This is a genomic window from Corynebacterium sp. CCUG 69979, assembly GCF_024454095.1.
Classification (GTDB): domain Bacteria; phylum Actinomycetota; class Actinomycetes; order Mycobacteriales; family Mycobacteriaceae; genus Corynebacterium; species Corynebacterium genitalium.
The window spans coordinates 1-57,671 of record NZ_JAGPZA010000014.1 but is presented as its reverse complement, the minus strand read 5'-3'; the positions used below and the strand labels follow the sequence as shown (position 1 = coordinate 57,671).

Here is a 57,671-nt window from a genome sequence, read left to right as displayed (position 1 = left end):
ATCGGTCAAGCCCTCAAGCCCGCGGTTGTTGAACGTCAGGCCATCCATGAGGAAGCGCAGCGCCAGGTTCGAGCGTTCGCCAGCGACGATTTCGTCCCACGCCCACCGCTTATCGACGACCGCCCGCGCCCGCAACCTCGACACCTCACCCTCCGAGGACGGATCCTTCTCCTGCTCGGCAGCGTCGAGGTCGAGCTCGCCTGCGGCAATGAGAGCCGTGAGAACCAGCCAGCGCACTTCCTGGTTGGTCTCGTTCTCGAGGAGCTCGCGGAAGTATCGAATCGAATCGTTGTCGAGGCGCAGCCGAGACAACGCACGGTCGTAAATCGCCGCTGGCTGGGCACCGCGAAAGGCGTGGTTGAGCAGGTCGAACCCCTGCGCCTGCCAGTCCGGATCGACGTAGTTCTTCACGGCCGTGGTGGCCTGTGCGACGATGCGTTCCTGCACCGCCGGCTGGTCCTCGTTCGCGCCGAAGCGGGCGACGAGCTTCACGAACTCGCGTGCCGGCAACCGCCCGTCGCGGACTGCCTCCCACACGGCAGACCAGCACAGCGTGCGGGCCATCGGGTCTTCAATCCGTCCGAGGTGCTCTAGGACGAAGTCCATGTGCTCCTCGGTCAGGCCCATTAGGCAGTAGGTGAGGTCCTCGTCGTTGACCAGCGCGAGGTCGTGGGCCACGCCGGCGAACTCGGGGACTTCGGTGCGCTCGCCGGTGATGTCGATCTCGGTGTGGTGGGTCCTGCGGACCGCACCGTCGATAAGCGAATAAAGGCCGACGCCCACGCGGTGCGTGCGCTGCACCTCGGACTCCTGAACCACCGTGAAGCTGTCCGCGGTGATCTCGGGGTAGAGGCGCGAAACGCCGGTGGTGCGCAGCCACTGCTGGGACCAGTCGGACAGGTCGCGGCCGGAGGTCTCCTCAAGCGCGCCGAGCAGGTCGGTGAACTCGGCGTTGCCGAACGCGTGGTTGTCGAAGTGCTTGCGCACCCCGGCGAAGAACTCGTCGCGGCCGACGTAGGCCTGCAGCTGCTTGAGCACGGACGCGCCCTTGGCGTAGGTGATGCCGTCGAAGTTCTGCTCGGCGGTCTCGATGTCGGGGGCGTCGGTGCCAACGGGGTGCGTCGAGGGGAGCTGGTCGGCCGCGTAGGCCCACGCCTTTTCGACGCTGGCGAACGTCACCCACGCATTGGTGAACTCCGTCGCCTCAGCCTGGGCGATAGCAGCGGACCAGGTGGCGAACGACTCGTTGAGCCACAGGTCATCCCACCACTTCATGGTCACCAAATCACCGAACCACATGTGCGCCATCTCGTGGAGGATGGTGTCGTTGCGGCGCTCAATGCGGTAAGGGGTGGGTTCGGAGGTGAACACGTACTCGTCGCGCAGCGTCACGGCACCGACGTTCTCCATCGCGCCCATGTTGTACTCGGGGCAGAAAATCTGGTCGTACTTGCCAAACGGGTAGGGCCGGCCGAAGTTCTCGTGGAAGTACTCAAAGCCCTCCTTTGTTTCGCGGAACAGGCGGTCGGCGTCGAGGTGCTCCATGAGCGACGCGCGGGCGTACAGGCCCAGCGGGATCGTCTTCTGCTCGTCGGAGTAGGTGTCGTGGACAGACTCGTACTCGCCAGCACACACCGCGACGAGGTAGGTCGACAGCGGGTAGGAGATGTTCGTCGACGTCGTAGCGGTGCCGTCGCTGTTCTCGGTGTGGGTGGTCTCCTCGTTGAGCACCACCACGTACTTGCTCGGCGCAGTGACCGAAATATCGTAGGTGGCCTTCAGGTCCGGCTGGTCGAAGCAGGCGAACACCAGCTGCGCGTACGCCGGCTCGAACTGGGTGTAGAGGTACTCCTTGCCGTCGGCCGGATCGGTGAACTTGTGCAGGCCTTCGCCGGTGTGGGAGTAGGAGTGCGTGGACGTCACGGTCAGTTCGTGCTGTCCGGTAGAAAGCTGCAGCGTGCGATCGTCGATAAGCGTGCCGTCGAGCGTCGCCTCAAAGCTGTCCGCAAGAAGGTCGAAGAAGGTTTCGCCCTCGCCGGAGGTGAATGTGATCGTGGTGCGGGTGGTGAATGTGTCCGCGCCCGTGATGTCGATAGCCACGTCGTAGTGAATGTCGCTGATCAGAGCAGCGCGGGCCTGAGCTTCGGTCCTAAGCAAATTCGTCTTCATGCAAACCAACGTACCGTTGAGGGGGCAAGCCCCCATCAATGAAAGGGTCATAATGGAAAACGTAACGTTCTGGTTCGACGCATCTTGCCCGTTCTGCTGGCAGACTTCCCGCTGGATCAAGGAAGTTGAAAAGGTCCGGGACATCGAGATCGACTGGATCCCCATGTCGCTGTCCGTGCTTAACGACGGCCGCGACCTCCCCGAGGACTACATGGCCATGATGGAAGCTAACTGGGGTCCGGCGCGCGTGTTCGCCAAGGTCAAGCAGGAGCGCCCCGAGCTTATCGACGACCTGTACACCGCCATGGGCACCCTCATCCACCCCGGCGGCCAAGGAGGCCAGAAGGGTTACGGCGCCTACGACGACGTGATCAAGAAGGCGCTGGAGGAAGTCGGTCTAGACGAGTCCTTCGCATCGGTGGCGAACGAAGCGTCCTACGACGACGTGCTCCGCAGCTACCACCAGGGCGCAATGGACGCCGTCGGCGATGAGGTGGGCACCCCGGTCATCCAGCTCGGTGAGACTGCCTTCTTCGGCCCGGTGATCACCCGCGTTCCGACCGGCGAGGAAGCAGGTGCGCTCTTCGACCACGCACTGGGCCTGGCCGAGTACCCCTACTTCTTCGAGCTCAAGCGCTCCCGTACCGAGGCGCCGCAGGTCTAAGGCGTGCGGGGTGCGCCGGGCGCGGTCGCTTTTGGTTACGCTGGGAACCATGCGTATTTACCTTGGAGCAGACCACGCCGGATTCGAGCGCAAGAACGAGATCGCCGAGCACCTCAAGGCTGCCGGCCATGAGGTCGTCGACTGCGGTGCACACGAGTACGACGCTGCAGACGACTACCCAGCGTTCTGCATCGCCGCAGCGGAGAAGACTGTCGCCGACCCGTCCTCGCTGGGCATCGTGCTTGGCGGTTCCGGCAACGGCGAGCAGATCGCCGCGAACAAGGTCAAGGGTGCCCGTTGCGCTCTGGCTTGGTCCGTTGAGACCGCTCAGCTCGCACGGGAGCACAACAACGCCCAGCTGATCAGCATCGGTGGTCGCATGCACTCCCTGGAGGAGACCCTCGAGATTGTCGACGCTTTCGTCGGCATCACCCCGGACCACCAGGTCGAGGAGCGTCACCAGCGTCGCATCGATATTCTCGCCCGCTACGAGGAGACCGGGGAGACCGAAGAGATCCCGGCTCCGAAGACGCTCTAGAAAAGGCGCGGGCTCGTCGCCGCCTGCTGAGCCTGAAATCGCCCCACGTCGACTGTGAGTCGCGTGGGGCTGGTGCGTTTTCGGGGCGTTGGCGACGTCGATAAGCAAAATTGAAGCATAAGGAAAAGCGCATTTTCGTGCCGTCGAAAATGCCCTCGTAAATCCCCAGGTCACGTGTTGCAGGAGTGAACCCAGTTACTTGACGTGTGGACAGCACGAAAATGGCCTACCGCCCTGTGCTCGGCTAGCGCAAAACCGCCGTGCACGACACAATTGAGCGCATGGGGGACGATGCAGAACTTCGGCTGATTCGGGAGGTTGCGCTCGCGCGCCCGCACGCACCCTGCCCGGCAAGGTCAGCGCTTGATCTAGTGGGTGACGGTGGTCTGCTGGTACAGCTTCATCCGGATCTGCCCGTCTACCAGCACGTAGGTGCTGGTCATGAGGGCTTCGAAGTTGTCAGAGCCGCGGCGGGCGGAGGCGTTGTAGAGGAGGGTGGCGGCGCCGTCGTTTAGCGGGATGAGCTGCGGGTCTGTGATCTGGTAGCTGTCCCACGGCGGCGCGTCATTCATGCTCGCGGCGATGGTGGGCTGGTCCATGATCATGCCGTTGACCAGCACCATAACGGCGTCATCGGTCATGAGTTCGCCGTAGAACGTGCCGCCGCGCTGCTCACATAGCGAGTCCCAGCCTTGGCGCTCGAGGCCAAGAAGCGTGTTGAGGTCCATAACCATTTTCTACCAGCCGGCGAAGTATCGCTCGAGGCGAACGGGACCATCGACCCACTCAATTCCCACGGGACGCTCGATGGAGCGAGGTTCGCTGCCCAACGCACGGGCCCGCGCAGTACGCACGCATATCGACGGCACCCCCGCCACATCAACCCTCCACCCCGTGCCGACAAGCGTGTCCTGGGTAGCCCGGTGGAACGCTGCGAGATCGGTCAAAGCCCACGGGCCGGCAAGATCGACGCTGATGCGGTGCTGATCCGCAGGGTTCTCCGGGCCCGTCGGCGCGGTCCTCACGCGGGGCTCGTGGCGGAATAGGTCCGGTACGTCAAGGGCGGGGTCGCAGTACACGATTGCGTCCGCGCGCAGCCATGACGCGATGACCTGCTCGAGAACGCCAGGGGAGCGCTCGGACATGGAACTCACGCGGACACCGATGTCAGCCAGCTCGAAGTGCACCCCGTCCGGCCGGGCGAGCGGGTGCGTGATGCGGTGCGCTAGCGCCACCGATTCGATGTTCTTAACGCGGGCTTCCTCGTCGGGGTTGTTGTAGCGCCCACCGAAATCTTCCTCGTCGTGGACCGCGACAGCATCTGGCTCGTGGACGAAGGTCGCGCCGTCGTTCCAGGCGCGGAAGCCGAACTCCCAGTCCTCGCCGCCGTAGCCGACGAAGGTCCCGTCGAAGCCGCCGATGGCGTCGAAGAACCGGCGCGAACAGGTCAGGACGGAGGAGATGATGAAGCGCCAGGAGGTGTCGTCGGCACGCGAGAGGTTGTCGGTGTCGCGCCAGGCGTCGCGCAGCCATGCGGGTTCCTCGCGCGCGGCGCCCGTGAGTCGCTTGCCGACGACCACCGCCCGCCAATCCTCCTCCACATGCCGGCACGCAGCAGCGAGATAACCGGGCTCGGGCACAGTGTCGGCGTCGAGGAAGGCGAGCACGTCGCCCGTCGCGGTACTCGCCCCGAGGTTGCGTGCCGCGGCAGCGCGGAAACCGAGATCCTTCTGCGTCACCACCGTCGCGCCGGGCATGTCGGGCACGACCGCGGAGCCGTCATCGGCGACGATGATCTCGACCTCGCCGACGCCTTCCTGCGCGCGCACGGCCGCAATCACCTTCGCGAGGCTGTCAGGGTCGTTGTAGTGGGGAATAATGACACTGATCATGCCCACACCTCACGCCATTGCGCGACCACGTCATCCCACCCGTAGTTCGGTGCCTGCATCTGCGGTGCAGGATCCACTGTGTAGGAGTCGATTGCAGAGCGCCACGAGCTAGGCTGCACGCGGGTAATTCGACCGGGCAGCCACTCGTCGATCTCGCGGGTGTAGGCGGAATCGCTAGCCAAAACGCGGCGGCCGGCGCCGAGCCACGTCATCAGCGACCCGGAGGCGGAGAAGTGCCGGTGCGCGCAGACGGGAATCTGGATGCGGCCCATTTCGGCGGCCAGGTCAGCGTCGGAAAGCCAACCCGTGATCTCCGCATGGGCCTCAAGCCCACGCGCCCACTCCTCGTGGCCGGGGGAGACGGAGCCCAGGAAACGCAGACGGTAGTCGGTGCCGCGTAGGGCGCGGATAAGCTCTTCGTGCCCTTTGCCTGGGTACAGAAATCCGAGAATTCCCACGGTCCCCGGTTCCGGCTCGAACGCTGAGTCGATCAGCGGGATCGGCAGGCGGATCACACCCACGTCGATACCGGCGTCACGGAAGAATTCAGCCTCGTGCTCCGAGTTCACTACCGCGACATCAGCGTCAGCGGCCAAACGTTGGTAGGCGGCGGCGCGGCGGGCGAAACGGTCAGCGCCTTCTTCGGGCTGGGGGATGTCGTGGAAGCTCACGCTGAGCTGACGCGACCCGACCCGGGCAAGCAGAGCGTCGACAGCTGCAGCGGGGGAGTCGCCGAAGAGGTGGTCGGTGAAGGCGACGTGCACAGAATCGACAGAATCCGGCAGGGCGACCGCGCTGAACTCGGATTCGCGCAGCACAGGGGCATCGGTAGCTGCTGCCAACTCCAGCGCGTACCGGGTCACCCCGTGCGAGTCGGGTCCGACGATGAGGTGCGTGGGCATCAGGGCATCAACTCCAAGTTCGCAATCCGTTCCGCGTGGCGGTCCAGCCCGTGCGCGACCAGTGCGGGCCGCTCGCGGTAGTGCGCTAGTTGCTTGTCGACGATCTCCTCCCACAGAATCTCGCCGTTATCCCTGTGCATCCACGCGTCCCGGCCGCGAACCGATACGCCGAGAGCAGCGCACGCGCCGGGGTCCAGTGGAGCGTCGAGTTCGCCAAGCATTTCGTAATCGGGCATGGTCACGGAACCGGACAAGCCCAACGCCTGCAGGATGCGCGCCGCCACGACCGCCAAGGTCTCGTTGTCGGGGTGGTTGATGATGTGCCACACCGGGATGGTCTCCAGGAAGTCGGAGATCCTCACCGATTTGAAGCGTTCCTCACGCGTGCGGATTTGGTTGACGGACATGGCAAGGGCTCGTCGATAAGCATCAGGCGTGAGCGTGGGCCTGACGGGGGCGTCCAAGTCTTGCGCAGCGGCGCAGAGAATCCGCAGGTCGTGGTAGGGGACCACCGGCGGGTTGAGGGAGGAGTCGGCGGGGTCGCGGATGATCGCCGTGAACGGCATGAGCGCGTCAAAACGAAGCACGGGCACGATCGCGCGGCGCGCACCGGGCGGCAATTGCACGAGCATCTGTGCGGTGCCAACGGGCAAGCCGCGGTAGTCGTCGCGGATCGGCTGGGTGACCAAGACGTCGGTACGGGCGAGCATGTCACCGAACCATCCCATGTCGGCTTCGGCGAGCTCATGCACAGGAGGGATCCGCTGCGACTCGAAGTGCCCGGTGCTGGCCAGGAGTTTACGAAGGGACTCGGCTTGGCAGTTGCCCACGACGGTCAAGAACATGCCCCCGAATATAGTCATGCCAACATTTGCAGAAACGTTTATATTGGTCGGGTGCCCAGATGAGGAAAGGCGGTGGGTGTGAAGGTTCTGTCGATCCCGGCTGAACACGTCTACACGCAGGCGATTCAGCCGGAGGGCGTGCATTTTCTCCCGGACCCGGATATCGACGGCAACTGGTGGCCCCACCCCGCCCTCAAAGCGTCCTACTGGGACGAGCCGCATGATGTCGATCTCGTGCACGTCCACTTTGGTTTCGAGCACTACACCCCGGATGAACTGCGCGAGCTTGTTGCTGCGCTGCCGGTGCCGCTTGTGGTGACCGTCCACGACCTGGACAACCCGCACCTTGAAGACCAGACAGCCCACCACGAGAGCTTGGCCGTGCTCATCGGTGCAGCATCGCAGGTGGTCACGCTCACCAGCGCCGCCGCGGAAGTCATCGCACAGCGTTTTTCGCGTGTCGACGCGCACGTAATCCCGCACCCCCTCATCACCGCTCCGCGCGAACCCGACCCGGCGGCCACTGGGGTAGCGGTGTTCTTGAAATCCCTGCGTGGCAATGTTGTTGCCGACCCGGACTTCTACCGCGAACTGGCGGAGCAGGTGCCGTTGACTGTGTATGCGCACGACGTTGAGGCGACTGAGCCGCTGCGCCGGGGGCTTGCGGATCTCGACGTTGTCGTGCACGAGCCGATGCACGATGCTGTGCTGCACAAGGCCGTTGCCAGCCACGCCGTCTGCGTCCTGCCGTACGTGCGCGGGACCCACTCGGGCTGGCTGGAGATGTGCCGTGACCTGGGGGTGAGTGTGGCTGTGCCGGATTGCGGCTGCTACGCCTCCCAGGCGGATACGCCGGACGCGGTCGCCGAGTACGAAGCGGGCGATGGCGCCGCCGCCGGCCGCGCGGCCGCAGAGCTGCTGGAACGCGGCCAGATTCCCTACCGTGGCGACCGCCGCGCCGAGCTGGAGGGCATCAAGCAGGCCCACGCCGCCGTGTACCGCGCCGCCGTGGGCGGGGCGACGGAGGCCCGGCCGTGACTACTACCTTGCTCAAGGAGTGCATTCCCGCCCGCTGCCAGAACCTCCGCATCGCGTTTGTAGCGCCGGCCCGGTACCCGATCCGCGAGCCGTTCGCCGGCGGGCTCGAGGCGTTCTGCCACACCATGGTCACCGCGCTGCGCAACGAAGGCCACGAGGTTGATTTTTACGCTGCGAAAGGCTCGGACGGCAACGTCAAAAGCCACGAGCTTCCGGGTGTGAACTGGGGGGACTCGGCAGAACTTGCCACCGACACTGGCTATCCGGCAGGCGGGCGCGAGCGGGAGGAACAAGCGTTCCTCGCGCTGCGGGAGCACTTGGTGACGCAATGCTACGACGTCGTGCACAACAACAGCTTGAGTCCCGCCATGTTCCCTTCGCCTGCGTCGCCGGAACCGCTTCCGATGGTGACCACATTGCACACCCCGCAACTGCCGGAGATCTTTGCCGCAGTGGAGGCAGCTGGTGAAGCCGCCGGCCGTTTCGCCGCCGTGAGCGCGACTACCGCCGCGAGCTGGGAGATGCCGCCTGCCGTTCACGGCCCGATCGAGGTCATCCCCAACGGAGTCAACGTGCGTAAGTGGGCGCCGGGTCCAGGCGGCCCCGGTGCGGTGTGGTTCGGCCGCATCGTCCCGGAGAAGGGGCTGCATCTGGCCATGGACGCGTGCCGCCTCCTTGGCCTGCCGCTGACGATCGCTGGCCGCAAGGGCGACCACGACTACTTCCAGGAGCAGATCGCACCGCGTTTGGACGGCCACCTGATCCGGTGGCTGGGGGAGTTGTCGCATGGGGAGTTGCGCAGGCTCGTCGGGAAGCATGCGGTGTGCGTGGTCACCCCGCGCTGGGAGGAGCCGTTCGGGCTGGTCGCATTCGAGGCGATGTCGTGCGGCACGCCCGTCGCCGCCTTCGACCGCGGCGGCATGGGAGAGCTGCTTGCGACAGCGCCGGCCGTTCTCGTACCACCCGACGACGTTGTCGCGCTGGCCGGGGCGATCCACAAAGCCCTCCACGTGGACCGCGCCGCCGCCCGCGCCTGGGTCGTCGAGAACCACAGCCTCGCCCAGACCGCCCGCCGCTACGTGGATCTCTACCGCGAGGTGACGGTCAAATGATCGGACTTTATGCGCACCACCACGGCTCGGGCCACATTCAGCGCTGCCGCGAAATCGCGCGCCACCTCCCCGACGCAGCGATTTTGTCGACGCACCCCAGTGCTGACGTCGTGCTTATCGACGACGCCGGTGCCCCCGCCTCCGACTCGCTCACCGCAGCTGGAACCTTGCACTACGCTCCAACCACGCACGACGGCTACCGCGCCCGGATGCAGCAGATCGCCGCATGGGTGAAAGCCAATAACCCCTCTGTGTTCTATGTCGACTGCTCCGTGGAGGTCGCCGTCTTTGTCCGGCTCCTCGGCGTGCCTGTAGTCACCGTGGCCATGCCGGGTGTGCGCGACGATGCTCCCCACCAGCTCGGCTACGCCCAGGCCGCCGCGATCGTCGCAGCATGGCCGGACTGGGTGCCGGTGCCCGCCCACTTGGAGGCGCATACCGACCGGTTGCACGCCGTGGGCGGAATTTCGCGCTTGGATGGTTCCTCTGACGGCGGGCGTGAGGAGAGGTCGGTGCTCGTCATGTCCGGCACCGGTGGCTCCACTTGGGACCATGACTCGTGGGGCGCTGTCGAGCGCGCCTGCCCGAACTGGGACTTCACCGTCCTCGATGCCGACAACCGCGTCGACGACGATGCTGCGCTGGCCGAGCTGCTGCAGCGCGCCGGGGTCGTCGTGGTCGCCGCCGGGCAGAACTCCGTGGCCGATGTCGCCGCCTGCGGCGCGCCGGCCATCGTCCTGCCGCAACCCCGCCCGTTTGAGGAGCAGGAGGCGACAGCCGCTGTGCTTCGTGATGCCGGCCTCGCCGTGGTCCCCGAATCCTTCCCCGAGCCAGCCATGTGGCCGGCGCTGCTGCACCAAGCGGCTGGAATGGACACGTTCTGGGAAGATCCCCAGCGCGGCTGGCAAACCGCCGGCGCTGCGCGCCGAGCAGCCGATGTCATCCTGGGGGCCTCATGACCGCGATCATCACGTTGGCTAACGCGGCGCGCGCCGATCATGTCGCCCGCCAGGCGTCCCTCATTCCTGATGGCATCGAGCACATTCTCGTCGCGCTAGCTGATGCCGAAGAGGTCGCCGCCCGACTGCCCGATACGCATGTGGTTCCGCTGGAGGAGCCCAACCTCGCCCGCGCCCGCAACACCGGCGCAGCCGAAGCGCTTGCTCGCGGGCACGAGCAGCTCATCTTCCTCGACGCGGACTGCCTGCCGGGCCCCGGGCTGGCGGACCGATATCTCGACGCACTTGACCACGCGCCCGAGGCCGTCCTCGCCGGCCCGGTGACGTACCTGCCGGAGGGAGAGCTACGCACCGACAACCCCCAGCCGCACGAAGCCCGGCCGAACCCGCCGGCCGGCGAACTCGTCCCCGCCGATGACTACAACCTCTTCTGGTCTTTATCCTTCGCGCTGACCGCTTCCACGTGGCGTCGCATCGACGAGCTTTTCGGCGGCTTCGACACCGATTTTTCTGGCTACGGCGGCGAAGACACCGACTTCGCGTGGAACCTGCGCGAACACGGCATTGACTTCATCTGGGTCGGCGGCGCGCACGCCTACCACCAGTGGCACCCCGTTTCCTCGCCGCCGTGGGAGCACCTCGACGACATTCTCCGCAACGCCGCCGTCTTCCATTCCAAGTGGGGCACGTGGCCGATGGAGGGGTGGCTCCGCGCGTTCGAAGACGCGGGAGCGATCGCGCTTATCGACGGCGCGTGGCAGCGTCGATAAGCGTGCCCCCTTTAAGCGAACATCCCTTCGCCGATAAACCCTTCTTCGCCCACGCCCGGTGGAATCAAGTACGTGCCGGTCTTTGTGGTCTTGAGATACTCTAGGAACATCTCGTCGCGGGACATCGACTGGTGCACGGTAGCGAAACGGTCCGGGGTGCGGGTGAACGCGATGAAGAATAGCCCCGCATCCATGCGTCCCTGATCGTTGGAGCCGTCGACGTAGTTGAAGGCGCGGCGCAGCATGCGAATCCCGCCGTTTTGAGCCGGGTGCACATTGAACAGGTGGGAACCGCGGTCGATGACGGGCCGACCACGGTCGTTCACCGCGTCAAAATCCGGCTCGTCGAATTCGTCGGTGCCGGTCAGGGGCGCGCCGACGACTTTGTCGCGGCCGGTGACGCGCTCCTGCTCCTCGAGCTGGAGGGTGTCCCAGACCTCGATGTTCATCGCAATGCGCCGCGCCGTCAGGTACGTCCCGCCAGCCGCCCACGCTTGGGAGGAGTCGTCTGGGACCCACACGTGCTCGTCCAGTTCCGCCGTGTCATCGGAGCGGATATTGGCCGTGCCGTCCTTTTGGCCGAAAAGGTTGCGCGGGGTCTGCTCCTCGGCGCTGGTCACCGAGGCTTTGCCGAAGCCGATCTGGGTCCAACGCAGCGACGCGTCCGGAACGGCGAGACGGGTCAGGTTCCGGATCGCGTGCGTGGCCACTTGCGGGTCGTTCGCGCAGGCTTGGATGCAGATGTCGCCTTCGGACTCCTCGCGGTTGAGGAAGTCGTTGGTCATCGTGGGCATCTCTGTGAACTCGGCGGGCAGCTTGTCCGCCAGGCCGAACTGGTCGCGGAAAAGGCTGCGTCCGAAACCGATCGTGATCGTGAGGGCAGAAGGACCAAGGTCGAAGGCCTCACCGGAGTCATCCGGCGGGAAATTCGCACCACCGCCGAATGCGCCTTTCGACGACACTTCACCACCCAGGGTGAGGCGCCGGGCGGCATCGGTCCACCGTTCCAGCAACCGGATCAGTTTCTTCTGGTCAGCTTTCTCCGACATATCGAACGCCGCGAAATGCAGGTTGTTCTGCATCGGCGTGATGATGCCGGCCTGGTGAGCGCCGGCGAAGTCGACGATGAGCTCTTCGTGGCTCACACCGTCAATGCCGCCGTCGCCGCCACGGCCGCTGTCGTGCAAGTTCTCCCGCGCGCATGCCGCCGCAGCTGCTCCGGCGGCACCCACGCCTCCGAGCGCCAGGAACTTCCGCCGCCCCAGTTCGAACCGGCCCATGACTAGTCCTCTACGCCGCTGTCGATGTTGAGTCCCAGAACAGTTCCGGTGAGCTGAGACAGGGGCTCGCGCAGCGCATCGATCGCGCGGGTGAGCTCAGCTTGCTGGGCTGCGTCTACCTCGTCGTAATCGACGTAACCCTGCTCCAGGGAACCGTACTCATCGAGGAGGTCCTGGACGTCGTTGTAGCGCTCCTCGATGTCGGTGACAAGCGTTTTGCCCTCCTCGCCCCGCTCGGCAGCGATGTCCTTGACCATGTCGAACGCGATGCGGGAGCCTTGAATATTCGCCTGGAAGTCGTAGAGGTCTTTGTGGGACCACCAGTTCTCTTCACCGGTGACCTTCGTGGTGGCCACTTCCTCGAGCAAGCTCATGGCACCGTTGGAGACGGTACCGACGGTGATGTCGTTGCTCTCGATGAAGTCGTCTGCGTTCACGGTCTCGTTGAGTTCCTCGACGTCAGCGGTCAGAGCATCTGCGATGTCGCGGCGTTTCGCCGGGTCGGACGGTTCCCAGTCCTCGCGGGCCGGGGCGCCGTCGGCATTCTTTTCGTCCTCGGCGGGCGGCCAGAGGTCCTTCTCCATGCGGTGGAAACCGAGCCATTCGGTGAACTCCGGGTCCTCTCCGGCTAGGTCGTCGGCTTCGGCCAGGTAGTCCACTTCGCGGTAGTCGATGCGCGGGTCCAGCACGCCGAGGGCTTCGGCGATCGGCTCGATGCGTTCGTAGTGCACACGCGTGGTGGGGTAGAGCTCCTTCGCCCGCTCATCGTCGCCGGACGCGTAAGCTTCTGCGAACTCTTCCACCTTCGGCAGCAGCTCAGCGACTTCGTTCTGGACGAACGCGACGTAGTTGTCGCGCGCCTCGTTGAAACGCTTCTCGTCGGACGCGTCGTATTCGATCGGTTCACCGGTGACTGTGAATTCGGCCTGGCCGACATTCGCACCGCGCAGGCCTGGCTTGCACGCGGTGTGGTAACTTCCGGGTTCAAGCTGGACGATCAGGTCCGCCGTGCCACCGGGGGTGATGTTCTCGCGTTCGGCGATCACGCGCAGTCCGTCTTCGGCGAGCACGTAGAATTCTGTGACGCGTTCTCCCGCGTTGGTGATGGAGAACGTCGTGGTTCCGCTTTCGGTCTCAGCGGCGCTGACTTCGCATGCGTCCTCTTTCGCGGTGACCTGCAGGCCTTCACCGTCAGCAGTGTTTTCCACGCATGCTGCCAATGGCAGGGTCATAGCCAGTGCGGCGACAAGTGCTGGGGAACGCTTCATAGATTTACCTTTCGTGATTCAGCGTCGATACGCTTTTCGCTTTTCGACGCACGGACGTGCCCGACAAAGATCGGCACAATGACTGCCATGTACACGACCCAGGCAATGACCTGGAGCCACGACATCTGCGGCATGAAACCGGTGAACGCTTGCAGGAGCGTCGCGACGATTCCCGACGGGTCAATAGCGCCGGAGACATCGAAAGCCCAGCCGAAGGGGAACGACGCCATCCAGAACGGGTATGTGGTGAAACCGGTGAGAACTTCGCCTGTGCGGGGATGGGTCGGTGCAATAGGCTCTCCGGAGAATGGCCCCGGGAGGAATTGAGCTTCCTGGAGGTCGTGCACCGCGTACGCGAGGATTCCAGCGGCGACGACGATGAGCAAGGCACTTGACCAGCGGAAGAACGTGCCCAAGTCCAAGCTGAGTGCTCCGCGGTAGATCGCCCAACCCAGCAGGATGGCAACAGCGATGCCTGAGAATGCGCCGATGACGGCCGACGGGGTCGTTGTCCACCCCCACAGCAGCAGGGTCAACTCGATTCCCTCTCGTGCGACTGCGACGAACGCAAGCCAGAAGATCGCCTGGCGGCCCCGATTGAGCGCGTCGCCTGTCTTGTCGTCGAGCATGCGGCGCAAACGGCCGCTTTCATTGCTCAAAGAGAGGATCATGCCGGTGATCATGGCCACAGCGACAAGCGACATGATGCCGCCGATCGCTTCCTGGGCGCGAAAGCTCAAACCGTAGCGGCCGAACGTGAAAACAGCACCCAGCGCCAGGCAGATCGCCGCGGCGATGACGACTCCAGCCCAGACGGTGCGCATCGCGCTGCGGCGGTTCGATTCGGTTTGGCGCCGGACAGCGGCAAGCAGCATGCCGACGATGAGCGAGGCTTCAAGCCCTTCGCGCAAACCGACCAGGAACGCGGCAATGAACATGGGCACCGTGACTTTCTAGTGCGTGAACTATGGCAGGGAAGGCTTGCCTAAGACAAGCAAAGCTAACCTTAGTTCCGTTGCACGGAGGGTGGCGATGTTTCCGCGAATTTATTGGCGTTAATGTTTCGAAAATCACATTGCGCAATCGCGCTTATCGACGCCGCGTGGCAGCGCCTCTAATCTGCCAGTTCGCCAAACTGCCCGCGGATAGCCTTGATCTCATCGACCAGCTTCGACCGCCCACCTGGTTCTTCCGCATCCGCTTCTGTTTCCTCCTCAGCGTCGATCAGTGTGAGCAGGTTATCGAACCGTTTGTCGGTGTCGTCGATAAGCTCCTCGCGCTCATCATTTTTCCTGCCCAGGTCTGCGACCGTGTCGAAGACAACGCGCGTACCTTCGGTGTTGGCCTTTAGATCGCTGACATCCGTCTGCGACCACCAGTTCTCTTCGCCGGTGGCTGCGGTCTCGGCCATCCGGTCGAGGACGGTGAGCGCGCCGCTGGCGATCGTGTCGATTGTGATGTCGTCGCTTGCTAGGAAAGAATCTTCGTTGACCGTGCCGTGGAGTTGCTCGACGTCGGCGATGAGAGCGTCGGCAAGCTCGCGGCGCTCCTGCGGTGTCGACGGTTCCCAATTCTCGCTGGCGGGTGTTCCGTCGGAATTCTCGTCGCCCTCCGCCGGCGGCCACAAGTCCTTCTCTAAGCGGTGGAAACCGAGCCATTCAGTGAACGTGGAGTCCGCCTCTATAAGCTCGTCGGCCTGATCGGTGTACTCGACCTCGGTGGCATCGATGCGTGCATCGAGAAGTCCGAACCTCTCGGCAATCGGCTCAATGCGCTTGTAATGGGAGCGCGCCGCGGGGTAGAGCTCTTTGGCGCGCTCGTCGTTGCCGGAAGCGTACGCTTCTGCGAACTCGACGGTCTTGGGGAGCATCTCCGCGGCTTCGTTCTGGACAAACGCGATGTAGTTCTCGCGGGCGTTGCCCTTACGGCGGTTGTTGGCCTCCGCGTACTCGACTTCGTCGCCGGAGACGGTGAACTCAGACTGCGCGAAAAGCAGCCCGTACTCGCCCATTCTGCACGCGGTCAAGTATGAGCCAGGTTGCAGTTCGACGGCTAGCTCGGCCGTTTCTTCGGGCACGACGCCTCCCCGCGTGCCGACGACGCGGAGGCCGTCCTCCGCCAGAACAAAAAAGTCCGTCTCACGACCGCCGTCGTTGGTGACTTCGAACGTCACCTTGCCGCTGTCGGCCTCGTCGTCGCTGACCTCGCAGGTGTCGTCTGCGACGGTGACCTGAACCTCTTCGGTGTCCGCGCTGCTCGCGGAGCCTTCCGAGCACGCGGCCAACGGGAAGGCCAGGGCCAGCACGGACAGGAAAGCTGGGGAACGCTTCATAGCCCCACTTTATCCTGTGGGGCTATGAAGACTTCGGGCTGGCAGATTTAGAACGTGACTTCGCGGCGCTCGAGGAACGCCTTCACGCCTTCCAGGTGCTCCGCACTGTGGGCCAAAGCAGTCTGGGCGCGGGCTTCCTCAGCCAGGCTCTGCGGCAGCTGATCCAGGGAGGCGCGGTTGACGGCGCGCTTCGCGTCCGCCAGAGCCCCGCGCGGGGAGAAACTGAACTCGCGAGCGTACTCGAGAGCGCGGTCGAGAGCGTTGTCCGAGACCTCGGTGAACAGGCCCCACGCCACGGCGTCAGCTGCGGGGATGCGCTCGTGGCGTAGCACCAGCTGCATCGTGCGGTGGCGGCCAATCGACGCAGCTAACGTCGCCACGGCGCCGCCGTCGGGCATGAGCCCGATGCGGCCGAACGGGAGGGTGATGAAGGTCTTCTGGCCAGCAACGATGAGGTCGCACGCGCACGCCAGGGACGCGCCGATGCCGGCGACAGCGCCTTCCGCGGCAGCGACCACCGGGACGGAAGCGCGGGTGATTGCGTTGACCATGTGCTCGATCGCGGTGAAATTGCCCGCGGAGATCTCTTCTTCGCCGCTGAGAAACACGGTCAAGTCCATGCCGGAGCAAAATGCTGCGTCGTCGCCAGTGATGATCACGCAGCGGGTCGCCGGGTTCGCGTCCGCCTCATTCACAGCATCACCGATAGACCAGTAGGAGTCCGGCTCCAACGCGTTACGCTTCTCCGGGTTGGAGATGCGGACGATAGTCACCGCACCGTCTTCGACGGTCTCGGAGGTGATGTTGCCCTTGAACTCGCGCATGCTACTTCGCCACGAATCCGGCCAGGCGGCCCTCGATGATCTCCACGGCATCAGCAACGATGCGGTCCAGCAGCTCCTGGCACGACGGGATGTCGTTGATGATGCCCTGGACCGGACCAGCTGACCAGATGCCGGCGTCCAGGTCGCCGGTCTCGTACACCTGCGCGCCGCGCTTGCCGGCCACGAGGTCGCGGATCTCCGGGAACTGCGCACCCTGGTTGAGTTTTTCGACGACCTCGTCGCTCACCGCGTTCTTCGCCACGCGCGCCGTGTTGTTCAGCGTGCGCAGGATGAGGTTGGTGTCCAGCTCGGAACGGTCGACGATGGCCTGCTTGACGTTCTGGTGCACCGGAGCTTCCTCGGTAGCGACGAAACGGGTGCCCATGTTGATGCCCTCGGCACCCAGAGACAGGGCGGCGGCCAGACCACGGCCGTCAGCGAAACCGCCCGAGGCGACGAAGGGGATCTCCAGCTTGTCAGCGGCAGCCGGAAGCAGAATCAGGCCCGGGATGTCGTCTTCGCCGGGGTGGCCGGCGCATTCAAAGCCGTCGATCGAGAGAATGTCCACACCCTTGTTCTGGGCGGAGATGGCGTGGCGCACGGAAGTGCACTTGTGGATCACGGTCACACCCGCGGCCTTGAGGCCCGGCACCAGCTGAGACGGGTTCGCGCCGGCAGTCTCGACGATCTTGATGCCCTTTTCGATGGCTACGCGGAGGTACTCCTCGTACGGCGGCGGGGTGATCGTCGGCAGGATGGTCAGGTTCACGCCGAAGGGCTTGTCGGTCATCTCGCGGCAGCGGTCGATTTCATTGCCCAAGTCTTCCGGGGTGGGCTGGGTCAAAGAGGTGATGATGCCGAGGCCGCCCGCATTAGAAACAGCAGCCGCCAGCTCGGCTTTGCCGACCCATTGCATGCCGCCCTGGATGATGGGGTGCTCGATGCCGAGCATCTCGTTAATGCGGGTGTTGATCTTGGCCATGTCGGCCCTCCTTGAACTCAGATAGCGTGTCGGTTGAGACCTACATTACACCCGGCGAACGTGTGAGACCTGCATAACGATTTTCGGATCTCCGCCGAAATAGCTGAGAAGGAGCAGCTGGGGCGGGGATGGATAGGGGTTAGAAATCGAAGCCGAAATCGAACCCCCCACCGTCGCCGAAGCCGTCGCCCATACCGCCGAAGCCATCGCCCATGTCACCGGCATCGCCGGCATCCATGTCCCCGCCGTCGCCCATCTCGCCCGCGTCGCCGGTATCGGCCCCGAAGTCGCCCGCAGCGAACTGGTCTGCGCTCGGCGTGCCGACCATGCCGGCAAACATCGCGGAGTAGAACATCATCGAGCTGGCCGCCCACACGCCCGTCATCATGGCCGGACCCCACCAGGCAGCGGAGTACCAACCTGCCGGAACTGGGCGACCGGCGACAACGCCGCCAGGGTAGTAGTGCGGGGTTTCCGCACTCGCGTACGGCGAGGCGGTCACAGACTGGCCCTCGTGCTCGATGGTGCGGTGCTCGGTGACCTTGCCAGCCTTGCGCTGCGCTTCCAGCTCGGGAAGTTCTGGCCCCGGTGCCAGCCCGAGGATCTCCCGTGCGGCGTTGACATAGTGCATGCCTTCCAGAGCGGACTCGCGGGCCAGCAGGGCCTGCTTGACTGTGGTGGCGCGCTGGAGTGCGGAGTTCGCGGCGTTGTACCGCTCGGAGGCATCCGCCATGGCCTGAGTCGATGCGGCATCCTCACCGGATATTGTGAGCACTTGGTGGCCGAGGCGGTCGACCCACCGTTGCGCGTCTGCTTTTTCGTCGTCAAGCGAAGCGCTGCCCTCGAGCGCACGCTGGCTGTTGTTCTGGGAGTTGTTGATCAGCAGAACCACGCCGCCGATCGCTGCGACTATGAGAAGAACGCTAAAGAGACTCACGCTACCCACAACGGATAAAGGATCACGCTAGTTCCAATTTTGGTCTCGCGCACGACGCTGGGTTAGGATAATCGGCGCGCTAAAGAGCGCAGTGGGAATGTCGTATAGTGGCTAATACCTCAGCCTTCCAAGCTGAAGACGCGGGTTCGATTCCCGTCATTCCCTCCATCGCAGAGCTGGCTCCTGGAATCTAGGAGCCGGCTCTTGTTCTTTCCCGGCAATTTTTTAGCCCCGGGCGCATGCATGTGCAGAGGCGACACCGGGGCGTACGGGAACTAGGGTAGCAAACGAAATCCGTCACCTCCTCTTTGGGGGAACAGGGCGTGGCATGGACGAAATTCGGGTGGGGGACGTTTATGGGTGAGCAGACGGCCACGTTGAGTGGCGAAGGTTTTTTCTTCGACAATTTGGTCAGCACCCCTCGAATGCAGCCTTATCTGGATGAAGCTCGAGGGGATCAGAAAGCGGCGCGGGCACTCTATCTTTGGGCCGAAGAATTGGCAGCCGCTGCCTTTGAGCTGTTGGCGCATTTCGAGGTGGGATTCAGGAACGCGATTGATCGCGAACTCGCAACCATCTTCGAAACACCGGGTAAGGTTCCGTGGCTTCTTTCCCGAAGTTCGCTCCTTGGAGATGAGATTCGAGAGGTCGTCGAAGATACACGCGACAGCCTTCCTAGCGAGCACAGAGACCTAAGAGGCCAGATTATTGCCAACCTTCACTTCGGTTTCTGGACCCGTATGCTCGGCACAAAGCACGATGAACTCTGGAGAGAAGGATTATCAAAGGCTTTTCCCAGAGCCGTAAGTAGAAAAGATCTGTCTGCCACGGTGGAAGGCATTCGAAACTTTCGAAACAGAATCGCCCATCACGACTCTGTCTTAGAACTCGACGTCACCTTCGAGGCTGAACGAATTTTTCAGGCGGCGCGTTCGATCGCCCCTCTATTCGAGGAATTTCTCCGCAAAATTGATCGGTTGACACCTCTCGCCCGGAAGCGGCCCACGGAACCCCAGGACACTGTTCTCGTGCCGGGGTTCCAAGAATGGGAGCTGTACACAAAAACGGGGGTTTATCTCTGTCAGCCAGGACGAACCTTCCGCCCAGTCAAATGGATTGCCTTCTATGTCGATAGAACTGTGAAAGAAGAACTTCCCTTCATCAAGGAAAGGCGCGACAACGTGCCGTTCACTACGGATGAGATCAAAAGGCTCAAGGGAGAGAAAACTCCCGAGTCGCGAAAAATTGCCAAGGCGATAGAGCATTTACTCGAACATGGATGGGCTCAGAACTCCAACAGCCCCAAGAAAAGAGAGGTCGGGGGACGCTATCAAGTCTTCGTCTTGACATCGGATGAAGAAGTCCAGCCTCACGGGTTGCACAAACGATTGGCAGTGGAAATCCGGAACTACGAGAGCGGTAAAGGAAGTGCTTGGGTGACCAAGCAGAGATATCTGTATTCAGACCGTTTGATCAATGAAGGCGCAGATTATCTGCAAAGTGAGCGGGACACGACCGCATCATGAGTTGTCGGAGGATTCGTGGGGGCTGAATTTCTTCGCACGGCTTTCCGGCCCCCGATGAATCTGGCCGTATTTAGCCCAACTAGAATCGTCACCCGTGAGCCAGCAGGTTGCGCGCGGCGCAGCCACCGCAGCTTACGGGGCGTGGCGCAGTTTGGTAGCGCACCTGCTTTGGGAGCAGGGGGTCGCAGGTTCAAATCCTGTCGCCCCGACCGGGAAACGCGCGTTTCCCCGAGAACATTTGAACGACAACAACCAATTAGCCAGGAGAGTATTTCCGTGAAGACTTCCGTGGACAAGCTCAGCGACACTCGCGCGAAGCTGACCGTGACCGTTCCGTTTGAGGAGCTCGGCACGGAAATCGACCAGGCGTACAAGGCGATTGCCCAGCAAGTCAACATCCCGGGTTTCCGTCGCGGCAAGGCTCCGCGCCAGCTAATCGACGCCCGATTTGGTCGCGGCCCGATCCTCGAGCAGGTTGTCAACGACATGCTGCCGACCCGCTACGAGCAGGCCGTCACCGAGAACGACCTCAATGTGCTGGGCCAGCCGCAGATCGAGATCACCGAGATCGAGGACAACGACCACGTCGAGTTCACCGCCGAGGTGGACATCCGCCCGGAGATCGAGGTCCCGGACTTCTCCAAGATCTCCGTCACCGTGCCGTCGATCAAGGTCGACGACGAGGCTGTCGAGGAGGAACTGGACAACCTGCGCGCCCGCTTCGGTGAGCTCAAGGACACCAAGCGCAAGCTGAAGAAGGGCGACTTCGCGGTCATCGACCTCGAGGCAACCGTCGACGGCGAGAAGATTGAGGAGGCCTCCACGGAGGGTATTTCCTACGAGATCGGCCGTGATGACCTCATGGAAGGCCTGGACAAGGCCATTAAAGGCCTCAAGACCGGCGAGTCCGCTGAGTTCGAGTCCGAGATCCAGTACGGCGAGCACAAGGGCGAGCAGGCCACCATCACCGTGACCGTTCAGCAGACTAAGGAGCGCACCCTGCCGGAGCTCGACGAAGAGTTCGTGCAGATGGCCTCCGAGTTCGACACCGTCGAGGAGCTGCGCGAGTCCACGAAGACCCAGCTCGAGGAAAACAGCAAGAACCAGCAGGCTGCTGACATCCGCGACGAGGTCCTCAAGGCCGCGCTGGCACAGTCCTCCTTCGAGCTGCCCACCGCAGCTGTCGACGAGCAGGTCCACAACCAGCTCCACCAGATCCTCGGCCAGATGGCCCACGACGAGTCCGCCTTCGCCCAGCTGCTCGAGGCGCAGGGCACGACCCGCGAGGAGTTCGACAAGGAGTCCCGCGAGAACGCCGAGGACTCCATCCGTACCCAGCTTTTCCTCGATGCTGTCGCCGACCAGGAAGAGCCGGAGGTGTCCCAGCAGGAGCTGACCGACCACATCCTGTTCACCGCCCAGTCCTACGGCATGGACCCGAACCAGTTCATCATGCAGCTGCAGCAGTCCGGCCAGGTGGCAAACCTCTACGCCGATGTCCGCCGCGGCAAGGCACTGGCCGCCGCTATCGCGCGCACCACCGTGAAGGACGAGGACGGCAACACCATCGATCCGAACGAGTACTTCGGTGAACTCGACGAGGACGAGGTTGCTGAGGCAGAGGCTGCCGACGCAGCCGTGGTTGAAGCCGCTGAGGCAGACGCTGACGCCGCTGACGCTGATTCGGCAGACGAGAAGTAAATCTTCGTGCACCCCGGCAGGCTGGACATTCTCCCGTCTGCCGGGGTTTGCCGTTAGCCCGCACGCTGACAGCGAACACAGACCGCCCGGCGGGAATCCGCGACTAGGGTGGGGCGTTACTTGAGACGCAACGAAAACTGATTTAGAAGGAGCACTGTAGATGACAACCCCGGCCACCGGCATGAACCTGGGTGACTCGGTGTACGAGCGCCTGCTGCGTGAGCGCATCATCTTCCTCGGCCAGCAGGTCGACGATGAGATTGCGAACAAGCTGTGCGCGCAGATCCTCCTGCTGTCCGCAGAGGATCCGAACCGCGACATCTCGCTGTACATCAACTCTCCGGGCGGCTCTGTGACGGCGGGCATGGCGATCTACGACACGATGAAGTACTCGCCGTGCGACATTGCCACCTACGGCATGGGTCTGGCTGCATCGATGGGCCAGTTCTTGCTGTCGGGCGGCACGAAGGGCAAGCGTTTTGCTCTGCCGCACGCGCGCATCATGATGCACCAGCCGTCGGCAGGCGTGGGTGGTACCGCAGCTGACATCGCCATCCAAGCGGAGCAGTTCGCGCAGACGAAGAAAGAGATGGCGGAGCTCATCGCGGAGCACACCGGCCAGAGCTTCGAGCAAATCACCAAGGACTCGGACCGCGACCGCTGGTTCACCGCGCAGGAGGCGAAGGATTACGGGATCGTAGACCACGTGATCTCCAACGCCCAAGGCACCATCAGCAACTAACCCGGCAGAGATTCAAAGGAGAAAATATGTCTTTCCAGATGCCTAACTCCCGTTACGTTCTGCCGAGCTTTATCGAGCAGTCGTCGTACGGCACGAAGGAAACCAACCCATACTCGAAGCTCTTCGAGGAGCGCATCATCTTCCTGGGCACCCAGGTCGATGATACGTCCGCCAACGACATCATGGCGCAGCTGCTTGTCCTGGAGTCCCAGGATCCGGACCGCGACATCACGATGTACATCAACTCCCCGGGTGGTTCCTTTACCTCCCTGATGGCCATCTACGACACGATGCAGTACGTTCGCCCCGACGTGCAGACCGTCTGCTTGGGTCAGGCCGCATCCGCTGCGGCGGTGATTCTCGCTGCTGGTGCTCCGGGCAAGCGCGCTGCGCTGCCGAACTCGCGCGTGCTCATTCACCAGCCGGCCACCCAGGGCACCCAGGGCCAGGTTTCTGACCTGGAGATTCAGGCCCAGGAGATCGAGCGCATGCGCCGCCTCATGGAGGAGACGCTGGCCCGCCACTCCGGCCGCACCGCTGAGCAGGTTCGCATCGACACCGACCGCGACAAGATCCTCACCGCTGAGGAAGCTGTCGAGTACGGCATCATCGACCAGGTCTTCGACTACCGCAAGCTCAACGCATAAGAGCTTTTCGCTTATCGACGCCCCCGCGTCCAGCCTTCACCGGCCTGGATTCGCGGGGGCGTTGTCTTTATTCGCATTCACGCGCCAAACCGAGGAACGGTTCCGGCGCCGCAACAGATCCACGACTTCTAGTCCCGCAGATTTAGTTTGCATCGGGCCTGATCTTGGTAGCCAAAAGACCAGGTCAGAATTCGTTGCCGATGCAAACATGCGAACTAAATCTTGGAACCGGCCTTAATGGCACGGAGTGAGCTTTTCGACGAACTCTTCCGGCGCACCCATCTCGCGCACCTTGTCGTGGTCGTAGCACTTGAAGTTCGACGCCGGATCGCGTCCGTCGTGCTCAATTGGCTGCCAGTCGTTTCCGTCCCAGTGCAGGTATTCCACGTTGTCGGAGCGGTACTTCCCGATCACGGCGAACTGCCCGTCGCAGTAGGTGGAGATGGTGTCACCGATATCGCCTTCCTCTGCGGGGGTCCACTCGCACGGGCCGGTCGGGGATTCGGCCGGTTCCGCAGCCGCGGCTGCGTCAGATGCTTCTTCCGTTTCGGAGACTGTGACCGTGGTGGAGCTATCGTCTGTTTCTGGTTCAGTCTCCTCGGAGACAGTTTCCGTTGTGGTCTCAGGACTCGGGGTGGGTTCTGGAAGCGGGGCGTCCTCGGTGCATGCGGCTAGCCCGAGAGGAAGTAGAGCCGCGCAGACGAGGGTGCTGAGAGTGTGGGTTGCAGAACGAGTGGTCATTGTGGCCTCCAGCAAATCAACCAACAGTTGTACAGGCCAAATTACCTAGGTTGAATGGCTTGGCACTGGTTACGCAGCTTTTGCCCGTTAAATTCCTAATCGCACTCCATCATTCTGTCAGTGATGAACGCCGGTGCGCCATCGTCTGCGTAGGCGTCCACGTCGTAACAGTTGAAGCCGGTAAAGGTTTGGCCGTCCGGCTGGATCTCCACCCAGTGGGTGCCTGAAAGCATGTAGTACACGGAGTCGTCGGACTGAGGGGTGTAGCCGTAAGCCCATTCACCGTCGCATTCTCCGAGCACCCTGCCGTCATGCTCCAAGTCTCCTTCTACGGCGGAACAAGACACTTCGACGGGGTCCTCGGACTCTTCAACCGGAGCTTGTTCTGCGGGCTCATCATCAACCGGTTCTTCTTCAGCCTCGGTCTCCGCTTCGTCATACATCGTCTCGGTGATGGTCACCGGGTCGAGGGATTGGGGGCTGGCGCTGTCGTCGATAGTGGGTTCTTCGATTCCACCGCATGCGACGAGGTTGAGCGGGAGCAGAACAGCTGCGCCGACGGCAGCGGCTGCTCGGCGGGTGTTTAGGCGCGGGAGGGCGATCATTGCGATATTCCTTGCATCGTCAAGTAACGGGATGCTTTAAACATAGCCAGGGATCGCGGTTGTGGTGGGGGAAACGCCCCGGATCGGGGCGAGGGGAGACGTCGTAAAGCTTAGGCCTTGAGGAACGCGACCAGAGCTTCGTTGAACATGTCGGGCTGTTCCGTTGCCACCTGGTGGGATGCGGGCTCGATGACGTTCATCTCGCTCGGGCCCGTGACCCCATCGGCGATCTCGCGGAGCTTGTCGGGGCCGGTGGAGGGATCGTCGGAACCTGCGATGGCCAGGACCGGAACGGTGATTTCCTGCAGGCGCTCATCAAAACCCCACTTGGCCAAGGCATCGCCGCACTGCGCGTACGCCTCCGGATCGACAGAGCCGACCATGGCCTTGAACTTATCGACGACATCACCGTGCTCTGCCTTGAACCCGTCCGTGAACCAGTTGTCCACCGTAGGATCCACGATCGGGCCCATGCCCTCGTTGCGGGCAGTGTCGGAGCGCTCCTGCCACTTGCCGGCCCCGCCGAGGAACGTCGCCGTAGAAGCGAAGACCGCGCGCTCGACCAAGTCGGATGTTGCGGCGAGGTGCTGGGCAATCGCACCACCCATGGACAGGCCCACGATTGCGCAGGAGGAAATGCCCAGCGAGTTGAGGGTCTCGATGACATCGCTTGCGAGGTCGTCGACCGTGGTCATGCCCAGATTGACCGCCGGGACGGGGGACTCGCCGTGACCGCGGTGGTTAATGCGCACCACTTTGAACTCGTCTTCTAATGCGGGAAGCTGCGCATCCCACGACTCGTGGGTCGTGCCGATGGACGGCAGCAGGACAACGGTCTTTTCACTGTTTTCATTGCCGGATACTTTTGCGTCAAGGATTGTCATGGCATTCATTGTTCCCGAACTACCGGCATCCTGCAGACGCGCGATCAATGCCGGTTTTGGCGGCTCGGACGGTTACACTCGAGAGACCGAAACCTCACATGTTTTCTGGTCGGGGGCGGACGGGAATGTTCCACCCGCCGGGTAGCGTTGAGGTTGTCAGTTCTAAGTGGCGAGACAGAAGCGAGAGTTGAGACACATCCCATGGCAGTAACGCAAGACAGCTCGGATTTGCTGAAGTGCTCCTTCTGCGGCAAAAGCCAGAAGCAGGTGCGCAAGCTCATTGCCGGCGGCGGCGTCTACATCTGCGATGAGTGCATTGAGCTGTGCAACGAGATCATCGAGGAAGAGCTGGCCGGCGCTCAGGCGCAGGAGACGAGCGACGACGGGCACCTGCCGCGTCCCTCTGAGATCACCTCGTTCTTGGACCAGTATGTGATCGGGCAGGACCGCGCGAAGCGCACCTTGGCCGTTGCTGTGTACAACCACTACAAGCGTGTCCGCACGGAGAAGTCCGCTGCTTCGGGGGCTCGCAAGCGGGATGAGGACGTGGAGATTGCCAAGTCCAACATTCTGCTGCTCGGGCCGACAGGCTCGGGCAAGACCTACCTGGCGCAGACCCTCGCCCGGATGCTCAACGTGCCGTTCGCGATCGCCGATGCGACATCGCTGACAGAGGCGGGCTATGTCGGCGAGGATGTGGAGAACATCCTGCTGAAGTTGCTGCAGGCAGCAGACTTTGACGTGAACCGTGCCCAGAACGGCATCATCTACGTCGATGAGGTGGATAAGATCTCCCGGAAGTCGGAGAACCCCTCCATCACCCGTGACGTGTCTGGTGAGGGTGTGCAGCAGGCGCTGCTGAAGATCCTCGAGGGCACCGTTGCATCCGTGCCGCCGCAAGGTGGGCGCAAGCACCCTAACCAGGAGTTCATCCAGCTGGACACGACGAACATCCTGTTCATCGTGGCGGGTGCTTTCGACGGTTTGGACAAGGTCATCGCCGAACGCGTGGGCAAGAAGGGAATCGGCTTCGGCGCGGAGATCGATTCGGCCGCGGAGCGCGAGGAAGCCAACATGCTCGCCCAGGTGCAGCCGGAGGACTTGGTCAAGTTCGGTCTCATCCCCGAGTTCATTGGCCGTCTGCCGATTCTTGCCGCTGTGGAGAACCTCGACGAAGAATCCATGGTGCGCGTGCTCACTGAGCCGAAGAACTCTCTGGTCAAGCAGTACCAGCGCCTGTTCAACATGGATGGGGCGCAGTTGCGGTTCGACGACGGGGCGCTGTATGCCGTGGCGAAAAAGGCAGCGGAGCGCGGCACGGGTGCCCGTGGCCTACGCGCGATCATGGAAGAGATCCTCGTCCCGATCATGTACGACCTGCCGGACCGCGATGACGTGGACGAAGTGGTCATCACTGATGCGGTGGTCAACGACGACGCTGAGCCGGACTACGTGCTCCGCGACGCCAAGAAGTCCGCTTAAGCCGGGGACTTTCAGCGAGTTCGACCTACAGCGGGCTCGACCCACAGCGTGCCCCGCTTAGAGGGTGCCGGCGCCGCTGCCGTTGTCGTAAATGTCGTCGGCGGATTCGCCCACGCTGTAATCGACGGGCAGAGCATCGTCCCCTTGCTCAACGTCAGACGAGCCTGCCTGCATGTCCCTCGGCAGCGACACTGTCAGGTAAGAATTATGCCCAGTGTCGGGGATCGTCGAGGTCAGGAACGACAACACGAGGTCAATGGTGAGCCGCCGCATCCCCTCCGTGTTGTCCGGGGTGAACAGGTTGATCGCGCCGAAACTGTCCATCGTGCCCTTGTTTCCCACACGGAAGAACGCGATCGAGGCGATGATGAAGCCAAGGTCAGAGGCAGACACACCGGGACGGAATGCTCCGGCATCCTGACCCATCATGAGTAACCGCTCGATCTGGAGGATCATGTCCATGTTGCTCCAGATGGCGGTCACGTCGCTCTTGTCCAGAACCGGGTCGAGGTTCTCACGCAGGAACAGCTGGATTGAGTCCGGGTGCTGGACCATCTGGTGGAAGATCGAGTCAACAAAGCGGCGGATGCCCTCAACAGGCACCTTGAAGGTGCGTTCGAGGAATTCCTGCGGCGGGGAGAAGGACCATGCAGCGCGTTGCAGGGCACTGACGTATAGGCCCTTCTTGTCGCCGAAGTGGTAGTGCAGCATGCGTTTGGTCACGCCGGCTTCCGCCGCAATGGTCTCCAGCCGGGTGGCGGCGTACCCGTTGCGAGCGAATTCGCGCAGCGCGACATCGACGGCCTGCTCGATGCGGGCCTTGACTGCGGGCGCGGAGTGGCCAACCGGATTGCGCTGCGCGGTCAGGTCGGACACGTCTGCCTCCTCGGGGCCGGGGGATAAATACTTAATTGATCAACCATAAGATTGCCTAAATTGTTCGCACGGTGGGCGAATATGGGGGTAAACGGGGCAGTCAGGGTGGAAAAACCCTAGAAGAACGGGGGTAGCATGGACCTGGAGGACAACCCCGGCAGGGGGTGAGACGCTACAGCAAGGAGATCATCCACTATGACTGCACCGAACCAACCCGTGAAAGTCACTGTCACCGGCGCCGCCGGCAACATCGCGTACTCGTTGCTGTGGCGCATCGGTGCTGGCGAAGTGTTCGGCCCCGACATCCTGGTGGACCTGACGCTGATGGACATCCCGGACAACGTGCAGAAGGTCGACGGCGTAGCCATGGAACTCAGCGACTCTGCGTTGAACAAGATCTGCAATCTGCACGTCACGGATGACGCGAAGAAGGCTTTCGACGGCACGAACGCCGCGTTCCTCGTCGGCGCGAAGCCGCGCGGCAAGGGTGAATCCCGTGCGGACATGCTGGAGGCCAACGGCAAGATCTTCATCGACCAGGGCCGCTCCATCAATGACCACGCAGCAGATGACGTGCGTGTGCTGGTGATCGGCAACCCGGCCAACACCAACGCCTACATCGCCAACAAGGCAGCTCCGGATGTCGGCCCGGAACACTTCAACGCGCTCATGCGCCTGGACCACAACCGCACGATCTCGATGCTGTCCCAGCAGCTGGACGAGCACTCGAGCCGTTTCGAGTCCATTGCGGTGTGGGGCAACCACGGTGACACGATGTTCCCTGACATTGAGTACGCGACCGTGGGTGGCCAGCCAGTGAAAGACCGTGTGGAGCGTGATTGGTATGTCGAGGAGTTCATTCCGCGCGTCGCTAAGCGTGGCTCCGAGATCATCGAGGTGCGCGGGCGTTCTTCTGCGGCCTCGGCTGCGTCGGCGGCTGTGGACCACATGCGCGACTGGGTCGCCGGCACTGAAGGCAAGTGGGTGACGTCGGCCGTGGTGTCGAACGGCAGCTACGGTGTCGACGAGGGGCTGGTCTTCGGTCTTCCGGTCATCGGCATCAACGGCCGGTGGAGCGTCGTCGAAGGCTTGGATTTGAACGAGTTCCAGCGCGAGCGCATCGACGCCAACATTGAGGCACTGCGCACGGAAGCGGAGATCGCGGACAAGCTGTTCTAGAGCTTTCCCCCTTATCAGCGCGAGCATTGACCCCGCTAGACTGTTCTGCGTGACTGAACAAAGCGGCAACACATTCAACGAGTCCCTCATCGGCGCCAACCGCGCCGACTCCCTGCCGAAGAGCTGGGAGCCGCAGGAGATCGAGCAGGGCATCTACGAGGACTGGGTAGCCAAGGGCTATTTCACAGCCGATCCGTCCTCGGACAAGCCCGCCTACTCGATCGTGTTGCCGCCGCCGAACGTGACTGGTCAGCTCCACATGGGCCACGCGCTCGACCACACGCTCATGGACTCGCTGTCGCGCCGCAAGCGCATGCAGGGCTTCGAAGTCCTGTGGCTGCCGGGCATGGACCACGCTGGCATTGCCACCCAGACCAAGGTCGAGGCGATGCTCAAGGAGACCGAGGGCAAGGACCGCTACGACTACGGCCGCGAAGAATTCATCGGCCGCGTGTGGGAGTGGAAAGAAAAGTACGGCGGCACGATCACGTCGCAGATGCGGGCGATCGGCGATTCCGTCGACTGGTCCCGCGAACGCTTCACGCTTGACGACGGTCTGAACCGCGCCGTCGTCACCATCTTCAAACAGCTCTATGACGCTGGGATGATTTACCGCGACTACCGCCTGGTCAACTGGTCGCCGGTGCTTGAGACGGCTGTCTCCGACATTGAGGTCGCGTACAAGGACGTCGAGGGCGAGTTCGTCTCCATCCGCTACGGCTCGCTTAACGACGATGAGCCGCACCTTGTTGTGGCCACCACCCGTGTCGAGACCATGCTCGGCGACGTGGCTATCGCCGTCCACCCCGATGACGAGCGCTACACGGACCTGGTGGGCCAGGAATTCGACCACCCGTTCCGCGACGATCTGAAGATCAAGGTCATCGCCGACGATTACGTCGACATGGAGCTGGGAACCGGTGCCGTGAAGATCACCCCGGCGCACGACCCGAACGACTACGAGATGGGCTTACGCCATAACTTGGACATGCCGATCATCATGGACTCCACCGGCCACATCGCGAGCACCGGTACCCAGTTTGATGGGCTCGACCGCTTCGATGCGCGTGTGCGAGTTCGCGAGGAACTCGCACAGATGGGCCGGATCGTCAAAGAAGTCCGGCCTTACGTCCACTCCGTCGGCCACTCCGAGCGCACGGGTGAGCCAATCGAGCCGCGCCTGTCGCTGCAGTGGTTTGTCAAGGTCGACGAGCTCGCCCGCATGTCCGGCGATGCCGTCCGTTCCGGCGACACAGAGATCCACCCAGAGTCGTTGAGCAAGCGCTACTTCGACTGGGTGGACAACATGCACGACTGGACCATTTCGCGCCAGCTGTGGTGGGGCCACCGCATTCCGATCTGGTACGGCCCCGAAGACGAGAACGGCGAACGCGACATTGTCTGCTGTGGCCCCGACGAGGAGCCGCCGGCCGGTTACGAGCAAGATCCGGACGTCCTGGACACCTGGTTCTCCTCTGCACTGTGGCCGTTCTCCACGATGGGCTGGCCGGACAAAACCCCTGAGTTGGAGAAGTTCTACCCGACGACCGTGCTGGTCACCGCCTACGACATCCTCTTCTTCTGGGTTGCCCGCATGATGATGTTCGGCACGTTCGCGGGGACTCAAACGCCCGACGTGCTCGGCTCTGGCACCGACGGCCGTCCACAGATACCTTTCGAGCACATCTTCCTCCACGGCCTCGTCCGCGACGAGAAGGGGCGAAAGATGTCGAAGTCGCTGGGCAACGGCATCGACCCGATGGACTGGGTGCGCGACTATGGCGCGGACGCACTGCGCTTCGCACTAGCCCGCGGCGCTAACCCGGGCATCGACCTGCCGATCGGCGATGACAACGCCGCCTCTGCCCGCAACTTCGCCACCAAGCTCTACAACGCGACGAAGTTCGCGCTCATGAACGGAGCTGCGCTCGGAGAATTGCCGCCCCGCGAGCAACTCACTGATGCGGACCGGTGGATCCTCGACCGCCTCGAGACGGTGCGCGGCCACGTCGACGAGCTTCTCGACGACTACCAGTTCTCCAAGGCCAACGAGGAGCTCTACCACTTCGCCTGGGACGAGCTGTGCGACTGGTACCTGGAGATCGCGAAGACTCAGATTCCGCGCGACTTCGATTCTGCGAGTGGGGCGGACCGCGCTCGCGGCCGCAACACGCAGATCGTTCTCGGCCGCGTCCTCGACGTGGTCCTGCGTCTGCTGCACCCGACGATGCCGTTCGTCACCGAAGTCCTGTGGAAAGCGCTCACGGAAGAAGAGTCGCTGTGCCTGGCACCATGGCCGACAGCGGAGGACACTAATGGCGGCGCGCAACCCGACGAGGCCGCGCAGCGCCGGATTGAGGACGCAATCGCCCTGATCACTGAGTTGCGCCGCTTCCGCTCCGACCAGGGTGTCAAGCCCTCGCAGAAGGTTCCGGCGAAACTCGACTTCGCGGCAGCCGATCTGGTGGGGCAGGAGGAGCTGGTCCGGTCGATCGCGAAGGTGGAGGCTCCGGAGGAGGGCTTCGCGCCGTCGGCAAGCATCGAGGTGCGCTTGAGCCAAGCCACGATCGATGTGGCGCTGGATACCTCGGGCACGGTCGACCTTGCCGCTGAGCGCAAGCGTCTGGAAAAGGAGCTCGCCGCCGCGCAGAAGGAGCTGGAGACCACCGGTAAGAAGCTCGGCAACGAGGCTTTCCTGGCGAAGGCGCCGGAGGAGGTTGTGGCGAAGATGCGCACCCGTCAGCAGGTCGCGCAGGAAGAGGTCGAGCGCGTCACCGCCCGCCTCGACGGATTGGGAGGATAGTTTGAGCGACGACAGCTTCAACGTCGATATGGACGAGGACGGCCTCGTCCTCAATCTCGGGGATGGGCAGGAGACGGAAGAAGAGACCGTCGAAAAGCCTGTGACGGAGCGCGACCTCGCAGAACTCGCGCGCGTCGAACAGGAGCTGCGGGCGCGGTGGCCGGAGACGAAGCTGGATCCGTCGTTGGAGCGCATCGAGATGCTGATGGATCTGCTGGGCCAGCCGCAGCAGTCTTACAAGGTCATTCACGTCGCGGGTACGAACGGCAAGACATCGACCGTGCGGATGATCGAATCGCTGTTGCGCACATTCGGCGCGCGGGTGGGCCGCACCACCAGCCCGCACCTGCAGACCGTCACGGAGCGCATCGGTATCGACGGCGCTCCTATCCACCCGGCCGACTTCGTGCGCGTGTACGAGGAAATCAAGCCCTACATGCAGCTTGTCGACGACAAATCCGACCACCCCCTGTCTTATTTCGAAGCGATTGTCGGGATTGCTTTGGCGGCGTTTGCTGATGCCCCGGTGGATATTGCCGTCGTCGAGGTAGGGATGGGCGGGACGTGGGACGCGACCAATGTCGTCGACGCTGATGTCGATGTGATCATGCCGATTGGGCTGGACCACACCGACTACCTCGGCGACACGATCGAGCAGATCGCGGCGGAGAAGGCAGGCATTGTGAAGAGCCCGGAGTCCGTGACAGTTGTCGCAGACCAGGAGCCCGAGGCCATGCGCGTCGTGCTCGAGCGCACCGTCGAGGTGGGCAGCGCTGTGGCTCGGCTGGGGCAGGAGTTCGGTGTGGAATCCTCCACCGTCGCCGTTGGTGGGCAGACGTTGACCCTGCGCGGGCTATCCGGAGACTATGACGAGATCTTCCTGCCCCTGTCCGGGCCACACCAGGCGCGCAACGCCGCAGTCGCGTTGGCCGCCGTGGAAGCGTTTTTCGGCGCTGGTGCCGGCAAGACTCTCGACGCGGAGCTAGTGCGTGCCGGGTTCGCCGCGGCGGTCTCGCCGGGTCGCCTGGAGCGCGTCCGCTCCACCCCGACGACGTTCATCGACGCCACCCACAACCCCCACGGGGCCCGCGCGCTCGCCGCAGCCTTGGAGCGCGACTTCGAGTTCGCGCGGCTGGTCGGAGTGCTCGGCATTCTCGACGACAAAGACGCTCTGGGCATCTTCCAAGCCCTCGAGCCGGTCTTGAGTGAAGTAGTGATCACCCAGACGTCTACCCCGCGCGCCACCGACGCCCTTGAGCTCGCCGAGATCGCCCGAGATGTCTTCGGCGAAGAGCGCGTCCACGTTGAAGAGCACCTACCTTCGGCATACTCGCTGGCAGTCGAACTCGCCGAAGAAGCCCTCGAAGCAGTTGGCGTGCAATCCGGTTCAGGCGTGCTCATCACCGGCTCGGTGGTCACCGCGGGTGAAGCACGCGCGATGTTTGGAAAGGATCCGCAATGATGTCCCGAAGCCCTCGCAAGCCGCGCGAGTCTCGTCGATCTGACGACATCGAGTACGGTCCGCTCGGCCCCGGCCAGGAGCCGGTCAAGGACCCGATGAAGGGCCTGTCCGGAGTGATGTCCGGAACCCTCATCATGGAGGCCATCACGATCTTCCTCTGCCTGACCGTGATTCTGAAAATCCAGGAAGGCGCGTTGTGGACCACCTTCAACTGGGTGTTCGTCACCGTGATGGGCTTCGCCCACCTTATTGCTGCGTTCGTGCAGCGCCGGCCGGGCGCGCTGTGGTTGAACCTGGGGTTGCAGGTGCCGCTGATTGTGGTCGGTTTCTTCATCCACTGGTCCGTCGGCGCTGTGGGGATCATGTTCGCCATCGTGTGGTTCCTGGTTGTCCAGATGCGTTCGGACATTCTGGAGCGTCAGCGGCGTGGGCTGCTGACCACGCAGCACCTAGGGACCTAAGGACCTGGAATACTGCTCGAGGTTTTCTGGAATACTGCTCGCCCATTACTGCTGGTCAGAAACGTGCGGAATGGCTTATAAGTGCGAGCAGTATTCCGGGGCTGAGCGATGATTGGGAATCGTCTGGTTTCCGCGATCTGGTGGTGTGATCTTTCCTATACTTGTGGGGATGTGTAATCCACGACAAGTCACTAAGGAGCTCCATGTCTGAAGCTGTTTACATCACCCAGGCCAAACGCACCCCGATCGGCACCTTCGGCGGCTCGCTGTCGAAGACACCGACCATCGACCTCGGCGCGCACATCGCCAAGGCTGTGATCGAGGAGTCCGGCGTTTCCGCTGATAACTTCGACTCTGCAGTGTGGGCCAACGTGGTCACCACCATCCCGCGCGACAACTACACTTCCCGTGCGGTTTCCCTTGAGGCGGGCATGCCCAACAGCTCCCACGCCTACGGTGTTAACCGCCTGTGCGGTTCCGGCGTGCAGGCCATCATTTCCGCTGCCCAGCAGCTGATGACCGATGATGCGAAGCTCTCCATCGCCGGCGGTGTGGAGATCATGTCCCAGGCTCCGTACTCCGTCGAGGGCATGCGCCAGGGTCGCAAGATGGGCGACGGACGCCTGATCGACTGGCTCACCGGTGCTCTCACTGACCCGATGGGCAACGGCGGCATGGGCATTACCGCCGAGAACATCGCAGCCAAGGTGGGCATCTCGCGTGAGCGCCAGGACGAGTACGCCCTGCAGTCCCAGGAGCGCGCCGCAGCCGCTATCGCCAACGGCGAGTTCGAAGAGCAGATCGTTCCGGTCGGCGAGTTCACCACGGACGAGCACCCGCGCCAAACCACGTTGGAGAAGCTGGCGGGGCTGCGCCCGTCGTTTAGCAAGGAAGGCACCGTGACCGCGGGTAACTCGTCGGGCATTAACGACGCTGCTGCTGCCACCGTCATGACCAACGAGTCCGGCCTGAAGGAATTCGGTCTGGAGCCGATGGCGAAGATTGTCTCCTGGGGCCTGGCTGGCTGCGACCCGGCCACCATGGGTCTCGGCCCGATCGGCGCTGTGCCCAAGGCTCTGGACAAGGCGGGCCTGGACCTGAACGACATCAAGCTCATCGAGTCCAACGAGGCTTTCGCCGCACAGTGCATCGCTGTCGCAGACGGCCTGGGCTTCGACAACGAGAAGACCAACATCCAGGGTGGCGCTATCGCTCTCGGCCACCCGATCGGCGCTACCGGCGTCATCCTGACCACCAAGCTCATCCACCAGCTGAAGAACGCTGGCGGCGGCCTCGGCCTTGTTACCGCGTGCATCGGCGGCGGCCAGGGCATCGCTCTCGTACTGGAGGTTTAAACAAATGGCTCAAGACATCACAACTGCTGCAGTGCTCGGCGCTGGTTCCATGGGTGCCGGCATCGCCGCGCACATGGCCAACGCAGGCATCAAGGTTCACCTGCTCGACCTGCCGAATGAGGAAGGCGACCGCGACGGCCGCGCCCAGAACGGCATTGACACCCAGATCAAGCGCCACGGTTTCCAGCGCCCCGAGTACGCCAAGCTGGTCACCCCGGGCAACACCGAGGACCACCTGGACCGCCTCGGCGAGGTCGACTGGATCGTGGAGGCTGTCTTCGAGGACATCCAGGTCAAGCGCGACACCTTCGCCAAGGTTGACGCGCACCGCAAGCCGGGCACCCCGGTGTCCTCCAACACCTCCACCATTCCGCTGGAGGTCCTGCTGGGTGAGGCATCTGAAGAGTTCAAGCGCGACTTCTCCATCACCCACTTCTTCAACCCGCCGCGCGTGATGCGCCTGGTGGAGTACGTCGAGGGCCCGGAGACCTCTGCCGAGATCAACGAGCAGATGCACCACGTCCTGGAGCGTCAGATGGGCAAGGTCGTCGTGGATTGCCGCGACACCCCGGGCTTCATTGCCAACCGCATCGGTAACTTCTGGATGGCTGTCGGCGCCAAGGTCGCCTTCGACCAGGGCATCAAGCCGGAGCAGGCTGACGTCGCTTTCGGCCGCCCGTTCGGCGTTCCGCGTACCGGCATCTTCGGCCTGTTCGACTACGTGGGCATTCAGCTCGTCCCGGGTATCTGGGGCTCGCTGCTGAAGGCCCTGCCGGAGTCGGACGCGTACCACGACTACAACATCGTTGAGCGCGACGAGTTCAAGACCCTCCTGGACAAGGGTTTCACCGGCCGCACCGCCGAGTCCGGCTTCTACCGCGGCCGCGACGAGGTCTACGACTTCGAAGCCGGCGACTACCGCCCGAAGGAGTCCTTCGAGGTGCCGAAGGATGCCAAGGAGCTCATGGAGTCCGGCACGCCGGAAGGTGAGTACGCGAAGGAGGTCTTCAAGACCTTCATCAAGTACTGCTGCGACACCGCTCCGGAGATCACCGACACCGTCGACCAGATCGACATCGCCATGCAGCTCGGTTACGGCTGGAAGAAGGGCCCGTTCGAGCTCGCTGATTCCATTGGCATCGACTACGTCGCATCGCTTTTCGACGACACCCCCGCCCTCCTTGAATCCGCCAAGAACGCAGGCGGGTTCTACGCCGACGGCAAGGTGCTCGGCACCGACGGCACCCTGACCGACTTCCCGGAGCGCGAAGGCGTGATCAAGGTTGCAGAGCTCGTCGACGGTGCTGAGGTCGTCGCTGAGAACGAGGACGCTGCAGTGTACAAGCTCGGTGAGGGCGACTACGCAGGCTTCGGTGTCTTCACTTACAAGACCCCGATGAACTCCAACTCCAACAACGTCACCGAGCTGCTGACCCACGCCCACGAGTGGGACCTCAAGGGCCTGGTCATCGCTAACGACGAGGAGCGTGCGTTCTCCGCCGGTGCAGACCTGGGCACCATTGCCAAGCTGTCTGGCCCGGAGGGCGACAACGAGGAACTCCGCCGCACGATCCAGCAGGGTATCGATGGTTTCCGCGCGCTGCGCACCGCCCCGTACCCGGTTGTTGGCGCTGTGCGCGGTGTCGCGCTCGGCGGCGGCATGGAGATCCTGTTGCACACCGACGCGTCCGTCATCCACGCCGAGACCCGCGTGGGCTTCCCGGAGCGCAACGTTGGCCTGTTCCCGGGCTGGTCCGGCCCGGTGCGCCTGCTAGAGCGCCTGGTGGAACTCGGTGTGCCGAACCCGCACAAGGTCGCGTTCGACGCGTTGCTGGGCACCGTTAAGCCGGTGCCGGCTGCGAACATCGACTTCTGGCGCGACAACGACGAGATCATCCAGTCCCCGGACCACGTCGTTGAGGGTGCGCTGGAGCTGGTGAAGAAGCTTGCCGACGGCTACACCGCCCCGGCCGACGCCGAACTCCCTCTCACGAACGAGACCCTCGAGTACACCGAGGGCTCCGAGACCGACGCCGCCATCGGCGAGGCCCTCGCCTCCGTCTTCGCCGGTGAAGGCACTGCCTCCGAGGAGGAGCTGGGTAAGCGCCAGTCCGAGGCAGCCGCCAAGGTTCTGGCCCGCCAGGAGAACCACGACCGCGCAGTGGCTATGGCCACCACGCGTAAGCCGCTGAACAATTAGCACGCCCCAAGGCACTGCATGCGACCTCCGAGAACCGGCCCCGGGTTTCTACCTGGGAGCCGGTTCTTTCGCATGTGGTGCGAGTACTTAGATACGCTTATGTGAGCGATCCGATCCGAGTAACAGGAGCACACGACAATGCAGATCCCCTTCACCCTGAATGCGTGCGCTGTAGCGTTAGCGTATCTCGGCCGACACGTTCTCACCGGCGACGAGAGGGCTCAGGTCACCGGCGAATATCCGGTGGATGGAATGGCAGCGTTCATCGCGCTCAATGACGAGCATGCCTCGATCGAGGCGACCTTCCTGCTGCCGGGGGTGGTCTCCGAAGAACCCGAGGTTCTGGTGTTCAGCAATGCGCCGCAGATGCCCGCTTTCGGGATGTGCCGGTTCGTCTTTTATGAGGACCGGGTGATGGCGAAATCGACGATGTTTGCCAGCGAAAGCCTCACGTCAGGGCAAGTCCAGTCGTGGTGGAACACCTGCCTTCGCGAAATTGATACGTGGTACCGCGAGATGGCTAGCCACGGGTTCATCGATGTAACGGTCCCTGTGGCCATCCCCGAACAGTTCAAATTGAACTCTGACATTTATGACGTGTACAACGACGAATGCACTCCCGACGACGAGGTCGGACCCCCAGTCACTGCGACCCGTGTGGCGCGCAGCATGACGCAGATAACTGGTGCGATGCCGCAGGTACGCACCACTGACACTGGGCAATTCGTAGAGACCAGCATCGGCGGCCAGCAAATGGACATCGAAGTCGCAGACGGTGCGCTCCGGTTCATCATCGCGTCGTCGCTGCCGTCCCGGCCCGGTTTGGGGGAGGCGCTTGCGCACTCGATCAACTGGCTGAACATGCAAGAGGCGGCTCCCGTAGCTTACGTATACGATAACGGCGACCACATCGAGATGTTCACGTGCGGGGTGGTAGATACGAGCATGGGTTTAGACGACGCCGCTTTGACCACGGCCATTAGAAAATGGGGCCCGTATGTCTACGATTTCAACGAGCAGATCTTCAACGATCTGCAAAGACAGTAAGCGCTAGCCGTCGGGTTTCGTCGCTGATCATGCAGCTTGTGTCATGGGAATCGCGCTGCGGGAAACGTTCGATGCTGGTAACCGCGGGCGAGCGGCTGCTGGCTGATGTCGAGCACCACGTGCGCATCGGGATTGATAACGTCACTACCCATGGAACTTGTCCCGTGGGACCAGGTCGATGAGATCCCCGACGTCGCTGACGACATTCTGGAATCCGTCGAAGACGAACTGACGGTGCGCTTCACACATGTCCCGCATCCGTACACGCAGGATCATCTGCGGTCCTTCATGGACGCTCCTCCAACCGGGGTGACGCGGTGGGTGATCGTTGTGGAGGGGCGCTATGCCGGAAGCATTGAAATGCGGCAGCAGTCCGGTCACGAGGCTAAACTGGGCTACACGGCCGCCCCGTGGGCGCGTGGCCGCGGCATCATGACCGATGCGGTGCGTGCCGTTACACAGCACGCACATGAGGCTGGCATCCACCGCGTCGAGCTACGCGCCGCAGTGGATAACCACGCTTCTCGTCGGGTCGCGGAGCGAGCCGGATTCAGGCTTGAAGGGATCTGCAGGGATGCCGAGCTGCTGCGAGGAGCCTTCAACGACCTCGCGGTGTACTCGCACCTGGCTACAGACGCCGACTAGGCACAAGCTTCAGGTTTGATCCGCCCGAATAAGGTCCAGAACCCTATTCAAGCCTGATTTACATATCCTGACCAGCGCAAACGCTGAAAATCAGACACACATTCTGCTACTTAACCCCGGGATGTTCAACGATGTGGCTGTTTACCTGCATCCTTCGTAGGTGCGCCACTTCTACAAGGTCAAAGAACGGTCACTGAGTCTATTTTGGACAATTGCTGTAGCGCGTGCTCGTGTTCGCCTTTTGTCGGGGCACTGCAGGCAGAACCGTAAACGATCACTTCATATCCCAAGCGCACTGCCGTGGAGGCGGTAGCGAGCACGGCGTGAGCTGTCGAGAACCCAGCGAGTGCAATGCGTCCGGTTTGTCGGGCTCCCAATTCCTGGTCCAGGGAGGTGTCTGAGAAGGCGTCGATCCCGAACTTGGTGATGATGGGGTCAGATTCCCGGTAACCGCATTCCGACAAGAGACGCGCTTTACCGAGCGGGCCGCCGTCAGAGTCATCCATTGTGCGGAACTGGATCCACAGCACATCCGTCCCGTGGTTGCGCGCGGTATCAACTGTGTCCGCAATCTTTCTGATGAGGTTGGAGCGAACGGACTGATTCTCGCAGAGATCAAGAATCCACTTTTGGGCATCGATGACAATGAGACAGTCAACCGAATCTTGAGGGGGCATCAGTACCGGGATTCGGTTGGCTCGGGCAAGTCATTGATCGCCGCGATGTCATCGGCGTCGAGCTGCACGTTCGCTGCTTCATAGTTGGAGACGATGTGGGCAATGCTTCGGCTACCTGGAATCGCTTTCACCGCTGGGCTGACGCTGAGCACCCAGGCAAGAGCGACCTGGGATGTTGCCACTCCGTGTTTTTCCGCGATGCGCTGAAGAGTTTCAAGGATGACAGCATTGCGTTCCTGCGCGTCCGGGGTAAAACGTGGCATCCAACTACGGAAATCGCCCTCCATGAGTTCGGACGTGTTCAACGTGCCGGTGAGGTAACCGCGGCCGAGCGGGGAGAAGGCCACCAAAGACGCCCCGTTGTCTTCACACCACTGCAGGACGTTGGTCTTGCTGTCTGCGTGCTCAGAGGGCTGGTCTTTCAGCGGGTCGCGGGTCCAGACTGAGAGTTCAGATTGGACCGCGTCGATGGTGACTACCTCGGAAGCAGCGACTAACTGGTCGTAGGTCGGTTCGCTCACTCCGATATTGCGGATTTTCCCGGCGGCTTGAGCGTCGGCAAGCACCTGAACTTGTTCCTGCACCGGAATGGTTCCATCGAGGCGGTGCAGGTAGTACAGGTCCACATGTTCACGATTCAACCGGCGCAGGGACGCGTCGAGGGCATCGCGGAGGTACCGGGTGGAACCATCAACATGCATCTGCAAGGGTTCGACACTATCGACGACGATGCCGCCCTTCGTAGCGATGTAGACATCCGAGTTGTTTGCAAAGGCCTTGCCTACGAGTTCTTCATTGTGGCCGGCTCCGTACATGTCGCTGGTATCGAAGTGCCTGATTCCAGCATCGAAGGCTTCACGTATGGTGCTTACGCTTGCATTGTCGTCCAGCTGACCAGGTCTGCTGTAACCCCAACTGAAGCCCATGCAACCCAGGCCGATGCGGTCTGCGGGAAGAGGAGCGGGGTTGCCGATTGAGTTCATGACGAATTCCTCTCAGAAACACGGAAGCGAGAACTCTCGCCGAGCCTAGCCGCGTTCCCTTGAAGACCGCTGGGATAAATGCAGCAAGCCAGTTCCACTAGCCAAAGAAGCTTGCCGACGGTCACACCGACTCGGTACTGAACCGTCGCGGTTAAAATCGGCGCCGTGCTCTCCTTCTACAGCGAATTCCCGAATGAACCTGCCGTGAAATCACTGTTGAAGGGGGATGAACTGGAGTTCCTCCTCGTTCTCACTGAGGTGCCTGCGCGGGGAGCCCGAAACAACCTTCTCGGTGAGGACAGCGTTAGCGTCAAACTTGAGCATGTGGATGGTCTCGTTGTGCGAACGCTTCCGGATGGTGCGGTGCACACAGGTGAGATCAACATCGCATACCCGCAGGTTAATCGCACGAAGAACGGGAAGATGTCATTCGATCCCGGTGAAATGGCAGATTTGAAACCATTCACGGTGTACCGGGCGAAAGGGGCATTGTCTCCTTTCTCCAAGTATCGGGCGCAAGGGACCGCGCTTCTCTTCTCGGTGTGGGACGTGATCTCTCCTCAATCGGATCCGGAGCTGGAGGACATCGCCACAGGTGCGGCCAAGAATGGGGTGATCAATACAAAGCTTGGCCAATTGACCATTCAACGAGGCTTCGTTGGCTCCTTCGAAGGGCACGCAAAATCACTCGGTGTCAATGTCAGCATCCCCTATGAGGATCCGGATCCACTCTCTCAGGGGCTGACTCAGCACGAAGAACGGTTCGCATCAGCCGTGCACGTTCTGAACCGCGTTATCACGCGAAAGTTTCTCAAGGATGCCCGCAAGTTCGCCGCCACTGAGGCCCTGCCCAGGGCAAACGAATGGCGCCACGATGTCGCCGAAGCTGAGGGCCGCCGCACTCCCGCGCGGGAATGGAGAGTGCGGGACGTCGCTAGGCGTTTCCGCCCGACGAGCGTGATCGTCCCGGAGAAAGGCGAGATACTTATCGAATTCGACGACGGTGATCTCTTCGGTGGTCACCCGGTCACCGTTGTGGCGGACCGGGACGGGACACTCTTGGAAGTCGAGCTCGACTAAGGGCCCGTTCCGAGCGCTACTGTTCGAGGATTAGGGGCCGGGACGGGCCAGCAGGGGAGGGCTGGCCAGGTGCCACGCCCCTTCAGGTTAGGAGCGGTAGGCGCTCACACCGGTGATGGACTTGCCCACGATGAGGGACTGCATCGTGTCGGTGCCCTCGTAGGTGTGCAGGGATTCGATGTCCGCGTGGTGGCGGGCGACATCGTTCTCGAGCAGGATGCCTACGCCGCCGAACATGTCGCGTGCATCAGCGGAGACCTTGCGGGCGCCGCGGGTGTTGTGCACCTTGGCCAGGGCGGCTTGCTTCTCGTTGAGCTCGCCGGCTTCCTCGAGCTCGAGCAGGCGGCGGCAGTAGAGCGCCATGGAGGTGATTTCCTGCAGCATGTCGGCCAGGCGCTGCTGGATGATCTGGTTCTTCACCAGCGGGCGGCCGAACTGCACGCGGCGCTGGGCGTAGTCGAGGGCCTTTTCGTAGCAGTCGATCGCCATGCCGAGCGCGACCCAGGCCACCGCGATACGGGTGCCGGTGAGCACGCGGGCAGTGTCCCGGAAGGTGTGGGAGTTGGGAAGGCGGCGGTCGTCGGAGACGCGGACGTCGTTAAGCTTGATGTGCGCCTGGGGGATGCCGCGCAGGGATGCTTTGCCCGTGATGGTCTCGGCGGAGTAGCCCTCCTGGTCCTGGTCGACGATGAAGCCCTTGACCTCGCCGTCTTCCTCGTCGCGGGCCCACACGACCGTGATGTGGCCGACGGAGCCGTGGCCGATCCACTTCTTTTCGCCGTTGATGACCCACTCGTCGCCCTCACGGCGCGCGGAGGTCTCCAGGCCGATCGAGTCAGAGCCGTGGTCGGGCTCGGTCAGGGCGAAGCCGCCGCGAATCTCCATCCGCGACATCGGGCCCAGGTACTTAGCCTTCTGATCCTCGGAACCGCACTCGGAGATGGAACGCATGGCCAGGCCGGACTGCACGATGTGGGCGGTGGCGGTAGACGCGTCGGTACGCGCCAGCTCCATCTGGATCAGGCGGTTGGCGCGGATTGAGATCCCGGGCTGCCCGTCGATCTCGATGCCGTCGGTGACCAGGCCGCGGCGGGCAGCTTCCTCCACTGCTGGAATGTTGTACTCGGCCTTCTCCCACGAATCGTTGAGGGAAGGGCGGGCCCACTCCATGAACTCGCGAGCCTTCTTCCACCACTCGAGGTCTTCGCCGTCGACATCGGCGAACACCTGGTAGTAGTCAGTCTTCGGGTTCAACAGGGCGGCAACGCCGGTGAGGTTCTCGTCGGTCTGTGTCATGAGTTTTCTCGCTTCTTCGGTCAAGTGGAACAGGTAATGAGAGCTAGAAAAGCTGCACCACGCCGGGGGCCGGTCGCGATGCAGCTGGGAGTCACCAGAGGGGACAGGGGCCTAGCCGGCGAAAGCACCGACGCCGGTGATGGACTTGCCCACGATGAGGGACTGCATCGTGTCGGTTCCCTCGTAGGTGTGCAGGGCCTCAATGTCGGCGTGGTGGCGGGCAACGTCGTTCTCGAGCAGGATGCCCACGCCGCCGAACATGTCGCGTGCGTCGGCGGAGATCTTGCGGGCCGCGCGGGTGCAGTGGACCTTGGCCAGGGCTGCCTGCTGTTCGGTGATCTCACCGGACTCTTCCAGCTCGAGCAGGCGGCGGCAGTACAGGAACATCGAGGTCAGGTCCTGCAGCATGTCAGCCAGGCGCTGCTGGATGATCTGGTTCTTCACCAGCGGGCGGCCGAACTGGGTGCGGCGCTGCGCGTAGTCCAGGGCCTTCTCGTAGCAGTCGGTGGCCAGACCCAGGGAGGCCCATGCCACGGAGATGCGGGTGCCGGCCAGGACCTTCGCAGTGTCGCGGAAAGAGTTCGCGTTCGGCAGGCGACGGTCGTCGGAGACGCGCACGTTGTTGAGCTTGATGTGCGCCTGCGGGATGCCGCGCAGGGACGCCTTGCCCGTGATGGTCTCAGCCTCGTAGCCGTCCTGGTCCTGATCGACGATGAAGCCCTTGACCTGGCCATCGGAGGTGTCACGCGCCCACACAACGGCGATGTGGCCGACGGAGCCGTGGCCGATCCACTTCTTCTCGCCGTTGATGACCCACTCGTCGCCGTCGCGCTCGGCGGTGGTCTCCAGGCCGATGGAGTCAGAACCGTGGTCCGGCTCGGTCAGCGCGAAGGCGCCGCGGATCTCCAGCTTGGACATGGCCTTGAGGTACTTCGCCTTCTGCTCCTCAGAGCCGCACATGGCGATGGACTGCATAGCCAGACCACCCTGAACACCGAAAGCAGTGCCGAGGGATGCGTCGGTACGCGCGAGCTCGAACGCCATGAGGCGTGCGGCGCGTACGGACATGTGGGGCTCGCCCTCGATGTCGATGCCGTCGCGGACCAGGCCGCGCTTACCGGCCTCTTCGACGACGTGGAGCTGGTATTCGGCCTTCTCCCAACCCTCGTTCACGTACGGGCGGGCGTAGTCACAGAAGTCGCGGGCCTTCTTCCACCACTCCAGATCTTCGCCTTCGACGTCGGCGAATACCTGGTAGTAGTCGGTTTTCGGATCCAGCAGCTCGTGGACTGGGTTCTGGCTGTCAGCCATCTTTGCCCTCTTTTCTCAAAAATGTGGAGCGAAACAATTCCACTCCTAATTGTGACCTTTGTCGCAGGATTTATCAAACGAATCCGGCGCGAATTCACTGTGGGATTGCTCCCATCAACCCCTTAGCTTTCCAGCGGAATATCGCGAAGTTCTTTGCGCAGAATCTTGCCGGTCGGATTCTTCGGGATCTGGTCGATGAACGTCACCGCGCGGATCTTCTTGTACGGGGTAACCCGCTCGGCGACCCAGTCCATCAACTCCTCCTCGCTCAAGGACGCGCCCTGTTGCAGGACGACGAACGCGCGCGGGATTTCCAGGCCGTCGCGGTCGACGCCGACCACCCCGGCGTCTGCAACCGCTTCGTGGGTGAGCAGTAGTGCTTCGAGCTCGGCGGGGGCGACCTGGTAGCCCTTGTACTTGATCACTTCTTTGGCGCGGTCGACGATGTAGACGTGGCCGTTGTCTGCAACGCGAGCGACATCGCCGGTGCGCAGCCAGCCGCCGTCAAGCAATGTTTCGCGGGTGGCCTCCTCATTGTTGAGGTAGCCCTGCATGACTTGCGGTCCGCGCACGAGCAGCTCGCCGGACTCGCCTTGCTCCAGGTCCTCGAGTGTTTCAATGTCCACGACGCGGCACTCGGTGTTGGGGACCGGGAAGCCGATGGAGCCGGGGTTAGTCTCGCCGTGGACGCCAATGCACACCGCGGGTGAGGTCTCCGTCATGCCGTAACCCTGCACAAACGATGTTTTCAGGCGACGTTCGACGGCGCGCGCGACTTCCTCATCGAGCGGCGCCGCGCCGGAGAACATGACCTTGTTCGCCGCGAAGCCTTCGGGAGTGACAGCTGGGTGCTTCGCCAGCGCGACGGCCATCGGGGGAGCTACGAAGGTGAATTCGATGTCGTGCTCACCGTGTGCACGTAGGAAGACATCCAGGTCGAACTTGGGCAGGGTGTGCACGTTCCAGCGCAGCAACAGCGGTGACAGCAGTAGCGCGGTCATGCCGTAAATGTGGGAAAACGGCAGGGGAGACAGGGTGTTGACGTGCTTGTCCATGCCGTTGCGCTCGAGCATGGACACTGCTTGCAAGACATTCGACGTGAGGTTGCTGTGGGAGAGCATGACGCCCTTCGGCAACCCGGTAGTGCCGGAGGAGAACGGCACTGACGCGAGCGCGCTGCCATCGACGCTCAGTTCGGGTGCAGGCATTCGCTTTTCGACGATTCCCGCCAACTCGTGATCCCACACATGCTTGTCATGCCCTACGTCGGCCACGCCGATGAACAGGTCAGCGCCGGCCATTGTGGCCACCTTCTCCACGTCAGCGTCGTTCAGCAGCACGCCGATCGGGTTGACCGTGGCCCCGGCGCGGAAAATGCCGAACAAGGCTGCGGCGAAGTTGATGGAGTTCGGGATCTGCAGCGTGACCACGTTGCCGGGGCCGATACCGCGGTCAGCCAAATACCCGGCGATAGCGTCTGCCATCTCCTGCAGCTGTGCGTACGTGACGGTGTCGCCGGTGGTCAGCTCGGTGATCGCGGTGCGCTGGGCGTCATCGCCGGAAAGGTCGTTGAAGATGAGGTCGTAGACGGAGCCGCCGAACAGCTCAAGGTCCGGGTACGGGCTGGAATAGATCATGGAGTCTGGCCTTTCAGTCAATGGTCTCGCGCATGGATGCCGCGGGGAAAGATGGGTCCGCCGCAGTACTTCGCATAATAAAACAATTAGCCCCCTGAATGTGAGGTAAGTCGCTTTTTCTTTCTAGTGAGAAACGGTTAACGTTTCTCTGCTGCTTCAACGCTCGCCGGGCCAGCGAAAACACTGTGAAGTAGGGTGTGGTTCATGCAAGCTGCCTCCTTGATCTTTGCGGCCGTGTTCTCATTGGTCGCTATCGTCGGCGTGTTCCTGGATCTGCCCACCTGGATTTCCGTCGCCGCGCTTGCGGCCGCGGCCCTGTTCCTGGTGCTCGGCCTGGCAGATAAGTACCGGCAGATGGAGCGCACGTCGATCGAGCTCGACAGCGAGCAGCGCGCCACCATTGAGCGCATGAAGAAGGAGGGCAACCACGATATGGCGGCCCGCCAGGTGCAGTTGTGGTTCCGGAACACCAGCTACGAAGATGCAGCAGCCGTGGTGCGCGAGCTGTAGCGTCATCCCGTAGGCTGGGACGCATGACTGAACGCACTCTGATTCTGATTAAGCCCGACGGTGTGGCAAACGGCCACGTCGGCGAGATCATCACCCGCATCGAGCGCAAGGGCCTCAAGCTCGTCGAGATGGACCTGCGTACCGCTGACCGCGAGACCGCTGAGAAGCATTACGAGGAGCACAAGGACAAGCCGTTCTTCGGTGAGCTCGTGGACTTCATCACCTCCGCTCCGCTGGTCGCTGGCATCGTCGAGGGCGAGTCTGCAATCGCCGCGTGGCGTCAGCTCGCCGGTGGCACCCACCCGGTGGAGAAGGCCACCCCGGGCACCATCCGTGGTGACTTCGCCTTGACCGTCGGTGAGAACGTGGTGCACGGCTCCGACTCGCCGGAATCCGCTGAGCGCGAGATCGCGATCTGGTTCCCGAACCTCTAGATCCTCACTCGGTTAATGGCACGTGAACTCGTGCCGAACAGTCCCCGATGAACTGCTGCTCCGGTTGCAGCTCTTCATCGGGGACTTGATTCTTAGTGCATGACTTCCCAGAATCTTCCCCGCCGTCGTTTTCTGGCCGGTTCGGCGACGGCTGCTGCAGCCGCTGCCGTCGGAACGCAAGCAGTCGCTCACGCGCAATCCTCTTCCTCTTCTTCTGCACTGTCCTCGGCGCGTTTGCCGAAGGCCCCGGCCCCCAAGCCGTGGTCGGTGTTCATGCACGGCGTTGCTTCGGGTGACCCACTGCCGGATTCGGTGATCATCTGGACCCGCGTGAGTGTGTCCCCAGAGGCTGCGCCGGGATCTGAAAAAGGTGAAGATGCGGATGTGACCTGGGAGATTGCCACCGACGACGCGTTCGCGAACATTGTCCGCAGTGGCTCGGCCCGCACTACCGCAGTTACCGACCACACCGTCAAGGTGGACCCGCGTGGCCTGCAGCCGGGGACGGAGTACTTCTACCGCTTCCGCTACAAAGACACCATCTCTCCGGTGGGCAAGACGCGCACCGCGCCCGCGTCCAACGCTGACATCAACGAGTACAAGCTCGTTGTTGCGTCCTGCGCCAACTACGAGTGCGGCTACTTCACCGCGTACCGTGACATGGCTGAGCGCGCCGAAGCTGGCGGGGTCGATGTCGTGGTCTTCCTCGGTGACTACATCTACGAGTACCCGACGGGGGAGTACGCCGGTAAGTCCGGTGTCTCCCGCCCGCACCACCCGGCGCACGAGATTGTGACGCTGGCGGACTACCGCATCCGTTACGGCCGCTACCGCACTGACGAGCACCTGCAGCGCGCGCACGCTGCAGCGCCGTGGGTGGTTGTGTGGGACGACCATGAGACTGCCAATGACTCCTGGGTTGGTGGCGCCGAGAACCACACCCCTGGCGAGGAAGGTGAGTGGAAGGTCCGCGAGTCGGCCGCGCACCAGGCCTACTTCGAGTGGCTTCCGGTGCGCGCCACCCGCCCGTCGCAAGGCGGTCACATCTATCGTTCGTACCGCTTCGGTAACCTGCTGCAGCTGACGATGATGGACCTGCGCTCCTACCGCGATGAGCAGGCGAAAACGTTCAGCAAGAAGATTGACGCACCGGAGCGCACCATGCTCGGCTCGGAGCAGTTCAACTGGCTCAAGGGTCAGGTCGAATCCGCCGACACCACATGGAATGTGCTGGGTAACTCGGTGATGATTTCCCGCATGGAGATCGGCCACCTGCCGAACACGACTGAGCAGAACCGTACCGCGAACTACGCCATCGACGAGTTCACCCAGTCCGCCGGCCTGGCTGTGAACACTGACCAGTGGGACGGCTACCGCGCTGAGCGCGCCAAGCTGTTCAACATTCTCACCAACACCAAGGCGCACACGCTGTTCCTCACCGGCGACATTCACTCTGAGTGGGCGCACTCCGTGCAGCACAACGGGCTGGAAATCGGCGCGGAGATGGTCTGTTCTTCGATCACCTCGCCCAATGTGGACGAGATTGTCACGCAGTACACCCGCACGTACACGCCTGAGGACAACCCGATCACCCACCTGGTGGAGCAGGTCATGTACTCGGCGAACCCGTGGGTGAACCACGTCGACTTCGATTCGCACGGTTACGGCATTGCGCGCGTGCAGAAGGACCGTGTGAGCATGGATTTCTACCGCGTGTCCAACGTCGAAGACCCGGGCGCGTCCGCGCGTCTCGCGGTTTCGCGGACATGGGTGCCGGGTCAGGGCTTCCAGCAATAAGCTTATCGACGTCTCTACCCCGCCCGGCTTCCCACCACACCCAGCTCCGTATGCCACAATGGTTGCTGAACTATATGCCTTTCGTGGCATATGAATGTTCATCAAGCTTTGTACGAGAATCGTTCACTGCGCGGAGCTGACTGTCGGCTAGAAGCTAGCAGCGCTGTGCGGCGGCGGTGGGAGAGAACCTGCTATTGGTTGTTCCCACCAGCGCCCGGCGGGGATAGTCGCTCACGCGCGGCAATTCAATAGGAGATGTTCTTTCCGTGGCTGACAGCGACGAAAACACCACCACTGAGGTGTCCTCCGCGGCGCCGGCGCAGAAAAAGACAACGAAAAAATCTGCGGTAAAATCCACCAAGAAAACAGCAAAGAAGTCGACTAAGACGGCGAGAAAGACGGCCAAGAAATCATCACGACGTGCTGCTAAGAAGTCGACATCGAGTTCAGAGCAGCATAACGAAACGCAGGCAGCTGAACAGTCCGCTACTCCGCTGTACGACCGTTCCCGTCTCGGTGAGAAGACCCGAGTCTTCGCCTTGGCGAAAGAGCTGGGCATGTCCTCGAAGGACCTGGTCGTCGCGCTCAACGAGCTGGGCATGGTGAAGGTGGCGCAGTCCTCGTTGACACGCGCGGAAACCGAGCAGCTTCTTGACGCTTTGGAGTCCCAGCCCAGCTCCTCCGACGACAAGATCCGCGAGCGCGTCCGCAAGGATGTGGCCAACGAGATCAACCAGATCGAGGAGAAGGTCGAGGCTGATCTCGAGTCTGCCGGGGTTGCGGAACCCGCTGACGAAGACAGCGACGACACCGACGAGACGGATGACGCTGAAGTCTTGTACGACGTCGAACCTGACGTGACCCCGGCCCCGGAGGATGATGACGAAGATTCCGCCACGGGCCTCTACGCGCCGGTGTTCAAGGCGGCGCCGCGGTCGTCGCGGAGGAGGGCGAGTCGCTCGTCGGAAAGCGATGCGAAGGGCACCGAGCAGACGCAGGACGCCCCGGGCGACGCTGCCGACGCAGGATCCAGCGAGGCGAGCGAGGACAGCGAGGACTCCGGGTCCAAATCGAAGCGTCGTAGTTCGCGCAAGACCAGCCGCAAGCGCACCGAGAAGCAGGACAATGCCGAGCCCGAGCAGATCGACGAGCCGAAGGCCATCAAGGGGTCTTCGCGTCTAGAAGCGCAGCGCCGCCGTCGCACTGAGCGCCGCGAAGAAGATCGCAACCGTTCGCGCGTGGTGTCCCAGGCGGAATTCCTTGCGCGCCGCGAGTCGGTCGAGCGCACCATGGTCGTGCGGGAGCGTTCGCGTCACGACGGCCCCGGCAAAATCACCGAAGTCGGCGTCCTGGAAGATGGCCTGTTGGTGGAGCACTTCGTTGACTCCGACGACAGTGCTTCGATGATCGGCAACATTTACCTGGGGCGTGTGCAGAACGTACTGCCCAGCATGGAAGCTGCGTTCATTGATATCGGCCAGGGCCGCAACGGCGTGCTCTACGCCGGCGAAGTTGACTGGAAGGCTGCCGGACTTGGCGGGCGCGCGCGCCGCATTGAGCAAGCGCTCAAGTCCGGCGACCAGGTGCTGGTGCAGGTGACCAAGGACCCGGTCGGTCACAAGGGGGCGCGTCTGACCACCCAGATTTCTCTGGCTGGCCGCTATTTGGTTTACGTGCCCGGTGGGCACAGCGCCGGCATCTCCCGCAAGCTTCCTGCTCCAGAACGCAAGCGGCTGAAGGACATTCTGGTCAAGGTTGTTCCCGGCAAGGGCGGAGCGATCATTCGCACTGCCGCTGAAGGCGTGCCAGAGGAGGCCATCGCCGCCGACGTGAAGCGTTTGCACACCCAATGGCAGACCATTAAGCAGCAGTCGGAAGAGGAGAAGAAGTCGAAGGGCTCCAAGCCTGTGACGCTGTATGAAGAGCCGCGTCTTTTGGTCAAGGTTGTCCGCGACCTGTTCAACGAAGACTTCCAGCAGCTTGTGGTAGACGGCAAGAAGCCGTGGAACGTGGTGAGCAATTATGTCGAGTCCGTCGCCCCGGACCTTGCCGACAGGCTCGAGCTGTTCGACAGGCGCGACCACGGCGGCCGGGACGCGTTCGAGGTCTACCGCATCGACGAGCAGATTCAGAAGGCTCTGTCGCGCACTGTGTGGCTGCCGTCCGGCGGCACCTTGGTGATTGACCGCACAGAGGCCATGACTGTCATCGACGTCAACACCGGCAAGTTCACCGGTTCTGGCGGTTCACTGGAGGAGACGGTCACGTCGAACAACATGGAGGCGGCCGAGGAGATTGTCCGCCAACTGCGTCTGCGCGACATCGGCGGCATGATCATCATCGACTTCATCGACATGATCTTGCCTGAAAACCAGGAGCTTGTGCTGCGCCGATTCAAGGAGGCGCTCGGCCGCGACCGCACGCGCCACCAAGTCTCCGAGGTCACCTCCTTGGGCTTGGTTCAGCTCACGCGCAAGCGGTTGGGCACGGGGCTTGTGGAGACGTTCTCGACGAAGTGCGAGTGCTGCGATGGCCGGGGCATTGTGCTTTCCGACGATCCCGTCAGCGCATCCGGTTCCCGCGACGACACTGCGGGCCGTGGCGGCCGCCGCAGCGGCCAGTCCCGCCGCCGGAAACCAGCGCAGGATCCCGCAGGCCACCCGGCAGCGCTGGCCATGCACGGCCGTGACGACGATTCTTCCCAAGAGTCCGGGCAAGTCGCTGAGGAGGATACGAAGCAGGATGTGGAGCAGCTCGAAGAGCTTGCTGACGCGGTCGTGATCACTAACGACCCAGTCGAACCGGTCGACACGAGCTACACAGAGGACTCTTCTGATGAGGATCGACCACAGCGCCGCTCGTCGCGCCGCCGCGGTCGACGTGGCAGCGGCCGTGGCAAAGGCCGCCCACAGCAGGAGAACGCGGAAACCCAGGACGCACCCGAAGCTTCCCCCGGTCGGGACGAAGGGAGCACCTCCCAACCTGCGAAGTCATATGAGGAAGCCGTCGAGGAGTTCGAGCGCTCGCCCCGCCGCAAGCGCAACACCCGCGGCAACTCGAAGTCCGACTACCGCCCGCGCCAGGAGGAATACCAGCAAGCTGAGGCGGAAACGGCTCAACCGGTGGATTTCACTGAAAGCACGCAAAACCGCGCCTCTGAGCCGAGCCGCGCGCCGGAGCGCAGCTCCCGTGGTCGTCGCCGTGCAACCCGTCGCACCACGGCTGAGCGCGATACGGCACGGCAGCCGGTGAACGAGAAGCCGACGCAGCGCCAGGAGCCGGCCAAGAAATCGGGTGGCAAGGCTGCGCCGCAGCAAAGCGACAAGCCGGCACAGACCCGCTCCCGCGGGCGCCGCCGCGCTACCCGTCGCACCACCGAGTAAAACTGAGAAGAACTGCTGGGGGCCGTTAAATCTCGGCTCCCCCCAAACGTCCGCCAATGACTGAAGCCCCCTTCCCAGCGGGAGGGGGCTTCAGTCATTGGCTAGAGGTTGTGCTTAGGCCATGTCGGTCGGTGCGTCGAAGTCGATGCCCTCGGAGTCCGGGAACTCCGGTGCTTCGTTGTAGGTGTCGATGGCTTCCTCGGTGTCGTAGTAGCCGTCACCGGTGGTGTCAGTCAGCAGGGCGTCGCCGAAGCCGTCGCCGTCGACATCGATGATGGCCTCGTCGGTGGTGCCGTCGCCGTCGGTGTCGGAGTGCTGCTCGTCGACCTTGCCGTCGAAGTCGGAGTCGACGAACAGGGTGTCAGTGATGCCGTCGCCGTCGGAGTCAACCTCCATGGCGTCGATCTCGCCGTCGTTGTTGGTGTCGTAGACGATGGCGTCTGCGTAGCCGTCACCGTCCAGGTCGACCACCACGCCGCCTTCGGGGTGAGCCTCGCTAGCGACGGCCGGGTCGGTCTCGGTAGCGCGCTCGGGAGCTGCTTCCTCGTCCTCGAGGTCGTCGAGAGCAATGTCGTCGGACTCTGACGGAGACGGAGCCGGTGCTGCTGCGGCAGCGTCAGGTGCCTCCTGCACCGGAGCCTCCTGCGCCGGTGCTTCCTCGGCCGGAGCCTCCTGTGCGGGTGCCTGCTCAGCCGGTGCCTCCTGCGCCGGTGCCTCCTCGGCCGGAGCCTCCGGAACTGGAGCGCCCTGCTCAGCCGGGGCGTTCTGCTCCATGTTCTCGAAGAACTCGCGCTGCGCCTGGTTCGGGCCGGACGGGGTGCCGTCGGTGGAGTCGATCTGGCCGTCACCGTCGAAGTCGTACTCGCGGTAGTCCATCTGGCCGTCGCCGTCGGTGTCGAAGGCGAAGGCGTCGAGCTTGCCGTCCTTGTCTGTGTCGGAGAAGCGGGTGTCCATTTGGCCGTCGCCGTCGGTGTCGAACTCGACGCTGTCAGCCTTGTGGTCGTAATTCACGTCGCGGACGGTGGTGTCCATGATGCCGTCGCCGTCGGTGTCGAAGTGCTCGACATCGGTCTTGCCGTCGCGGTTGGTGTCCTGTGCGGCGTAGTCCGGAGCGCCGTCGCCGTCGGAGTCGACCTCGACGCGCTCGACGTTGCCGTCACCGTCGCGGTCGAAGACGCGGGTCTCTGCGACGCCGTCGCCGTCCATGTCGACGTGGAAGGTGTCCAGGTTGCCGTCGCCGGTGGTGTCCTGGCCGCCCTGAATGTCACCGGTGTGGGTGTTGCCTTCAGCGTCGGTGTACTGGAACTGGGTGGGCACACCGGTCTGCTCTTCAGCGCCAGCGTTCTGGGTTGCGTTCTGGTTCTCGGTGTTCGGGGTGTTGTTCTGAGCGTTTCCCTGGTCGGACATGGTTCTTCCCTCTCAAGTGTGTGTTGTTTCTGTGTGGTCTTGCGGTCCGGGTGGTTCCGGGCTGTTGTGACCTGACGTTCTGTCCAGTCACCTGTGTAATGCGCAGCCTAGGCCCAAGGTTCCCGGAAGGTTTGAAGTTTTTCCCAAACTTTCAAACAAAAATGTCAAAACACCAGGTTAAGAACTGCTTATACCTGAGAGGATATTTTTTCGCTTCACTGATGAATGCGCAGCAGGAGTCATTTTGGGCTTAAATGGCCGTCATGGACCCGACAACTTCTCAGGCTGCCCAGCAAGCACCGCAGCAGCGGCGAAGTCCGCAGGAATCCCTGAACCGGGCGATGGACATCGCGCGCCGCTATGGCCAGAATTCCGCTGCCGATGTGGCTGAGAACCTTTTGGACGCGCCTTTCCGCACAGGCACAGTCGTTGTCGTCGGCGAGATCAAGCGCGGCAAGTCCTCGCTGGTTAACGCACTCGTGGGGCAGCGGGAGCTATTGCCGGTGGACGTTTTGACATCCACAAGCGCCCCGATCCGTGTCAGTGTCGCCCCAGCAGGGGAGGGGCCGGTCTCGCCGCGCGTCGAGCTCAACCGCGGTGAAGGGCGCCAGCCGATCGACATTGCTGACCTGCCGCGCTACGTCACCATTGACGGCATGGCGGGCTCCGGTAGCGGCAGCGACGACGATGAGCTGGCTACGGCAGCGTCGATCGAGTTGGAGTGGCCTGCTTTGGCGGGCACGACCATCGTCGATACGCCTGGCGTGGGCGGGCTCGACGAGCATGCGGTGAAAGCGTCCTTTAGCGAAGCCCACCGGGCGGGCGTGCTGCTCATGGTGTGCGACGCGTCGACGCCGATCACCAAACCGGAGATGGACATCCTCGCTGAGGCGCGCCAGGAAGTCGGTGCCGTGATTGTCGCTGTGACCAAAACGGACAAGAACATTCGCAGGTGGCGCGCCATCGTGGAGGACAACCGGAGGTTGATCCGCGAGCACCTCGGTGCTGAAGTGCCGGTGATTGGCGTGTCCAGCCTGCGTGCCATGGATTCGGTGGACATGGCTGCCACGGACCCGCAGCGCGCAGAAGCGATCGCTCAACGCAGCGGCATCGTAGAACTGCGCGATGAAATCCACCGCATGCTCAAAGACCCGAAGGCGCTGGGTCTGCGCAGTTCCATTGAATCCATCATGACCACCCTGAACGGGATTCAAAAGCAGATCAACCGCGAAATTGAGCTCAACGCCAAGCCCACCCAGGGCGTGGCCAAACTGGAAGAAGAACAAAAAGAGCTCGATGAGCTTAAAGAACATGCATCCGAGTGGGAGCAACTCCTCGCCCGTGACATCCAGCTCATGCGCAACCGCATTACGGACGAGCTCGATCAGGACATCGAGTCCCTGCGCAACGGATGGACGCAGCGCATCAACAAAGAGGGCATGCGCGTTCTGCGCTCGAAACCGCAGGTGTTCACCAGTCAAATCGAGGCGGAGCTGACGGAGCTGATCAGCCGCACTCTGGACAAGCAGCTCGACGGCATCAAACAGCGCGCGGAGCAATTGTTTCCGGACCGGCCGGAGATTGTTCATTCGGTGCTCACCGCCGCGGTCAGCTCTATCGCCCCGGAGGGGGTGAAGGGCCGTGAGGTGGACAAGAAGACGAAGGATTTGATGGATCCATCGATGCTTACCATGGGTGCACTCGGTGCCGGCATGCTGTCGTTCCTGATTCCCTTCGCGCCTTTGGCCGGTGTGGTGTGGGTCGGCGTGAATATGAGCTTTCGGGCTTTGCGCAACGGCAAAACTCACCTGATTCAGTGGCTGCGCGAGATCACGCAAACCACGCGCATGTCTATTACCCGCCTGCTGGATACGATGATCGCGTCCGCGCGCACCGAGATGGTTCTCCGGTACCGCGCGCACCTGCGCCAGCGCCAGAAGGAAGTGCAGGAGCACATCACGGAAGCCCGTAATGCCGCCCGCGAGACGGAGACGGAGCGCAAAGAGAAGATCACGCGCCTGTCCAAGAACCAGAAGATCATTGCGGGCACGATCAACGAGCTGAAAAACCACCTCCAGACTCTCTAAGGAGACCACTATGAGCCAGCCCCACCAGAACGGCGCTGAGGCGCTCAACGTTCTTCTCCGCCAGAGCATCGACGCGCTCGGTCAGGGAGGACCGCACCTCGAGCAGCCTGCAGCTGAGCTGCGCGAGTTGGTCTCGCGTCCGCCACGTGTCGCGGTCATCGGGCGCTTGAAGTCGGGCAAGTCCACTCTGGTCAACGCGTTGACTGAGAGCCGCATCGCCGCCACTGGGTCGTTGGAGTGCACGATGGCGGTCAGTGTCTACGACGAGGGTGCGCCCGCCCGCGCGGAGATCATCGGGCTCGACGGCAAGGTGCAGAGCATTGCGCTCGCCGGGGAACCGCTGGCAGATCTCGGCCGCCCGCTCGACGAGATCGATTTTGTGCGCCAGTTCATCCCGATCGCGCGTTTGGCCACCCTCGGCATCATCGACACTCCGGGTACAGCGACGCTCACCGTCGAAAACGAGGCGCGCACACGGCGCATGCTTATCGACGGCTCCCAGGACACGAAACGAGCCTCCTCCTGGGCCGATTGCGTGGTTTTCTTGTCTGACTCTGCACCCCGCGACGACGAGCGTGCCTTCGTCGCTGATCTAGGAATGACCCCGTTGACCGTTGTGGGCGTTGTCTCCAGGGCCGACTCTTTCGGCGCGGGCGCATTCGGCCACAAGGACCCGCTGGAAGTCGCGCAAGCTTATGCGGGGCGCATCGCCGAGCAGATGGGCGGCACCGTCGGGGCAATGGTCCCGCTGTCGGGATTGCTGGCTGAATCCGCCTTGACAGGACGGGTCACCGGTGCAGTTGTCAGGGATGTCGCTGCCTTGGCCGGCTTGGACCGCGATACGATGCTGGACTTTGTGGAGGCGGAGGATCCGTCGACAAGCGTGGAAGGCTTCACCGCGGATGAGCGCGACCATCTCTTGGACGTGATGGGCGAATACGGACTCATGTACGGCCGCACGGTGGCTGCTGAACAGGGGCCCGCTGGTCTGCTGGAGTGGATGAAGCGAACATCTGGAATTGAGCGTCTGACCACGATCATCACCGAAGAAATGCCATACTTTGCCACACTGCAGCGCGCAGTGCGGGTCGTCGATGCCCTGGACACGCTGTCCAATGCGCCGGAGTCGCGCGACCATGTGCTGTGGGTGCAGTCTGTGCTTGAGTCGCAGCCGGCGATGAAAGATGTCATGCTTTATCGCAGCTTCAAGAACACCGTGGCTGACTCACCGAACTCAACGCTCATCCCGCGGCTGCGGGCAGCGATCCAAGGTTCCAACCCGGCACAGAAAGTCGGTTTGCGTGCCGACGCCCCGCCCGAGCGAGTCATTGAAGTCCTTCGTAGCGAACTCGGCGAACTTCGTGAGCTTGCTATGACCCCGCTGTCCGCCGCGGAAGATGATGCGCGTGAACGCCTGATTGTGGCCTACCAAGCAGCTTGGAAACAGATGAACCGATAAACGCTTAACTGCCTGGACGTGAGCCGGTCTGGTTAGACTTGTCGCTGTCTTTGTTGTGAGGAGGATGTGGCGTGGCCGCTTCGTGGAATTTGGCGATTGATTTTGGTACTTCGAACTCTGCTGCGGCTCATACGAGTCCGGCGGGTGGGGCGGTTGAGGCTGTTGCGTTGAGTCATCGTTCGAATTTGATGCCGTCGGCTATTTATGTGGATTCTGATAGTCGGAATGTGGTTAGTGGTGATTCGGCGTTGTTGGCGGGGCGTCGTGATCCGTCGCGTCTTGTGTTGTCGCCGAAGCGGTTTATTGATCATGAGACGATTGAGTTGGAGGGTGATGATGTTCCGGCGCAGTTGGTTTTTGCTGCGTTGATTGGGGGCATTGTTGATCGGGCGAAGTCTCAGCATGCTGGTGTTGATCCGGATACGGTGACGTTGACGCATCCGGAGCGGTGGTCGCATCATGCGGTGGGGAATTTGGTGGATGCGGCGCAGGCTGCTGGTGTGGCTGGGTCGAAGTTGCGGATGATTTCGGAGCCGCGTGCGGCGGCGATTCATTATGCGGCGCAGCAGCAGGTGGCTGAGGGGCAGCATGTTGCTGTGTTTGATTTTGGTGGGGGCACGTTGGATATTGCTGTGTTGCGTGCGGAGCGTGGTGGTGATTACAGGGGGGCCCGGCCCCCGGAAAGTAGACACCGTGGGGGTGAAATTATTGGCTTTACTCTAGCGCATTGTTAGGAAGCGTG

The 57,671-nt window shown here is 62.6% G+C and carries 49 protein-coding genes and 2 tRNA genes (1 of these 51 running past the window's edge); 29 read left to right on the top strand and 22 right to left on the bottom strand.

Annotated features, from left to right (window positions below; all coding sequences use genetic code 11):
• On the bottom strand, positions 1-2,169 hold the 5' portion of the coding sequence (gene pepN / locus KBX18_RS08775; protein ID WP_255995685.1) for an aminopeptidase N. Its footprint begins 255 nt before the window's first position; the window shows 2,169 of its 2,424 coding nt (coding positions 1-2,169); the start codon lies at positions 2,167-2,169; the stop codon falls past the left edge of the window.
• Positions 2,170-2,218: 49 nt separating this feature from the next.
• Between pepN and KBX18_RS08770 the strand changes: the two genes are divergently transcribed.
• Both KBX18_RS08770 and KBX18_RS08765 read left to right on the top strand, forming a co-directional pair.
• Positions 2,219-2,833: a DsbA family protein gene (locus tag KBX18_RS08770; protein ID WP_255995699.1), complete on the top strand. Its 615-nt coding sequence runs from the start codon at positions 2,219-2,221 to the stop codon at positions 2,831-2,833.
• Between the two features lie 49 nt (positions 2,834-2,882).
• Positions 2,883-3,371 carry a ribose-5-phosphate isomerase gene (locus KBX18_RS08765; RefSeq protein WP_255995684.1) on the top strand — a complete coding sequence of 163 codons (489 nt, stop codon included), beginning with the start codon at positions 2,883-2,885 and terminating at the stop codon, positions 3,369-3,371.
• 368 nt (positions 3,372-3,739) lie between these two features.
• Here the strand turns inward: KBX18_RS08765 and KBX18_RS08760 are convergent, their stop codons facing one another.
• The 4 genes from KBX18_RS08760 to KBX18_RS08745 are packed head-to-tail and all read right to left on the bottom strand — an operon-like array spanning position 3,740 to position 7,010.
• On the bottom strand, positions 3,740-4,099 hold the full coding sequence (locus tag KBX18_RS08760; protein ID WP_156774809.1) for a DUF4440 domain-containing protein: 360 nt from the start codon (positions 4,097-4,099) through the stop codon (positions 3,740-3,742).
• A gap of 9 nt (positions 4,100-4,108) precedes the next feature.
• Positions 4,109-5,263, bottom strand: a complete 1,155-nt coding sequence (locus tag KBX18_RS08755; RefSeq protein ID WP_255995682.1) for a glycosyltransferase family 2 protein — start codon at positions 5,261-5,263, stop codon at positions 4,109-4,111.
• Positions 5,260-6,165: a glycosyltransferase family 1 protein gene (locus tag KBX18_RS08750; protein WP_255995681.1), complete on the bottom strand. Its 906-nt coding sequence runs from the start codon at positions 6,163-6,165 to the stop codon at positions 5,260-5,262. The genes KBX18_RS08755 and KBX18_RS08750 overlap by 4 nt, the downstream gene beginning before the upstream one ends.
• Positions 6,165-7,010 carry a WcbI family polysaccharide biosynthesis putative acetyltransferase gene (locus KBX18_RS08745; RefSeq protein WP_255995680.1) on the bottom strand — a complete coding sequence of 282 codons (846 nt, stop codon included), beginning with the start codon at positions 7,008-7,010 and terminating at the stop codon, positions 6,165-6,167. Before KBX18_RS08745 ends, KBX18_RS08750 begins: the two co-directional genes overlap by 1 nt.
• 78 nt (positions 7,011-7,088) lie before the next feature.
• Here KBX18_RS08745 and KBX18_RS08740 point away from each other — a divergent pair, with 78 nt between their 5' ends.
• Genes KBX18_RS08740 through KBX18_RS08725 form a run of 4 tightly spaced genes read left to right on the top strand, consistent with a single transcriptional unit; the run spans position 7,089 to position 10,889 of the window.
• Entirely contained in the window at positions 7,089-8,048 is a 960-nt protein-coding gene (locus KBX18_RS08740; RefSeq protein WP_255995679.1) for a glycosyltransferase family 4 protein, read from the top strand.
• Positions 8,045-9,160 (top strand): glycosyltransferase, encoded by a 1,116-nt coding sequence (locus tag KBX18_RS08735; protein WP_255995678.1) that lies wholly within the window; start codon positions 8,045-8,047, stop codon positions 9,158-9,160. The genes KBX18_RS08740 and KBX18_RS08735 overlap by 4 nt, the downstream gene beginning before the upstream one ends.
• Positions 9,157-10,119 (top strand): glycosyltransferase, encoded by a 963-nt coding sequence (locus tag KBX18_RS08730; protein ID WP_255995677.1) that lies wholly within the window; start codon positions 9,157-9,159, stop codon positions 10,117-10,119. Before KBX18_RS08735 ends, KBX18_RS08730 begins: the two co-directional genes overlap by 4 nt.
• Positions 10,116-10,889, top strand: coding sequence for a glycosyltransferase family 2 protein (locus KBX18_RS08725; protein WP_255995676.1), 774 nt, complete (start codon positions 10,116-10,118; stop codon positions 10,887-10,889). Before KBX18_RS08730 ends, KBX18_RS08725 begins: the two co-directional genes overlap by 4 nt.
• Positions 10,890-10,900: 11 nt before the next feature.
• Here the strand turns inward: KBX18_RS08725 and KBX18_RS08720 are convergent, their stop codons facing one another.
• The 7 genes from KBX18_RS08720 to KBX18_RS08690 all read right to left on the bottom strand — a co-directional run bounded on the left by KBX18_RS08720 (position 10,901) and on the right by KBX18_RS08690 (position 18,512).
• The gene (locus KBX18_RS08720) at positions 10,901-12,169 is read right to left on the bottom strand and encodes a Dyp-type peroxidase (RefSeq protein ID WP_255995674.1); all 1,269 of its coding nucleotides are present in this window, start codon (positions 12,167-12,169) and stop codon (positions 10,901-10,903) included.
• A 2-nt stretch (positions 12,170-12,171) separates the two neighbouring features.
• Positions 12,172-13,437: an iron uptake system protein EfeO gene (efeO, locus tag KBX18_RS08715; RefSeq protein ID WP_255995673.1), complete on the bottom strand. Its 1,266-nt coding sequence runs from the start codon at positions 13,435-13,437 to the stop codon at positions 12,172-12,174.
• Positions 13,434-14,375 (bottom strand): iron uptake transporter permease EfeU, encoded by a 942-nt coding sequence (gene efeU, locus KBX18_RS08710; RefSeq protein WP_255995698.1) that lies wholly within the window; start codon positions 14,373-14,375, stop codon positions 13,434-13,436. Before efeU ends, efeO begins: the two co-directional genes overlap by 4 nt.
• Before the next feature lie 176 nt (positions 14,376-14,551).
• Positions 14,552-15,769: a peptidase M75 family protein gene (locus KBX18_RS08705; protein ID WP_255995672.1), complete on the bottom strand. Its 1,218-nt coding sequence runs from the start codon at positions 15,767-15,769 to the stop codon at positions 14,552-14,554.
• 47 nt (positions 15,770-15,816) lie between these two features.
• Positions 15,817-16,593 carry an enoyl-CoA hydratase-related protein gene (locus KBX18_RS08700; RefSeq protein ID WP_255995671.1) on the bottom strand — a complete coding sequence of 259 codons (777 nt, stop codon included), beginning with the start codon at positions 16,591-16,593 and terminating at the stop codon, positions 15,817-15,819.
• A 1-nt stretch (position 16,594) separates the two neighbouring features.
• A complete protein-coding gene (locus KBX18_RS08695) occupies positions 16,595-17,575 on the bottom strand; it encodes a nitronate monooxygenase family protein (RefSeq protein ID WP_255995670.1) in 981 nt (326 codons plus the stop codon).
• A 139-nt stretch (positions 17,576-17,714) separates the two neighbouring features.
• The gene (locus tag KBX18_RS08690) at positions 17,715-18,512 is read right to left on the bottom strand and encodes a DUF1542 domain-containing protein (RefSeq protein WP_255995669.1); all 798 of its coding nucleotides are present in this window, start codon (positions 18,510-18,512) and stop codon (positions 17,715-17,717) included.
• 93 nt (positions 18,513-18,605) lie between these two features.
• Here KBX18_RS08690 and KBX18_RS08685 point away from each other — a divergent pair.
• From KBX18_RS08685 to KBX18_RS08660, 6 genes are all read left to right on the top strand, one after another.
• Positions 18,606-18,680: transfer RNA gene (locus tag KBX18_RS08685), tRNA-Gly, on the top strand.
• Between the two features lie 155 nt (positions 18,681-18,835).
• Entirely contained in the window at positions 18,836-20,038 is a 1,203-nt protein-coding gene (locus KBX18_RS08680) for a hypothetical protein (RefSeq protein WP_255995668.1), read from the top strand.
• Between the two features lie 135 nt (positions 20,039-20,173).
• A tRNA-Pro gene (locus tag KBX18_RS08675) sits at positions 20,174-20,247 on the top strand.
• A 67-nt stretch (positions 20,248-20,314) separates the two neighbouring features.
• Positions 20,315-21,739, top strand: coding sequence for a trigger factor (gene tig, locus KBX18_RS08670; protein WP_255995667.1), 1,425 nt, complete (start codon positions 20,315-20,317; stop codon positions 21,737-21,739).
• Between the two features lie 160 nt (positions 21,740-21,899).
• Entirely contained in the window at positions 21,900-22,481 is a 582-nt protein-coding gene (locus KBX18_RS08665; protein ID WP_005289085.1) for an ATP-dependent Clp protease proteolytic subunit, read from the top strand.
• Between the two features lie 26 nt (positions 22,482-22,507).
• A complete protein-coding gene (locus KBX18_RS08660) occupies positions 22,508-23,128 on the top strand; it encodes an ATP-dependent Clp protease proteolytic subunit (protein WP_005289088.1) in 621 nt (206 codons plus the stop codon).
• A 234-nt stretch (positions 23,129-23,362) separates the two neighbouring features.
• On the opposite strand, the gene KBX18_RS08655 is transcribed toward KBX18_RS08660, so the two are convergent.
• The 3 genes from KBX18_RS08655 to KBX18_RS08645 all read right to left on the bottom strand — a co-directional run bounded on the left by KBX18_RS08655 (position 23,363) and on the right by KBX18_RS08645 (position 25,358).
• A complete protein-coding gene (locus KBX18_RS08655; RefSeq protein WP_255995666.1) occupies positions 23,363-23,869 on the bottom strand; it encodes a hypothetical protein in 507 nt (168 codons plus the stop codon).
• A gap of 95 nt (positions 23,870-23,964) precedes the next feature.
• Positions 23,965-24,474, bottom strand: a complete 510-nt coding sequence (locus KBX18_RS08650) for a hypothetical protein (protein WP_255995665.1) — start codon at positions 24,472-24,474, stop codon at positions 23,965-23,967.
• 110 nt (positions 24,475-24,584) lie between these two features.
• Positions 24,585-25,358, bottom strand: a complete 774-nt coding sequence (locus KBX18_RS08645; RefSeq protein WP_255995664.1) for an alpha/beta hydrolase — start codon at positions 25,356-25,358, stop codon at positions 24,585-24,587.
• 201 nt (positions 25,359-25,559) lie between these two features.
• On the opposite strand from KBX18_RS08645, the gene clpX reads away from it, so the two are divergent.
• Positions 25,560-26,840 carry an ATP-dependent Clp protease ATP-binding subunit ClpX gene (clpX, locus tag KBX18_RS08640; protein WP_255995663.1) on the top strand — a complete coding sequence of 427 codons (1,281 nt, stop codon included), beginning with the start codon at positions 25,560-25,562 and terminating at the stop codon, positions 26,838-26,840.
• Between the two features lie 57 nt (positions 26,841-26,897).
• Here clpX and KBX18_RS08635 read toward each other — a convergent pair whose 3' ends face one another.
• Positions 26,898-27,716: a TetR/AcrR family transcriptional regulator gene (locus tag KBX18_RS08635; protein ID WP_255995662.1), complete on the bottom strand. Its 819-nt coding sequence runs from the start codon at positions 27,714-27,716 to the stop codon at positions 26,898-26,900.
• Between the two features lie 195 nt (positions 27,717-27,911).
• On the opposite strand from KBX18_RS08635, the gene KBX18_RS08630 reads away from it, so the two are divergent.
• From KBX18_RS08630 to KBX18_RS08595, 8 genes are all read left to right on the top strand, one after another.
• Positions 27,912-28,895 (top strand): malate dehydrogenase, encoded by a 984-nt coding sequence (locus KBX18_RS08630; protein WP_255995661.1) that lies wholly within the window; start codon positions 27,912-27,914, stop codon positions 28,893-28,895.
• A gap of 40 nt (positions 28,896-28,935) precedes the next feature.
• Entirely contained in the window at positions 28,936-31,698 is a 2,763-nt protein-coding gene (locus KBX18_RS08625; protein WP_305083033.1) for a valine--tRNA ligase, read from the top strand.
• A gap of 28 nt (positions 31,699-31,726) precedes the next feature.
• Entirely contained in the window at positions 31,727-33,160 is a 1,434-nt protein-coding gene (locus KBX18_RS08620) for a folylpolyglutamate synthase/dihydrofolate synthase family protein (RefSeq protein ID WP_255995697.1), read from the top strand.
• Positions 33,160-33,621 (top strand): DUF4233 domain-containing protein, encoded by a 462-nt coding sequence (locus tag KBX18_RS08615; RefSeq protein WP_255995696.1) that lies wholly within the window; start codon positions 33,160-33,162, stop codon positions 33,619-33,621. Before KBX18_RS08620 ends, KBX18_RS08615 begins: the two co-directional genes overlap by 1 nt.
• Before the next feature lie 203 nt (positions 33,622-33,824).
• Positions 33,825-34,976, top strand: a complete 1,152-nt coding sequence (locus KBX18_RS08610) for an acetyl-CoA C-acyltransferase (protein WP_005289115.1) — start codon at positions 33,825-33,827, stop codon at positions 34,974-34,976.
• 4 nt (positions 34,977-34,980) lie between these two features.
• Complete coding sequence (locus KBX18_RS08605) at positions 34,981-37,176, top strand: 3-hydroxyacyl-CoA dehydrogenase/enoyl-CoA hydratase family protein (protein WP_255995659.1); 2,196 nt, start codon at positions 34,981-34,983, stop codon at positions 37,174-37,176.
• Between the two features lie 138 nt (positions 37,177-37,314).
• Entirely contained in the window at positions 37,315-38,223 is a 909-nt protein-coding gene (locus KBX18_RS08600) for a hypothetical protein (protein WP_005289120.1), read from the top strand.
• Between the two features lie 150 nt (positions 38,224-38,373).
• Positions 38,374-38,868, top strand: a complete 495-nt coding sequence (locus tag KBX18_RS08595; RefSeq protein ID WP_255995658.1) for a GNAT family N-acetyltransferase — start codon at positions 38,374-38,376, stop codon at positions 38,866-38,868.
• 179 nt (positions 38,869-39,047) lie between these two features.
• Here the strand turns inward: KBX18_RS08595 and KBX18_RS08590 are convergent, their stop codons facing one another.
• A complete protein-coding gene (locus KBX18_RS08590; RefSeq protein WP_255995657.1) occupies positions 39,048-39,545 on the bottom strand; it encodes a cysteine hydrolase in 498 nt (165 codons plus the stop codon).
• Positions 39,545-40,528, bottom strand: a complete 984-nt coding sequence (locus KBX18_RS08585; protein ID WP_005289133.1) for an aldo/keto reductase — start codon at positions 40,526-40,528, stop codon at positions 39,545-39,547. The genes KBX18_RS08590 and KBX18_RS08585 overlap by 1 nt, the downstream gene beginning before the upstream one ends.
• A gap of 165 nt (positions 40,529-40,693) precedes the next feature.
• Between KBX18_RS08585 and KBX18_RS08580 the strand changes: the two genes are divergently transcribed.
• The gene (locus KBX18_RS08580) at positions 40,694-41,608 is read left to right on the top strand and encodes a DUF2262 domain-containing protein (RefSeq protein ID WP_005289137.1); all 915 of its coding nucleotides are present in this window, start codon (positions 40,694-40,696) and stop codon (positions 41,606-41,608) included.
• 87 nt (positions 41,609-41,695) lie between these two features.
• Here KBX18_RS08580 and KBX18_RS08575 read toward each other — a convergent pair whose 3' ends face one another.
• From KBX18_RS08575 to KBX18_RS08565, 3 genes are all read right to left on the bottom strand, one after another.
• The gene (locus tag KBX18_RS08575) at positions 41,696-42,904 is read right to left on the bottom strand and encodes an acyl-CoA dehydrogenase family protein (RefSeq protein ID WP_255995656.1); all 1,209 of its coding nucleotides are present in this window, start codon (positions 42,902-42,904) and stop codon (positions 41,696-41,698) included.
• Between the two features lie 111 nt (positions 42,905-43,015).
• Positions 43,016-44,215 carry an acyl-CoA dehydrogenase family protein gene (locus KBX18_RS08570; RefSeq protein ID WP_255995655.1) on the bottom strand — a complete coding sequence of 400 codons (1,200 nt, stop codon included), beginning with the start codon at positions 44,213-44,215 and terminating at the stop codon, positions 43,016-43,018.
• A gap of 122 nt (positions 44,216-44,337) precedes the next feature.
• The gene (locus KBX18_RS08565) at positions 44,338-45,852 is read right to left on the bottom strand and encodes an AMP-binding protein (protein ID WP_255995654.1); all 1,515 of its coding nucleotides are present in this window, start codon (positions 45,850-45,852) and stop codon (positions 44,338-44,340) included.
• Between the two features lie 204 nt (positions 45,853-46,056).
• Here KBX18_RS08565 and KBX18_RS08560 point away from each other — a divergent pair, with 204 nt between their 5' ends.
• The 4 genes from KBX18_RS08560 to KBX18_RS08545 all read left to right on the top strand — a co-directional run bounded on the left by KBX18_RS08560 (position 46,057) and on the right by KBX18_RS08545 (position 51,976).
• The gene (locus tag KBX18_RS08560; RefSeq protein ID WP_005289151.1) at positions 46,057-46,362 is read left to right on the top strand and encodes a hypothetical protein; all 306 of its coding nucleotides are present in this window, start codon (positions 46,057-46,059) and stop codon (positions 46,360-46,362) included.
• Positions 46,363-46,385: 23 nt separating this feature from the next.
• Positions 46,386-46,796, top strand: coding sequence for a nucleoside-diphosphate kinase (gene ndk / locus KBX18_RS08555; RefSeq protein ID WP_005289155.1), 411 nt, complete (start codon positions 46,386-46,388; stop codon positions 46,794-46,796).
• Positions 46,797-46,895: 99 nt separating this feature from the next.
• A complete protein-coding gene (locus KBX18_RS08550; RefSeq protein ID WP_255995653.1) occupies positions 46,896-48,593 on the top strand; it encodes an alkaline phosphatase in 1,698 nt (565 codons plus the stop codon).
• Between the two features lie 266 nt (positions 48,594-48,859).
• Positions 48,860-51,976, top strand: coding sequence for a translation initiation factor IF-2 N-terminal domain-containing protein (locus tag KBX18_RS08545; RefSeq protein ID WP_255995652.1), 3,117 nt, complete (start codon positions 48,860-48,862; stop codon positions 51,974-51,976).
• A 114-nt stretch (positions 51,977-52,090) separates the two neighbouring features.
• Here the strand turns inward: KBX18_RS08545 and KBX18_RS08540 are convergent, their stop codons facing one another.
• Positions 52,091-53,383: a hypothetical protein gene (locus KBX18_RS08540; RefSeq protein WP_255995651.1), complete on the bottom strand. Its 1,293-nt coding sequence runs from the start codon at positions 53,381-53,383 to the stop codon at positions 52,091-52,093.
• Between the two features lie 263 nt (positions 53,384-53,646).
• Here KBX18_RS08540 and KBX18_RS08535 point away from each other — a divergent pair, with 263 nt between their 5' ends.
• From KBX18_RS08535 to KBX18_RS08525, 3 genes are all read left to right on the top strand, one after another.
• A complete protein-coding gene (locus KBX18_RS08535; protein ID WP_255995650.1) occupies positions 53,647-55,470 on the top strand; it encodes a dynamin family protein in 1,824 nt (607 codons plus the stop codon).
• Between the two features lie 10 nt (positions 55,471-55,480).
• Positions 55,481-56,929 (top strand): dynamin family protein, encoded by a 1,449-nt coding sequence (locus KBX18_RS08530; protein WP_255995649.1) that lies wholly within the window; start codon positions 55,481-55,483, stop codon positions 56,927-56,929.
• Positions 56,930-57,000: 71 nt separating this feature from the next.
• Positions 57,001-57,663 carry an Hsp70 family protein gene (locus KBX18_RS08525; protein ID WP_255995648.1) on the top strand — a complete coding sequence of 221 codons (663 nt, stop codon included), beginning with the start codon at positions 57,001-57,003 and terminating at the stop codon, positions 57,661-57,663.
• The last annotated feature ends 8 nt before the right edge of the window (positions 57,664-57,671 follow it).

What these genes read in the sequence shown, in the direction of transcription:
- clpX (WP_255995663.1), top strand. Translation starts at nt 25,560, where the DNA reads ATGGCAGTAACGCAAGACAGCTCGGATTTGCTGAAGTGCTCCTTCTGC.
- KBX18_RS08615 (WP_255995696.1), top strand. Translation starts at nt 33,160, where the DNA reads ATGTCCCGAAGCCCTCGCAAGCCGCGCGAGTCTCGTCGATCTGACGAC.
- KBX18_RS08665 (WP_005289085.1), top strand. Translation starts at nt 21,900, where the DNA reads ATGACAACCCCGGCCACCGGCATGAACCTGGGTGACTCGGTGTACGAG.
- KBX18_RS08725 (WP_255995676.1), top strand. Translation starts at nt 10,116, where the DNA reads ATGACCGCGATCATCACGTTGGCTAACGCGGCGCGCGCCGATCATGTC.
- KBX18_RS08600 (WP_005289120.1), top strand. Translation starts at nt 37,315, where the DNA reads ATGCAGATCCCCTTCACCCTGAATGCGTGCGCTGTAGCGTTAGCGTAT.
- KBX18_RS08535 (WP_255995650.1), top strand. Translation starts at nt 53,647, where the DNA reads ATGGACCCGACAACTTCTCAGGCTGCCCAGCAAGCACCGCAGCAGCGG.
- KBX18_RS08570 (WP_255995655.1), bottom strand. Translation starts at nt 44,215, where the DNA reads ATGGCTGACAGCCAGAACCCAGTCCACGAGCTGCTGGATCCGAAAACC.
- KBX18_RS08595 (WP_255995658.1), top strand. Translation starts at nt 38,374, where the DNA reads ATGGAACTTGTCCCGTGGGACCAGGTCGATGAGATCCCCGACGTCGCT.
- KBX18_RS08660 (WP_005289088.1), top strand. Translation starts at nt 22,508, where the DNA reads ATGTCTTTCCAGATGCCTAACTCCCGTTACGTTCTGCCGAGCTTTATC.
- efeU (WP_255995698.1), bottom strand. Translation starts at nt 14,375, where the DNA reads ATGTTCATTGCCGCGTTCCTGGTCGGTTTGCGCGAAGGGCTTGAAGCC.
- KBX18_RS08645 (WP_255995664.1), bottom strand. Translation starts at nt 25,358, where the DNA reads ATGACAATCCTTGACGCAAAAGTATCCGGCAATGAAAACAGTGAAAAG.
- KBX18_RS08530 (WP_255995649.1), top strand. Translation starts at nt 55,481, where the DNA reads ATGAGCCAGCCCCACCAGAACGGCGCTGAGGCGCTCAACGTTCTTCTC.
- KBX18_RS08720 (WP_255995674.1), bottom strand. Translation starts at nt 12,169, where the DNA reads ATGGGCCGGTTCGAACTGGGGCGGCGGAAGTTCCTGGCGCTCGGAGGC.
- KBX18_RS08650 (WP_255995665.1), bottom strand. Translation starts at nt 24,474, where the DNA reads ATGATCGCCCTCCCGCGCCTAAACACCCGCCGAGCAGCCGCTGCCGTC.
- KBX18_RS08655 (WP_255995666.1), bottom strand. Translation starts at nt 23,869, where the DNA reads ATGACCACTCGTTCTGCAACCCACACTCTCAGCACCCTCGTCTGCGCG.
- KBX18_RS08550 (WP_255995653.1), top strand. Translation starts at nt 46,896, where the DNA reads ATGACTTCCCAGAATCTTCCCCGCCGTCGTTTTCTGGCCGGTTCGGCG.
- KBX18_RS08585 (WP_005289133.1), bottom strand. Translation starts at nt 40,528, where the DNA reads ATGAACTCAATCGGCAACCCCGCTCCTCTTCCCGCAGACCGCATCGGC.
- KBX18_RS08760 (WP_156774809.1), bottom strand. Translation starts at nt 4,099, where the DNA reads ATGGACCTCAACACGCTTCTTGGCCTCGAGCGCCAAGGCTGGGACTCG.
- KBX18_RS08610 (WP_005289115.1), top strand. Translation starts at nt 33,825, where the DNA reads ATGTCTGAAGCTGTTTACATCACCCAGGCCAAACGCACCCCGATCGGC.
- KBX18_RS08695 (WP_255995670.1), bottom strand. Translation starts at nt 17,575, where the DNA reads ATGGCCAAGATCAACACCCGCATTAACGAGATGCTCGGCATCGAGCAC.
- KBX18_RS08765 (WP_255995684.1), top strand. Translation starts at nt 2,883, where the DNA reads ATGCGTATTTACCTTGGAGCAGACCACGCCGGATTCGAGCGCAAGAAC.
- efeO (WP_255995673.1), bottom strand. Translation starts at nt 13,437, where the DNA reads ATGAAGCGTTCCCCAGCACTTGTCGCCGCACTGGCTATGACCCTGCCA.
- KBX18_RS08605 (WP_255995659.1), top strand. Translation starts at nt 34,981, where the DNA reads ATGGCTCAAGACATCACAACTGCTGCAGTGCTCGGCGCTGGTTCCATG.
- KBX18_RS08575 (WP_255995656.1), bottom strand. Translation starts at nt 42,904, where the DNA reads ATGACACAGACCGACGAGAACCTCACCGGCGTTGCCGCCCTGTTGAAC.
- ndk (WP_005289155.1), top strand. Translation starts at nt 46,386, where the DNA reads ATGACTGAACGCACTCTGATTCTGATTAAGCCCGACGGTGTGGCAAAC.
- KBX18_RS08630 (WP_255995661.1), top strand. Translation starts at nt 27,912, where the DNA reads ATGACTGCACCGAACCAACCCGTGAAAGTCACTGTCACCGGCGCCGCC.
- KBX18_RS08590 (WP_255995657.1), bottom strand. Translation starts at nt 39,545, where the DNA reads ATGCCCCCTCAAGATTCGGTTGACTGTCTCATTGTCATCGATGCCCAA.
- KBX18_RS08565 (WP_255995654.1), bottom strand. Translation starts at nt 45,852, where the DNA reads ATGATCTATTCCAGCCCGTACCCGGACCTTGAGCTGTTCGGCGGCTCC.
- KBX18_RS08540 (WP_255995651.1), bottom strand. Translation starts at nt 53,383, where the DNA reads ATGTCCGACCAGGGAAACGCTCAGAACAACACCCCGAACACCGAGAAC.
- KBX18_RS08730 (WP_255995677.1), top strand. Translation starts at nt 9,157, where the DNA reads ATGATCGGACTTTATGCGCACCACCACGGCTCGGGCCACATTCAGCGC.
- KBX18_RS08705 (WP_255995672.1), bottom strand. Translation starts at nt 15,769, where the DNA reads ATGAAGCGTTCCCCAGCTTTCCTGTCCGTGCTGGCCCTGGCCTTCCCG.
- KBX18_RS08700 (WP_255995671.1), bottom strand. Translation starts at nt 16,593, where the DNA reads ATGCGCGAGTTCAAGGGCAACATCACCTCCGAGACCGTCGAAGACGGT.
- KBX18_RS08755 (WP_255995682.1), bottom strand. Translation starts at nt 5,263, where the DNA reads ATGATCAGTGTCATTATTCCCCACTACAACGACCCTGACAGCCTCGCG.
- KBX18_RS08745 (WP_255995680.1), bottom strand. Translation starts at nt 7,010, where the DNA reads ATGTTCTTGACCGTCGTGGGCAACTGCCAAGCCGAGTCCCTTCGTAAA.
- KBX18_RS08620 (WP_255995697.1), top strand. Translation starts at nt 31,727, where the DNA reads ATGGACGAGGACGGCCTCGTCCTCAATCTCGGGGATGGGCAGGAGACG.
- KBX18_RS08750 (WP_255995681.1), bottom strand. Translation starts at nt 6,165, where the DNA reads ATGCCCACGCACCTCATCGTCGGACCCGACTCGCACGGGGTGACCCGG.
- KBX18_RS08560 (WP_005289151.1), top strand. Translation starts at nt 46,057, where the DNA reads ATGCAAGCTGCCTCCTTGATCTTTGCGGCCGTGTTCTCATTGGTCGCT.